Raw genomic sequence first — 48,654 nt, 5'->3', positions numbered from 1 at the left:
GGCAGCGGCAGCCCCGAAGCATGAGGGCTAAAGCAAACAGCAGGACGAACACTAAAATGAGATGCAGATATTGCTTTTCAAAAACCCTTACTAAGCATCATGGTTAAACGCACTATCTTCTCTTGCAGGAGAGTGGCAGTAATCAGAAGATAAAGCAAAACGTGATCAGGGTGAAGTTTACTCGGTAGCAGGCTTTTTCTCCTCTTCATCTACCGGAACCTCAACCGTTGGGTCGGTGATAATTTCGGCATTGCCATCCTTATCTTTTTTGGCGAATAAAATCGGATATAACAACCACATCGCACCAATAATAATGAGTACACCAGCCAACATTTGAAAATAGATACTTCCTTTTACTTCGTAAGCATCTAAAATTTTGTAGGCAATAAACGAAAGAACGCCTGCAATGAGAACGAAAACGGCTTTCTGCAATTTTAACAGCTTGATCATGGGTTCTTTCTTTTTAGTATTACAATATGGATTAGAACAAAAATAAGCCCGATTAGTTCGAGCAAGCCACAGAAATAAAAAGCATAAAGTATGAAATCCCGGTGAGATGGATTGATCACGGCAACAATTGGCAAGGCAATTACGGCAACAATCATCAATGTAAGCCCGATATTAAATAATTTCACGTTAAAGTATTTACACCAAAACTACCAAAATTCAGTCAATTCTGTTAACTTTGCAACCTTAATTTTTTGAGGTACTTGATTGATGTATAGCGAATTTAAACAATTGAAACTTGCCAAAATAGGGCAAGAAATACTGGATTTTTGGAAAAAGGAAAACATCTTTGAAAAAAGCATTTCTTCCCGTCCTAAATCTAATCCGTTTACTTTTTACGAAGGACCACCGTCTGCCAATGGCATGCCGGGGATTCACCATGTAATGGCGCGTGCAATTAAGGATATTTTTTGCCGCTATAAAACAATCAAAGGTTATCAGGTTAAAAGAAAAGCTGGCTGGGATACGCATGGTTTACCTGTTGAACTTGGAACGGAAAAGGAATTAGGGATTACTAAGGAAGATATTGGTAAAACCATTTCTATTGAAGACTATAATGAAGCCTGCAAAAAAACAGTAATGCGCTACACTGATGTATGGAACGACCTGACTGAAAAAATGGGCTATTGGGTAGATATGGATGATCCGTACATTACCTATAAGTCGAAATACATGGAATCGGTATGGTGGCTTTTGAAACAGATTTACGATAAAGGACTAATCTATAAAGGCTATACGATCCAACCTTATTCGCCAAAAGCCGGAACAGGATTGAGTTCGCATGAAGTAAATCAGCCTGGAGCTTACAGAGATGTTACCGATACTACAATTGTAGCTCAGTTTAAAGCATTGGTTGATACGTTACCATCTTTTTTGCAAGGTTTTGGCGATATCTATTTGTTAGCATGGACCACAACACCGTGGACTTTACCATCAAACACCGCTTTAACAGTTGGCCCAAAAATCGACTATGTTTTAGTCAAAACGTTTAACCAATATACCTTCTTGCCAACAAATGTAATTTTGGCAAAAAACCTGGTTGGAAAACAGTTTAGTAAAGTTTTCTTTGAAAGCAATGAAACTGAAGATTTTACAAATTTTAAAGCTGGCGACAAAAAAATCCCCTATCAAATACTTGCTGAATGCAAAGGAACTGAGTTGGTTGGCATTAGATATGAACAGCTTTTAACTTACGCCTTACCATATCAAAATCCCGAAAATGCATTCAGGGTAATTTCTGGTGATTTCGTTACTACTGAAGATGGAACAGGTATCGTGCATACCGCCCCTACTTTTGGTGCAGATGATGCCAAAGTAGCTAAGGAAGCTGTTCCTGAAATCCCGCCAATGCTGGTTTTGGATGATAATGACATTCTTGTTCCACTTGTAGATTTACAGGGTAAATTCACCAAACATGTTGGTCCTTTTGCAGGCAAATATGTGAAAAACGAATATTACAATGCGGATGAAGCACCTGAAAAATCGGTTGATGTAGAAATCGCTATTTTATTAAAAGAAGAAAATAAGGCCTTTAAAGTAGAAAAATATGTTCACAGTTACCCACACAGCTGGAGAACTGATGAGCCTCTTTTATATTACCCTTTAGATTCGTGGTTTATTAAAGTTACGGATGTTAAAGACAGAATGTTCGACCTTAATGAAACCATTAACTGGAAACCAAAATCAACCGGCGAGGGACGTTTTGGAAACTGGTTGAAAAACGCCAACGATTGGAATTTATCACGTTCAAGATACTGGGGAATTCCTTTGCCCATCTGGAGAACCGAAGATAAAAAAGAAGAGGTGTTAATCGGCTCTGTTGAGGAACTTTACAACGCCATTGAAAAGTCTATAGCCGCTGGTTTCCAGAAAGAAAATCCTTTTAAAGGATTCGAAATCGGAAACATGTCTGAAGAGAACTATGATTTGATCGACTTACATAAAAATGTAGTTGACCAGATTGTTTTGGTATCTCCATCAGGCAAAGCAATGCACCGTGAAAGTGACTTAATTGACGTTTGGTTTGATTCTGGTGCTATGCCATATGCGCAATGGCACTACCCTTTTGAAAACAAAGAAACTATTGATGGCAATGAAGATTTCCCTGCAGATTTTATTGCTGAAGGCGTAGATCAAACCCGTGGCTGGTTTTATACCCTGCACGCCATTTCAACATTGGTTTTTGATAAGGTAGCATACAAGAATGTGGTTTCGAATGGACTGGTACTTGACAAAAACGGACAAAAAATGTCTAAACGTTTGGGCAATGCCGCTGATCCATTCCAAACCATTAACGAATATGGGGCTGATGCCACACGTTGGTACATGATTTCGAATGCAAATCCCTGGGATAACTTAAAATTTGACATTGATGGAATTGCCGAGGTACGCCGTAAATTCTTTGGAACTCTTTACAATACCTATGCTTTCTTCGCCTTGTATGCCAATATTGATAAATTCGAGATTGACAAAAACAACCTGAGCAAGGTTGAAGACAGGACGGAATTAGACCGTTGGATTTTATCATTATTGCAGACCTTAATCAACGAAGTTGATGAAAGTTACAATACTTATGAGCCAACTAAGGCTACGCGTGCCATCCAGGCTTTTGTTGATGAGCATTTGAGCAACTGGTACATCAGGTTAAGCCGCCGCCGTTTTTGGAAAGGCGAAATGACCGATGATAAACGTGCGGCTTACGAAACGCTTTATACCTGTTTAGAAACCTTAGCACAATTGATGAGTCCTGTGGCGCCATTCTTTGCCGATTGGTTATACAGAAACTTAACCATTACCGATGCATATGCAGAGCAGTCTGTCCACTTAACCTTATGGAAAGATGCTGATCAAAGTTTAATCGACACAGACCTGAACGAAAGAATGGTCTACGCTCAGGACATTTCATCGATGGTTTTATCGTTGCGTAAAAAATCGGGCATCAATGTGCGTCAACCATTGGAGAAAATCTTAATCCCGTCTTTAAGTGGCGATTTCGAACAAAAAATATCAAAAGTGGCGGATTATATCCTCTCTGAAACGAATGTAAAACATATCGAATTCATTACCGATACACATGGCATCGTGAAGAAAAAGCTTAAACCTAACTTTAAATCATTGGGTAAAAAAGTAGGCAAGGATATGAGCCTGATTAAACAGGCTTTAGAAAATTCCAATCAGGATGATATCCAGCGTTTAGAAAATGATGGCTTCATTATCGTGGTTGGAAGCAATGCAGAAGAATTTACCATCAATTTAAATGATGATGTGGAAGTTTTTGCCGAAGATATTCCGGGATGGCAGGTTACCAATCTGGGTAGCTTAACTGTTGCTTTAGATGTAACCATTACAGAAGACCTGAAACAGGAAGGCATCTCTCGCGAACTGGTTAACCGCATCCAGAATTTACGGAAGGAATTAAACTTTGAAGTGACGGATAGGATTAAAGTTTCATTACAAAATGATAACTTGGTGGCCAATGCAGTTGCCAAAAACAAGGATTACATTTGCGCGGAAATATTGGCCGATGAATTTGAATTAACAGATACTGTAAATAATGCAAACAAAATCGTGATCGATGATGTTGAGTTAAGCATTTCAGTAAATAAAATATAAATCCATATATTAGAAAATTAGAAAAAGAACATGGAAAACAGCAATAAAACACGCTACTCTGACAGTGAATTACAAGAATTTAAAGAATTAATTCAAGATAAATTACGCAGTTCTAAAGAAGAACTTAACTCGTTAACCACTTCTTTAAGCAATCCAAATGCAAACGGAACCGAAGATACTTCAGGTGCTTATAAAACACTCGAAGATGGTTCTGCAACAATGGAAAAAGAACAGATCAATCAATTGGCTGCCCGCCAGAAAAAATTTATTGATAATCTGGAAAATGCATTGGTACGCATTGAGAACAAAACTTACGGTATTTGCCGCGAAACAGGCAAGTTAATTCCAAAAGAACGTTTACGTGCTGTACCTCATGCAACCTTAAGCATGGAAGCCAAATTAAAGCAGAGTTAATGAAAGGCTATACAAAACCTTTAATTATAATCTTTTTGGTTTTACTGGCCGACCAGCTGGTTAAAACCTGGGTTAAAACACATATGTACCTTGGTCAGGAGTTCAATATTATCGGCAAATGGTGCATTATCCATTTTACCGAAAATAATGGAATGGCCTTTGGGATGGAGTTTGGTGGTGAGTTTGGTAAACTGGCTTTATCGCTGTTCCGCATTGCGGCAGTTGCAGGGATTGGTTATGGTTTACACTACTTAATTAAACATAAATACCACCGGGGCCTTATCCTGAATGTTGCCCTGATTTTTTCGGGTGCTTTAGGAAACATCATCGATTCTGTATTTTATGGAAAGATTTATGGTTATGAAGGCTGGTTCCATGGCCGTGTGGTAGATATGTTCTACTTCCCGATTGCCCAAGGGCACTTCCCTACCTGGTTACCCATTTGGGGCGGTGATGAGTTTGTATTCTTCAGACCTGTTTTTAACCTCGCAGACGCCGCCATTTCGGTCGGGGTGATATTGATCCTGATCTTCCAGAAAAACTACTTTAAAGAAGATGTAAAGGATGAGGTAAGCATCAACAGTGAAATTGTAGAAGATTAAACAATTGTGATTCTGAGCCTGTCGAAGAACAGCACCATATTTTTATAAAACACAGCCCATTTCTTAACTGAGATGGGCTGTTGTTTTGACTAGCCCCCCCAACTCCTATTGATTGTTGTCACACCGACTAACACAATAAATTAGTGTAAACTGAACTGAACCGCAGATGAAATTCTATAGGTCATCGGTGATTGATTATTGGGATGGAAAGTAGTTCCAGTATGAACTATTAAAGCCTGTTTCCGCTATCCTTTCTGCCGATGAGGCCTATGCTTTATCATCGTGTCATCAAAAAAATCAGGGCAATACTAAAACGGATCGGCATTCATCCTATCGGGTTTAGTAAATTTGTGCACTGCAAGAAACAAAGGTTAAAAACCCATTGGCCAAATTTGATGGCCGGTGGCGCACCGACCTTATGCTATATAAAAGAAAACAATGATCAACTTCCTCGACATATCGTATCTTCAATACGGGAATAAAAAACAAGCGAGAGCTTACCAGGTTTTAACCGATAATCTGGTTTTGGAAAAGCTGTCTGCCTATCATCCAATTTTAGTAGGCACGATTCCGATTCAGATCGATATCGAAAACAGTGACCTGGATATTATCTGTGAAATTTTTGACAAGGATGAATTTGTTGCCCGCTTAAATACGCTTTTTGGATTTCAAAAGGACTTCACCATTTCTGAAAGCGCTACATTTGATGCCGTTAAAGCAAATTTCACCATCGATAAGTTTGAAATAGAGATCTTTGGACAAAACGTACCCACCACACAACAAAATGCTTATCGGCACATGCGGATTGAGCATATATTACTTTTAGAAAAAGGAGAAAAATTTAGGCAAGAAATTATTGCCTTAAAAAAACAGGGATATAAAACAGAACCCGCTTTTGCAAAGCTATTAGGGCTTGAGGGTAATGCTTATGAAGAATTGCTGAAATTGGAGTATTAACAGAACCACGAAGTCCTCATCCAAAATAAACTCAAAGCTTATCGCATTAAGGTTCCCGCCTGTGCAAGAATGACGAATGATGATACATTACCCCATTCTCATCTGAAATTCGCATTTTCATCATATCATACATAAAATATTATATTTGAGATACAAAAACCAAATATCATGAAATTACTCTACTCCCTTTTACTACTCATTGTCTTAAATAGTTCAGCTTTTGCCCAAAAAAGTCTTTTCAACGGAAAAAACCTAAATGGCTGGCATGTTGATGTGCCTGCGATGGATAAAAAACCCGACACCATTAACCCATTTATCGTACGGAATGGCCTGTTGGTGAGTTTAGGTACTCCAGGTGGACATTTAATAACTGATAAGATTTATAAAGACTATCAATTAACCGTGCAGTATCGTTTCGCAGGCAAACCCGGTAATTGCGGGGTTTTGGTTCACGCCTCAACTCCAAGGGCATTGTACGGGATGTTTCCAAAATCGTTGGAAGTCCAGATGCAACATCAGGACGCAGGCGATTTCTGGTGTATTGAAGAAGACATCACGGTACCTGATATGGTTACCAGACGTGGGCCTAAAGAAAATTGGGGTATAAATGGTGATAAACTCCGCCGGATTAAAAACTTAACCGATGGCAGTGAAAAACCACTTGGCGAGTGGAATACCATGATTATCCAATGTTTGAACAACGAAGTCAAAGTTTGGGTGAACGGTAGCCTGGTAAACTATGGTACAAATTGTACAGCAAACAGCGGACAGATTGCACTACAGGCAGAGGGCAGTGAAGTAGAATTTAAACAATTGGATTTAAAACCTATTAAAACATTGTCAAAATAAGAAAAATACTTTAGAATAAGATCGTTAACCAAGATTTTTTAATCCTTGAGAAAGCGTATTTCTTTACTATAATTATTAAAATAGATTGCAAATCTAAAGAACGATTGGTACGGATTGCAAATCCGGACCAACACTCAATCCTTAAAACACAAACAGATCAGATAGCCCACAAAATAAGCAAACAGGTCATACACACTAAAGGAAGTCCCCAAAAGCGTGCTCATCAGTTTATTGTTTTCCCAACCGAACCAGGTAACATAATGAACCGACTGCAAAAATTCTATAATAAAAGAGAACATCAGTACACCTAAGGCTAGCTTTTTATGATTAGTTTTCAGGAAGGTCCGAAGGAATGCATAAATCATTACCACCACCAATACATCGCCCCCAAAAGGGCGTATAAAAGCATCATGGAGATGTTTTCCGATGAAAATTTCGATTGCGAAGACCGCTAGAAAAATAAAAAGGAATTTTGAGTTGAACGTTAATTTCATTTTTCAGATAAAAAAAGAAGTCAAGTTCTTACAGCGCATGGCCATTAAAACTTGACTTCTTTATCTTGACTTTCTATAAAGACTTTAATTCCCGATTATGGGAATTAGGGCTTAAATACCCAATAACAATCTAGCCGGATCTTCTAACAATTGTTTCACACGAACCAAGAAACCAACCGATTCACGTCCATCGATAATTCTGTGATCATAAGATAAAGCCACATACATCATCGGACGGATTACTACTTCACCTTTTTCAGCTACCGGACGCTCAACAATGTTGTGCATGCCTAAAATAGCCGATTGTGGAGCATTAATAATCGGTGTCGACATCATTGAACCAAATACACCACCGTTGGTGATGGTGAATGTTCCACCTGTCATTTCCTCGATGGTTAATTTGCTATCACGTGCTTTCAGAGCCAATTCTAAAACCGATTTCTCGATCTGAGCTAAACTCATACTCTCAGCATTACGGATTACAGGAACCACTAAACCTTTTGGTGCAGAAACTGCAATAGAAATATCAGCGAAATCATTATACACCAATTCTTCACCTTCAATACGGCCATTAACAGCAGGGAAATCTTTTAATGCTTCGGTAACTGCTTTAGTAAAAAAGCTCATGAAACCTAAACCAACACCATATTTTTCTTTAAACTGGTCTTTGTATTTCCCGCGTAAATCCATGATCGGTTTCATGTTAACCTCGTTAAATGTGGTTAACATCGCGGTTTCGTTTTTAACAGCAACTAAACGTTTAGCAACAGTTCTACGCAGTGGAGACATTTTCTCACGGCGTTCGCCACGGCTACCTGCAGGAGCAGCAACTGGAGCTGGAGCGCTTGTTTTAGGTGCTTCTGGTTTTTTACCAGCTTCAGCTTTAACAGCATCATCCTTGGTAATGCGGCCATCAACACCAGTGCCTTTTACTGAACCGGCGTCAATTCCTTTTTCTGCAAGGATTTTACCAGCTGCAGGTGAAGGAGTTCCGCTTGCATAAGAGTCTTTAGTCACAAGTCCTGAGTCTTGAGCCTTAGGTGCTTCAGCTCCCGCAGCCGGCGCTTGTGCATCAGACTTCGGACTTTCGACTTCGGACTTCGGACTAGCAGCTGCACCACCATCTTCAATTTTACAAACTACTGCACCAATGGCTAAAGTATCGCCTTCGGCTGCTATGGTTTTCAAAGTTCCAGCTTGTTCTGCGGTTAATTCGAATGTAGCTTTATCCGATTCTAATTCGGCAATTACCTCATCCATTTCAACAACATCGCCATCGTTTTTTATCCAACGTGATAAAACAACTTCGGTTATCGACTCACCTACAGGTGGAACTTTTATCTCTAAACTCATTTTTGTAATGTTATATTTTTATCTTCTAATGATCAAATTTCATAATCAATTATCAAATCAGCGCTCCGCTCCAAACACTGAGCGCAAATCCAATTAATCGATCTGAACCAGTTTTTTTGTTGCTTTTTTTGCAATATCCTTTACATCTTCCGTAACCGAAACTTCTAAAGCTTTAGCTAAAATATACGCCTGTTGATTGGCATGTTGTTTAGCAAAACCTGTTGCTGTACTGCTGCTTTCTCTTCTCGAAATTACATCGATACCCTTTAATGCAGTTTTGTACAATTTACGGAATAAATATGGCCATGCGCCCATGTTCTCGGGCTCTTCCTGTACCCAGAAAACTTCTTCGGTATTCTTATATTTTTTCTGGATCGCTTCCATCTGATCAACCGGAGTTGGATACAATTGCTCCACACGAACCAAAGCTACATGTTTGATTTTATCGGCCTGTTGTTTCTCCAATAACTCATAATAAATTTTACCGCTACAGAAAACAATACGTGTTACCTCTGCAACTTTAGCATTTACATCATCAATTACTTCTTTAAAACCTCCATCCGTAAATTCTTCTAATTTAGAAACACAAGCCGGATGGCGCAATAAACTTTTTGGTGTAAATACAACCAGTGGTTTACGGAAATCGCGTTTAAACTGACGGCGTAATACATGGAAGAAGTTTGCCGGGGTGGTGCAGTTGGTTACCTGCATGTTATAATCGGCACACAACTCCATAAAACGCTCAATACGTGCTGATGAGTGTTCTGGTCCCTGGCCTTCGTAACCGTGCGGCAATAACATCACCAAACCGTTTTCGCGCTGCCATTTGGTTTCGGCACTTGCAATATATTGATCCACAACAATTTGTGCTCCGTTAAAGAAATCACCAAATTGTGCTTCCCAGATGGTTAAAGCATTTGGATTTGCCATCGCATAACCATACTCGAAACCTAAAACACCGTATTCTGATAAGTGTGAATTGTAAATATCAAATGGTGCCTGCTGATCTGAAATATTTGCCAATGGTACATATTCTTCCTCACTATCTTCGAGCGTTAATACCGCATGACGGTGAGAGAATGTTCCTCTTTCTACATCCTGACCGCTTAAACGAACACGTTTACCTTCTGATAATAAGGTACCATAAGCCAACTGCTCGCCCATTGCCCAGTCGAAAATATTGGTTTCGTTAACCATTTTGCTACGCTCAGCAAATAGTTTCTCGATTTTTTTGAAAAACTTTTTATTGGCTGGCAACGTCGTGATACGTTTACCAATTTCTAATAAGGTAGATTTTTTAACTGCGGTAACCGGCGAAGTCTCGAAATCTTTAGGGGTAGCCATACGCAAATCTGCCCAAGCCCCACCAAATTTAACTTCGGTACTGCCTGCAACATATTCTTTTGCTTCGTTTAAACGTTCCTGCAAAATACCGCGGAAATCTTTTTCCATTTCTTTTGCCAAACCCGCTTCAAGCTTACCTTCTTTGGTTAACTGCTCAATATAGATTTCCCTTGGATTAGGGTGTTTTTCGATTGTTTTGTACAATAACGGCTGGGTGAATTTAGGCTCATCAGACTCATTATGACCGAAACGACGGTAACAAAGGATATCAATAAAAACATCGTTTTTATATTTCTGACGGTATTCCATTGCCAGATTGATCGCATAAACCAAAGCCTCAGGATCATCACCATTGACGTGGAAAACCGGAGACAAGGTTACTTTGGCAATATCAGTACAATAGGTACTGGTACGGGCATCTTTATAGTTGGTGGTAAAACCGATCTGGTTGTTGATTACCAGATGGATGGTTCCACCGGTTTTATAGCCTTCAAGACCTGCCATCTGAATCACTTCATAAACAATCCCCTGTCCGGCAACAGATGCATCACCATGGATCAAAATCGGTGCTAAACGGCTGTTATCGCCACCATATTTAAAATCGATTTTAGAGCGGCTCATGCCTTCTACCACACCATCAACCGTTTCTAAGTGCGATGGGTTAGGACATAAACTTAAGTGAACACTTTTGCCCGAAACCGTGGTTACATCGGTAGAATAACCCAAATGGTATTTTACGTCACCACCAAAAGGGGTATCCGGATTGTAACTTTTACCTTCAAACTCAGCAAAAATATCTTTATATGTTTTTTGCATGATATTGGCCAAAACGTTCAAACGACCGCGGTGCGCCATACCTATAACAAATTCTTCAATACCCAGTTCAGCACCTTTTTCGATAACTGAATCTAACGCCGGGATTAAAGCTTCTGCCCCTTCTAAAGAGAAACGTTTTTGTCCTAAGAATTTTGTTCCCAGGAAATTTTCGAAACTTACGGCTTCATTTAATTTCCGGAGAATTCGTTTTTTCTCGTCGATAGAGAAATTAGGGGTATTACGTGCACTTTCCATTTTTTGCTGAATCCAGTTCAACACTTCAGGTGTACGTAAAAATTTATATTCTGCACCGATAGAGTGTGCGTAGGTTTGTTTTAAAAAGGCTACAATATCTTTCAATTTTGCCGCACCGATACCAATCTCTACACCAGAGTTGAAAACGGTTTCTAAATCAGCATCTGATAAGCCAAAATTTGTAAGATCGAGCGTTGGCAAATGTTTACGTCTTTCGCGTACCGGATTGGTATGCGTAAACAAGTGACCACGGCTGCGATAGCCATCAATCAGGTTTAAAACATTAACCTCTTTTAAAAATTGTTCAGGAGTTTCTGCGGTTACCGCTGGCGCCTCCGATCCTCTTCCAAAATCAAAACCTTCGAAAAATTTCTGCCAACCAAACTCAACCGACTCAGGATCTTGTTGATACGACTGATATAAAGACTCTATATATTCGGCGTTTGCGCCATTAAGATAAGATAATTTATCCATTATTAACTGTTTACTATAAGCACTACAAAATTAGAATTTTACCTTATATAAATGGCAAAAATCTAGATTAAAATAAATGAAAGAATTATAAATTAATGAATGAGAGATTGGCATGACCTAACAGATAATAAACGGGCAAAATCCGTTAAAATCTAATCATTGAGAACTTACTCATTCAACACTCAATCATTCAGTCATTACAACTATGATGCCCAAGTTAGAGAGTAGTTCCCTTTTGGGTCGAGGTTCTTGATATTTTTATCTAAATCGAAAACGCTTTTTGATTTTTGGTCGTTCCCTACTCCAGCTACATTTGCCCAATTGCCCCAGTTGCTTGCAGGATTATAATCGATCAGTTTTTCTTCAAAATAAGCTGCACCAAAAATCCAGCTTACTTCTAAATTATTGATCAGATATAAGGCGGCCGTTTGCCTGGCAATATTCGAAATAAAACCGGTTTGGTTTAATTCTGTCATCACCGCATCCACAACCGCGAAACCGGTCTGCGCATTTTTCCATTTATTGAAATTATCCTGCTCGTTTGCAATATCGATCAAGCCCTGACTTCCAAAGCCATCCGGACTGAAAAAGGTATTGCCATATTTTTTAAACATAAAACGGAAATAATCTCTCCAGAGCAGTCCCAATAAAATATGATTGAACATGGCTTTGGTATTGGGTACACCTTCCATTTTTTTAATCTCCCAATATACTTTACGTGGCGATAAGCTGCCAATTGCCAGCCATGCAGAAAGTTTCGACGCCAGGATTAAGTTCTTTGTGGTTGCGGCCTGTTGCATGGCCACAATTACCTTTTGAAGATGGGCCAAACCTTCGGCCTCGCCACCTGCGAATTCAAAATCAGCGCGCTGGTCTTTTTGCTGAGGGAAAAGATTAAGGTCTTCGAGAGAGGATAATGTTCCCCAATCAATCACTTCGGCGACATTAATCCGATCAGGTGCTGCAAAACAAGGTTTGATAATCGAATCGCGTTCGATCTTCTTTTTAAACTGGTTAAAGGCATCCGGGATATCTTTAATCGGAAAAGGTAAATCTTCCTTATTGTATAAGGTATGTCCGATAAAATGCTTCAGGTTTATGCGTAATTTCCAAAGGGCGTTTTCTACCAATGTCGAAACGTGGGTTTCTTCCCTCGCCACTTCACGGTGATGATAAACTTCGGTAATTTCATATTCCTGAACAAGCTGGGGAATAATATCTTCCGGATTCCCTTCAGCGATAAGCAAATTACCGCCTATCTGTTTTAAAGCACTGCGTAAACCTAAAACACTTTCTAAAATAAACTGCGCTCTAATATTACCTGTTTTTAGCGTAGCATACTTTGTTTCGCCAAAAGAGCGGGGATCGAGAATGTAAACAGGTAAAATCGAATCAGATTTAGCAATTGCCTCGACCAGCATTTCGTTATCATGCAAGCGAAGATCATTTCTAAACCAGACTAAAATTTTTTTGGACATCTTTTATCGAAAAGGGTGTAAGAACGCGAATACAAATTTATCTTATTTTTCTTCTACATCAAACCCCTAAATATTTCTTTACAAACAGGTAACAAAAGGATTAGAACCAAATTAAGCTTTTTAAAATCGCACCAAAAAAACCCTTTTGTATCTTTAGTGTTTTAAAAAGATGGCAAAGAAGATTCTGATAACCGGCGCTAGCGGACTTGTGGGTACTGAGCTGAAAAAACACGTATTAAGTAAAGGCTACGAGGTGAGCACCCTTTCGAGAAAGAAAGGCAATGATCCGAACAGTTTTGTTTGGGATGTTTATAAAGGAAGCATTGATGCCAACTGTTTAACTGGTGTAGATGCCATTATCCATTTGGCAGGAGAACCTGTTGCAGATAAAAAATGGACCGATGAACGCAAAAAACAGATTATCGATAGCCGTGTAAAATCAACCGACTTATTGTTTAAAACCATCAAAGCTCAGCCTAATCATCAGATAAAATCATTTATCTCGGCTTCTGCAGTTGGCTTTTATGGCGATTGTGGCGATGAAATTTTAACTGAGGAAAGCCCTAATGGTTATGGGTTTTTAGCCGAATGCTGTAAACTGTGGGAAGAGGCCGTAGATCAGGGCAAAAAATTAAGTCTTAGGGTTGTAAAGCTCCGCACCGGGATAATTTTAAGTAATGACGGTGGTGCCTTACCTCAATTGGATAAACCAGTAAAATTATTTGCCGGTGCAGCGCTCGGTACTGGCAAACAATGGACCCCCTGGCTACATATTGATGATATGGTTGAAATGTATATCAAAGCCCTAGAAAACATTAAAATGGAAGGCTGTTACAATGCCTGTGCTCCTTTTCCGGTAACAAATGCCACTTTAACCAAAGCCATTGCCGGGCAACTCCACCGTCCTTTCTGGCCGATCAAAGTGCCAAAAAAAGCATTGGAATTATTACTGGGAGAACGTGTGGATGCGGTTTTAATGAGTAACAATACCTCGGCACAAAAGATTTTAGACACAGGATTCAAATTTAAATTCACACATTTGGAAGATGCTTTGAAGGAGCTTTACCCTCCAGCCTCCTAAAGGGGGAGTTTGAAATCCGACGTAAAAATCAAGAATAATAAAGAATTTATGCAACAATATACCAGCAGCAAAAGGTCTAGTTCCTCTTTAGGGGGTGTAGGGGTCTTTTGGTTCCGCCGCGATTTACGTTTAGAAGATAATGCCGCTTTATATTATGCGCTAAAAAGTGATTATCCGGTTTTACCATTGTTCATTTTTGACAAGAATATATTGGATAAACTGCCTAAAGATGATGCCCGTGTAACCTTCATTTATCAAACCATTGAAGAATTGAAGAAAGAACTTCAGCAGCAAGGGTCTGATTTACTGGTAAAATATGGTGAGCCTGAGAAAATATGGCCTGAGGTTTTAAAGGAATACGATGTTAAAGAAGTTTATACCAATCACGACTACGAGCCTTATGCCCGCGAACGGGATGATAATATGGCTGAATTTTTAAGCAGCGAAAAGATTGCCTTCAGAACGTATAAAGACCAGGTTATTTTTGAAAAAAACGAAATCCTAAAAGCCGATAAAACGCCATATACTGTTTTCACCCCTTTTTATAAACAGTGGCACGCCAAGCTGAACAATTTTTATGTAAAGGCCTATCCAACTAAAAAATACTTTAAAAACTTATTACAAACCAAACATTTAGCCAGTCTCAGGCTAAAAGAAATGGGATTTGAAAAGAGCAAGCTCGATTTCCCGAAAATCAGTTATCGCAACAAACTGGATGATTATGCTAAAGAGCGCGATTTCCCGGCGATAGACGGCACCACACATATTGGCTTGCATTTACGCTTTGGCACTTTGAGCATCAGGAAAGCGGTAAGAGATGCCATCGAAGCAAAATCGAATGTATGGCTTTCGGAACTGGCCTGGCGGGAATTTTACATGACTATTCTTTGGCATTTCCCTTACTCCGCTTTTGATTCGTTTAAAAAGCAATACGATCAGATTAAATGGCGCAATAACGAGGATGAATTTAAGGCCTGGTGTGAGGGCAATACCGGTTACCCGATTGTAGATGCCGGCATGCGGCAGCTTAACCAAACCGGCTGGATGCACAACCGTGTACGCATGGTGGTGGGCAGTTTTTTAACCAAACACTTATTAATCGACTGGCGTTGGGGAGAAAGCTATTTTGCCGAAAAGTTATTGGATTACGAAATGGCGAGTAATGTGGGCGGATGGCAATGGGCGGCAGGCTCCGGAAATGATGCTGCACCCTATTTCAGAGTGTTTAATCCCGAACTTCAAACCAAACGGTTCGACCCAAAATTCGAATACATCAAAAAGTGGGTACCAGAATTTGGGACAAAAAAATATGCCCAACCAATAGTTGAGCATACTTTTGCAAGAGAAAGGGTTTTAAAAGTTTTTAAGGAAGCTTTATCTAATTAGTAACACTTACGATTTCGATATCAAAATCCAACACGGCATTTGGCGGAATTCCATTAAAACCACCCTGCCCGTAAGCCAGATCAGAAGGAATAAATAACCTGATTTTTGTACCTGCCTTAAAATTCGATAAGATACTCCAACCTTTTATTGTGCCAGCTAACTCAAGAGAAGTAGCTGTACCACTTGTTGAGTCAAATTGGGTTCCATTTAAAAGCCTGCCTGTATAATTAACAGATAGGGTACTCGATGGAAGTACCTGATCTCCAGTCCCCTGCTGGGTAACGATATAACGCACTCTCGAAGGATCCTTTACGGCTGTTAATGAATTGGCTGATAAGAAATTATCCATTTCCACTTCATCAATTTGATGTATTTTTTGTTGAGAATAAATACCCAATTCCACAAGAATATTCTCATTGGAACCAATATTTAAAACACTTACTCCATTTCGTCCAAAAGCCAGATTAGAAGGCATAATTAAAGTTGCATTACCACCTCTTTTAAGTTTAGTAAGCACCTCTCTGATCGGTGTAAATACATACGATATATTGTTTATCGTAAAACGATCCGTATAGCCCAAAAAAGTACCAGGTATCATTACATTAGAGGTCTGATTAAGTACCTGACCAGATAAAGTTTTAAATGTGTAAGAATAAAAAACCGAATCCTGATTTTGAAGTACATCACCACTACCAAGTGTATTGATTTTATAATAATAGCCTTTTGTATCCTTGTCGAAAGTAAGATTATTCTGTTTAAGATAAGCCTGGATAGCCGCATCATCTACACTTTCAATAGATTCATAATCCTTTTTACACGAGCTGAAAATAGTGGTAGCCAGTAAAAGTGTAAATAGGCTAAGTTTAGTAAAATTGTTCATTTATTATGGGAAGTCTGTAAGTGTTACAGTTAAATCGTGCACACTAAAATATAATATGTTCAAAATAACTATCATGCGCAAAAATAAGCTTTTAATACGGATGCTACAATTTTTAACCTATTTTAACAAATAAGTATGTTGTAAACATTTTAAAAATGAGGTTATTGTGCGTTCGAAAGCTGGATAGTAAAATCCAAAACCGAATTGGCAGGAATAGGACCTACTGCGCCACTACCATAACCTAAACCAGGCGGAACGATCAACCTGATCTCACCACCTTTTTGTATTTTAGGAATGCCTATTCGCCAGCCCTGAATTAAATCTGCGAGATTAAAGGTCTGCTCTTTGCCGCCGCCATTATCAAATACATTACCATTTAACAATCTACCCTCATATTTTATGGTGATTTTGGTATTGGCTGGATACGTAAAAGAACCCGTGCCCGGTTTAATGATTTCATAATATAAGCCAGAGTTATCTCTAACGGCATTGATATTATTTTGCTTGATAAAATCGGTAATCTGTTTTTCAGGATCTTCATCTTTTTTGCAGGATGAAACCGCAACTACACATAAAAAGAGTATGGTAAGGAGTCTAAATTTAATCATGGGGCGAAAATAAGATTTTAATCCCATAAAATTAAGGACTTATGTTTTTTTGAATCACGTTTTTCTGCTCTTCATAAGACTTCAATTGGATTTTGCTTCGCAGAGCAATCGTGGAGCTCAACAATGTTGCACTTTGCAAAATGACGACCCTTCAAGGGGAAAACAAAAAAGGGTTTAAGGTTTAAGTTATACACCCAAACCTTAAACCCTCCACCCTTTCGCCTTTTACCTTAAAAAATATATTTGTTCGCTTCAATCAACTGCTGCGCAACCCTTTGGCGTGCCTCTTTAACATTAAATGGCTCTACTTTAGTAAAACGGCGTAAACCCACCAACATCATGCGCTGTTCATCGCCTTCAGCAAAAGCCCAAAGTGCTTCCTTACCTGCTTTGGCAATGCCATCTACCGCTTCCACCAGATAAATCCGCAATAAATCCAGCTGGCCTGCAGCGGCTTCCTCGCCGCGGGTGCTCACTAATTTTTCTGTCCTCAATAAAGCCGATTCCAATACATAAACATAACCCGCCATGTCGGCAATGTTCATTAAAATTTCCTGCTCTTTACTCAAGGTCATCATTAACTTTTGAACAGCAGCACCTGCTACCATCAAAGTTGCCTTTTTCAGGTTCGACAATACCTTTTTCTCCGCAGCAAATAACGTGGTATCTTCTTCTCCAAAATCAGGGATGCTCATCAATTCAGCCGCAACTGCGGTAGCAGGCGTCATTAAATCCAATTCCCCTTTCATGGCACGTTTCAGCATCATATCCACCGTTAACAAGCGGTTAATTTCGTTTGTACCCTCAAAAATCCTGTTGATCCGTGCGTCACGATAGGCCCTGTCCATAGGCGCATCAGCAGAGAAACCCATACCACCATAAATCTGTACCCCTTCATCCACCGTATAATCAAGTGCCTCTGAACCCCAAACTTTTAAAATGGCACACTCTACAGCAAACTGCTCAACAGATTTTAATCTGGCTTTACCCGATTCCATTCCACCTGCAACCAACTGATCATAAGTATCATCAATATTCTGACCGGCGCGGTAGTTTGCGGCATCAACGGCATAAAGTTTAGAGGCGATTTCGGCTATTTTGAAACGGATCGCCCCATATTTCGAAATCGGACGGCCAAACTGGATCCGTTCATTCGAATAATTAATGGCTGTACTTAAAGTTGCTTTTGATGCACCAATAGCCGCAGCCGACAATTTGATACGGCCAATATTTAAAATGTTTACCGCAATTTTGAAACCGTTCTCCCTTTCGCTCAACATATTCTCAACAGGTACGGGGCAGTCGTTAAAGAAAACCTGGCGGGTTGATGAGCCTTTAATACCCATTTTATGTTCTTCCGGATTCATCGTGATGCCACCAAATTCCTTCTCCACAATAAATGCGGTCAAGTTTTTATCATCATCAATTTTGGCAAAAACGATAAAGATATCCGCAAAACCACCGTTCGTAATCCACATTTTCTGTCCAGTGATGATATAATGCTTTCCATCTTCACTCAGCTTGGCTTTGGTTTTACCTGAGTTTGCATCCGATCCCGAATTTGGTTCTGTTAAACAATAGGCCGCTTTCCATTCGCCCGAACCTAGTTTGGGGATATATTTTGCTTTCTGTTCTTCATTACCATAATACAAAATCGGCAGGGTACCAATTCCGGTATGTGCAGAAAGTGCAACGGCGAAAGAGTGCCCGGCACCAACCACATCGGCAACCAGCATGGACGTGTTAAAGTTTTTACCGAAACCTCCATATTCTTCAGGCACCGAAACACCCAAAATACCCAGTTCGCCAGCTTTAGTTAAAAGTGTTGGCATTAACTCAGGATCTTCCTGTTTATCTATTTTATCTAAATTGGGATAAACTTCGGAGGCCAAAAAATCGCGACAAGTCTGTGCAATCATTTGCTGCTCTTCATCAAATTCTTCAGGGATAAATACTTCCTGATAAGTGGTGTCTTTAATTAAGAATTCTCCACCTTTAATTGTCTTTTTTTCAGTTGTTTCCATTGTTATGAGATTTGAGAAATGAGATCTGAGATTTGAGACCGGCTCAAATTCAAACTCAAATCGTTTATTATTTAGATGTGAGACATTAGATTTGAGTTATGAGAGGGTAATTGATCTCAAATCTAGTTTTCACATCTTTTTATTCATTTTCTTCTCCAGCATTTGCTGAAAACCATATGTCATTTTTTGTAACTCATCAATTTGAGCTAACAAGGGATCTAAAATTTCAGATTCAAGAATTGCCAGCCTATTGGCTATTACCAGTTGAGTTTGCAGTTCATAAGAAGATCCATTTGCTATTCCCAAAAAGTGATTAAACTCTTTAATTGAATTTCTTCCTGCTCCTTCAGCAATGTTAGATGGAATTGAGATAGCCGAGCGTCGAGACTGACTTGTTAAACCAAAGCGTTCATCATTTGGAAAAGTTGAAGTTGCTTTGTAAACATCAACGGCCAAATCAATTGCTTTATTCCAGATTTTCAACTCTTTCAAATTATTCATTTTATAAAAATTTATCTGTTTCAGGCATGAACGGATGCATTTTCTCAAATCTTACATCTCATATCTCCAATCTAAAGAAGTTCAAAAATCCCCGCTGCTCCCTGCCCTGTTCCTACGCACATCGTTACCATTCCGTATTTCTTGTTTTGTCTTTTAAGCTCATTCATGATCTGAACGGTTAATTTTGCTCCTGTACAGCCCAGCGGATGGCCCAACGCAATTGCTCCGCCATTTACGTTAATCACATCAGGATTTAAATCTAATGTCCTGATTACCGCCAATGATTGTGACGCAAAGGCTTCGTTCAGCTCAATTAAATCGATATCTTCTTTTTTCAGGCCTGCTTGTTTCAACGCTTTTGGAATCGCCTCAATTGGGCCAATACCCATAATCCTTGGTGGAACGCCTGCAATACCATAACTCACTAACCTGGCAATCGGTTCGGCATTAAGTTCTTTCATTTTCTTTTCCGAAACCACTAAAACAAAAGCTGCACCATCAGATGTTTGCGAAGAATTACCGGCAGTTACACTTCCCACCGCATCGAACACTGGTTTTAGTTTTGCCAGTTTATCTAAGGTGGTATCTGCACGTGGTCCTTCATCAGTATCAACAACATACGAACGGGTTTTCTTTTTAAGGTTCGCATCCAGGTAGTTTTCATTCACAGTGATCGGCAGAACGCCATCTTTTAAATGACCGTTTTTAATCGCATGAATGGCTTTTTCATGAGATTTTAATGAAAATGCATCCTGATCTTCGCGGCTCACATTGTACTCTTTAGCCACGGCCTCGGCGGTTAAACCCATTCCCCAATACCAATCCGGATTGTTTTTGGCCACCTCTGCGTTTGGCACCAATTTCCAGCCACCAAAAGGCATTCCACTCATTACTTCTACCCCACCGGCAATAATACAATCGGCCATGCCTGCCTTAATTCGCGCCACAGCTGTAGCAATGGTATCTAAACCCGATGCACAATAACGGTTTACGGTAACCCCAGGAACTTTATCGGTATCCAGGCCCATCAGCGAAATCATACGGCCGATATTTAGGCCCTGTTCTGCCTCCGGTGTGGCGTTACCTACTATTACATCATCAATCTGTTCGTTATCTAAATTCGGAACCGATGCCACTAAAGCCCTGATTACTTCTGCGGCTAAATCATCAGCTCTTGTAAAACGGAATACGCCACGGGGCGCTTTGCCCACTGCTGTACGATATCCGGCTATAATATATGCTTCCATTTTTTAAGATTTGAGATCTGAGATTTGAGATTTGAGACCTGCCCAAAATTCAAATTCAAATCGATTATTATTTTTTGAGATTTGAGACATTAGATAGGAGACCAATTACCTTCTCAAATCTTTTGTATCATATCAAGTGTCTCATGTCTCTTTATTAATTTTTTTATCCAGCATTTGCTGAAAACCATATGTCATTTTCCTTTGCAGGCTATCTATTTGAGTAAGTAAGGAATCTAAGATTTCAGATTCAAGAATTGCGAGTTATTACCCATTAATATTATGAACGGTGCAACTTGTCTCATATCTAATATCTCAAATCTAATCCCCCCTATCTCACATCTAATTCCTCAACGGTTTCCCTTTTGTTATAATACTCTGGATCCTCTCCAACGATTTCCGCTCGCCCGCAAGTGATAAAAAGGCTTCTCTTTCCAGATCCAAAAGGTATTGTTCGGTTACTTCTGTTGGAGAGGATAAATCGCCGCCACACATTACATAGCCTAGTTTTTCGGAGATCTTTTTATCGTGTTCAGAAATGAAATGCCCCGCGTACATACTGTTCGCTCCGGCATATACAATCCCTAAACCCTGTTTGCCTAAAACCTTGATATCGTTCCTTTGAACTGGTTTAGTATATCCTGCATCGGCCAGTTCAATTGCTTTCGCTTTTGCATCGGCCAATAACCGGTTGCGGTTCATCGAGATGGAGAATTTATCCTTTTGCAGATAACCCAGTTCGTAGGCTTCGTAACCTGAAGTAGAAACTTTAGCCATTCCGATAGTTAAAAAGCGGTCTTTTAAGGCATTTTGCACAATCTGATCATCTTTATATTCATCGGAAGCCCGTAGGGCAAATTCTTTTGTTCCGCCACCACCAGGAATCACACCTACACCAAACTCAACCAAACCCATATAGGTTTCGGCAGAAAGCTGAACATGATCGGCATGTAAACTGAATTCGCATCCTCCGCCCAAAGTTAAATTATGCGGCGCTACCACAACCGGAATAGAGGAGTAACGGATACGCATCGAAGTATTCTGGAACATGCGGATGGCCATATTCAATTCGTCCCACTCCTGCTCAACCGCCATCATAAAAATCATCCCTACGTTTGCACCGGCAGAGAAATTAGCACCATCGTTACCGATTACCAAACCACGGTAATCTTTCTCGGCCATATCAATCGCTTTATTGATTCCCGAAATCACATCACCGCCAATGGTATTCATTTTGGTGTGGAACTCTACATTCAGAATACCATCACCTAAATCGATGATTGAAACACCTGAGTTTTTCCAAAGGGTTTTATGCTCGCGAAGGTTATCTAAAATGATAAACTCATCGGTGCCAGGTAAAGCTTTATAACTTTTAGAAGGGATATCGTAATATTTTTTAACGCCGTTTTCTACTTTATAAAATGAAGTATTTCCGGCATCGAGCATTTCGTGTACCCAGGCCGCAGCTTTATTGCCATATTGCTCCATTCCTTCGATAGCTTCTTTAACGCCAACGGCATCCCAAAGTTCGAAGGGACCAAGTTCCCAACCAAAACCTGCACGCATGGCATCATCGATACGGTACAGTTCATCAGAAATCTCTGGAATACGATCTGATACATATTCGAACAAGCCAAAAGAAGAATGGCGGAACAATTCGCCCGCTTTATCTTTTCCTTTTGCAAAGACCTTCATGCGCTCGCGAAGATTCTCAATCGGCTTGGTCAATTCTAAAGTTGCCGATTTTACTTTTTGCTGTGGTTTATATTCCAAAGTCTTTAAATCCAACGCCAGGATTTCGGTTTTGCCATCTGCAGTTTTGGTCTTTTTATAAAAGCCCTGTTTCGTTTTATCCCCAAGCCACTTGTTCTCTTCCATTTTTTGTACGTATGCAGGAAGTTTAAACAAATCGTGTGCTTTATCATCCGGACAGTTGTCATAAAGCCCCTTGGCCACTTTGATCATGGTATCCAAACCCACCACATCCGAAGTACGGAAAGTAGCCGATTTCGGTCTGCCCAATGCGGGGCCGGTAAATTTGTCAACCTCTTCTACCGTTAAGTCAAGTTTTTCTACCAGATGCAAAAGCGCCATAATCGAATAAACACCTACACGGTTGGCAATAAAGGCTGGGGTATCTTTACATAAAACGGTTGTTTTTCCTAAAAACTTATCACCGTAATGCATCAGGAAATCTACAATTTCAGGTTGTGTGTGTGGTGTTGGGATAACCTCCAGTAATTTTAAATAACGGGGTGGGTTAAAAAAGTGTGTTCCGCAGAAATGCGATTTAAAATCTTCGCTTCTTCCCTCGGCCATTAAATGAATGGGAATACCCGAAGTGTTTGAGGTAATTAAAGTACCCGGTTTACGGAATTGCTCTACCTGTTCGAAAACTTTTTTCTTGATATCCAGATTTTCGACAACCACTTCAATTACCCAATCGTAACCAGCAATTTTCGACATATCATCATCGAAATTTCCCGTTTTGATCTTATTTAATGCTTTTTTGGTATAAACAGGCGATGGATTTGTTTTTACGGCTGTTTGCAAAGCTGTATTTACAATCCGGTTTTTTACAGCTGGGTTATCCAGTGTTAATCCTTTTGCCTGTTCTTCGGGGTTCAGCTCTTTGGGGGCAATATCCAGCAGCAAAACCTCTACACCAATATTGGCGAAGTGGCATGCAATACGCGACCCCATAATACCCGAACCTAAAACGGCAACTTTATTAATGCTTCGTTTCATTATCTATTTGCTTTTCAGTAGTTTGATAGCACCATTTTATGCAGCACCTACCAAACAGGATTGATTATTATATTTATTAATCAACAGTATAGGCTACCGTGATATCATTTAGTTTTATCAACAGATTAATAAAAGTCTCTTTCTCTTTTTTAGAAAAATGCTCATCGAGATATTCATTAAATTTCCGAACAACCCCCTTGGCCAATTGTTTCTTCTCTTTACCAAAATCGGTCAGAAAAACCTTCACCGAACGTTTATCCCCCGCAGAGGTTTCGCGATAAATCAGATTGGCTTCTTCCATGTTGTTTAACATGCGTGACAAACTCGTGGCTTTAACACCAAGCAAGCCGGCTAAATTTGAAACTGCAGTCCCCTCGGCATCATCTATATTAATCAGCATATATCCAATGGCCTGCGTAATCCCAAAACTGGAAGCCATTTGATTATATTTATTAAACATATTTTGCCAGGCAAACTTAACGTGGTAATCTATGGTTTGTTGTTGTTTCATTTTATTAATTTATTATGCTTGCATAACAAAGCTAACGAATGTATTTTGTTAATGCAATAGAAAAATTCAAAATATTTGTCAAAATTTTCCTATTATAGACCTGCACAAATGAAAACATCCCATATGTTAAATGTAAAAGGAATATTCCTGTTCAGCCTATTTATTTTATGCAGCAGCATTTGCCAAAGTCAGGTAGCTTACTTCGGAAAAAGTCTTGCAAGCAGTCCTAAATTAGAGACTTTTAAAAAAACAACAACCTTATTCACGCTACAGTATACTGATTATGCCGAACTGGAAAAGTTTGATCAGGCCATTAAAAAAACATGGACCATTACACCCTATAAAATCATTAAACCCGAAGAACTTTCGCGCTATGACACAGTAGCAAATTATTCTTTTTTCTATTTCGATGGTTATGCCGAAAAATTAGACAGTACAACCAATATAAATGTAGTTTATGCACTGAAATTAATAACACCATCTAAAAAACCCAAGATAAAGGAAGAAAGTATACTGGCAACAGTTACGCTTTTTGCCGATCGCAACACCAACCTGCTTGTTGAAACGCAGGATCAGCAATTTGGCTCAAAAAGAAGTATAAAAAACAATCTGTTATCCAATCTTTATAACAAGTCTAATTTCCTCAACTGGTCTCCCGGCCTTTTAACCGGTTATTTGAAACAGATCAATGATGGATTACTCGCGAATGAAAACTGTAGTATCGATTACCAGTTTTATAATAAAATACGCCTGCCCGAACTGGCAAAGGAAACATTGTATGTACCCGAATACATCAAACAGGTATTTTCATCAAGACTGGCACTTTTACCACCATCGGGTATCATTTCCGAACCTTATAATTATAAACTCAAATTTATCCCATACAAAGCGCTCGACAGCTTAATCTTGAATCAAGACACGCCCATCAAATATGTGGTTTACACCCAAAGATCTGATGATAAAATAATCAGCGTTTACGACAGCAAAGACGATAAAATTATCTATCAACGGTTTTATCCGCAATCGCCAAATTTTGAAATGAATGATTTAAGCGAGATCAAAAAAGTAATTGTTTCGCTTAAATAAGAATTCCGGGGGCATTCGATAAAAATAGTCGTCATAGCCAGGAGAAGCGAAAAAGCCTTTCGGGGAAATCGGAACAGGTTTCTGCAATAACGACCGCGTTCTTCTAAGCCCATAAAATCAAAAATCCTGATTGGTATCTTGACTTTTCAATATTTAAAAACAGGCTAACCATGTTGTCGCGGCTCCGTCGGGAACCCAAACCGGCTTCAAAAAGGGTTCATCTCAACACTTAATTTTCACGAGCATCCTACGTACCAGATATTGAATTGATTCATTAAAAATTCAGGAAAGAGATGTTTTGAGACATAAAAAAGCGCCCCGATAATCGGGGCGCTTCAACAAGTATGTTAAAAACACAGACTAGTAAAGGGTAAACTCTACACGGCGGTTTTGTTGACGACCAGCTGCTGTTTTGTTCGTAGCAATTGGTTGGCCCATACCGTAGCCTGTAGCCTCAATACGTGATGCATTAGCACCTTGAGAAACTAAATAAGCTTTAACAGATTCTGCCCTGTCTTTTGATAAACGTAAGTTTAATTCTTTCGAACCAGTGTTATCGGTGTGGCCAGCTAATTTTAAGCTGAAGTTTTTCTGAATCAACAATGCAGCGACTCTGTTTAAAGAAGCGTAAGATTTAGAACGGATAGTAGCTTTACCTAAATCGAATTCTAAGTTTTTAATTGCTTCGTTAACCACTTTACGATCTTCTTCTGTTACGATTACTTTTTCGACAACTTTTTCAGGAGTTTTTAATGGACAACCAGAACCGTCTACTACAGTACCTGCAGGCGTATCAGGACATTTATCCAATTTATCTGCAACACCATCACCATCTGAATCTTTTAAGATATCGTTAAGTTCAGCACGTAATTTTGCGTTATCAGCTTTTTGGGCATTTAAATCAGATTTTAAACCTTCTGCAGTTTGTTTTGCTTTTAAGGCTTCATCATAAGTTAGGGCTACCGGATTATGGAAAGCAAGTTGTTTTCCACTTCCTAAAGCAAATTCTAAACCTGCGTAGGCGTAGTTGTATTTGTCATTTCCGTTTCTGTAGTAACCATCTAAGTTATCACCATCAACAAAATTTATCGTCCAGCCTAAATCTAAATTAACAGCATCAGAAATTTTAAATTTAGCACCTAAACCTACCGGAATAATCAACTCGTGAATGTTTTTATCACCAGCATATAAAGAAGTTCCTGATGCAGTTGTAATCGTTGGTTTATAACCGGCAATACCAGCACCAGCTGAAGCATAAAGCTGTAAAGTGTTCTCTTTTTTAAACATATCGATATTGAACATGTTTACTACAGCATTCAAACTTCCAGAATACGATAATTCTGTATCGAAAGCGCTAACAGGAGAATTGTTTACCGCACCACTTTCATAAGCTTCAGTGTTATCTCCCTTTAATTTACCACGAACTCCATCCAAGCGCAGCGAGAAATAAGGTGTAAATTGTTTTTTGATGTAAAGGCCGTAACCAAAACCCGATTTGTTATTGCTAAAATCGTTTTTACCTCCTAAAGGAGAGACTGGAGTTAATACACCTGCGTTAACACCAATCGACCATGTTCTGAATGTCGTTGTTGAAGTTGCCGGGCCCTCCTGAGCTGAAGCAACTGATCCGATTAATAAACCAGCGAGTGCAACCGGTAGTGTTTTGAATAGTTGTAATTTCATAAGTTTCTATTATAACGTTGAATAAGCGTTATATAACCTTTACAATAGCCATACCAAAAATACAGACTTGTCAAAATACTTATCAACTTTTCAACACTAATAACCTATGGCTTTATCGTCGCCCCGTGGATCGGCACCGCCCTGATAATTGCCCCATTTGGTTTTTAAAATGGCATCTACTCTTCCTATTGGGCCTCTAACTTCAACTTTATAACCTTTTGCACGCAATTTTTCTATTGCCAAACTATCAACCGCGTCCTTTTCTATATACACCTCGTCAGGCAGCCATTGGTGATGAAACTTTTTTGCAGCTACCGCAGATTGCATCGACATGTCGAAATCTATTACATTGATAATCGTCTGAAATACCGAGGTAATAATGGTCGATCCGCCCGGCGTACCTACCACCATAAACAATTTTCCATCCTTCTCTACAATACTGGGTGTCATTGAGCTTAACATTCTTTTATTTGGTGCAATGGCATTGGCTTCGCCACCCACTAAACCATACATATTTGGCGCGCCTGGTTTAACAGAAAAATCGTCCATTTCGTTATTGAGCAGAAAACCAGCTCCTTTTACGGCAACCAGCGATCCATAGGAACCGTTTAAGGTTGTGGTAATGGAAACAGCATTTCCATCGTGGTCTACAATAGAAAAATGTGTGGTTTCTTCATGTTCTGCTCCTTTTATTTCGCCGGCCAATACTTCACTGCTTGGTGTTGCCGCAGCCCAGTTAAAGTTCGCCATGCGGTTTTTATTGTATCCGGGATTTACCAGCTGCTGTTGTGGAACGGCATAAAAATCGGGGTCACCTAAATGCGTAGCACGATCGGCATATACCCTTCTTTCGGCTTCTACAATTACCTGAACGGTAGAATCGGCATTGTGTCCCCACCTTTTTAGTGGAAAAGGCTCTACAGATTGTAACAATTGGATCAAGGCAATGCCACCACTCGAAGTTGGCGGCATGGTAATAATTTTATAACCTCTGTAATTCCCCGTAATAGGTTTACGCCAGGCCGAATGATAATTTCTTAAATCTTCTTTGGTGATTAAGCCCTTGCCGCGTTGCATTTCTGCTACAACAGAATCGGCAACCGCGCCTTCATAAAAACCTGCCCTTCCCTTTTCCTGAATCAGTTTTAAGGTATTGGCCAATTCTTTTTGAACCAATACAGCATTTTCCTGCCAGGTACTTTCTAAATTCACAAAGGCCGTTCCATTGGGATTAAAATCCATAAACTTTCGGTGCAGACTATTCAGTTCACTTGCTTGCCTTTTGGTGATTTTGAAACCATTTTGTGCCAGGTCTATCGCCGGCTGCAATACCTCTGCCCAGGATAATCTGCCATATTTTTGATGCGCCTCAACCATGCCATCAACCGATCCCGGAACTCCGGCCGCTAAATGCCCGTAAAGGCTTTTATCAACTATCGGATTACCCGCCGAATCGAGGTACATATCCCTACCCGCTGATGCAGCTGCTTTCTCTCTAAAATCTAAAGCATTGATTTCGCCATTTGCCCCACGGTATACCATAAAGCCACCACCGCCAATATTCCCGGCATTTGGGTACACTACGGCAAGCGCAAACTGCACCGCCACAGCAGCATCAACGGCATTGCCGCCCTTTTTTAAAATATCTATCCCCACTTGAGAGGCTTCGGGATGGGCAGAAACCACCATCCCATTTTTATATTCGCCACTATTGTTTTTACCCAATTGTCCGGTTACGCAACCAGCCAACAATACCATACAGGTGAGGGATAGGAACGATCTTTTAAAATTATTGAGGGGCTTTATAGTTTTCAGCATCTTTATATATTTTTTCGATTACCTCACTGTTTTTTTCGGTAATTACTTTTCTTTTCAAGCTTAATTTTGGGGTGAGCTCACCGCCATCGATACTCCATTCTTTTGGTAAAAGGGCAAATCTTTTTACCTGCTCCCATTTGCCAAAATCTACACTTGCGGCTTCTATCACCTCACTGTACTTAGTAAGCACCTGTTCGTTTTTAATGATTTCTTCGTTCGAGGTAAAAGCAATGCCTTTTCGTCCTGCCCAGGTTTTTAAGGTTTCGAAATTTGGAACAATCAGGGCTGAAGGGAATTTTCTGTTCTCGCCCAACACCATAATCTGTTCGATAAAGATCGACTCTTTGTATTTATTTTCCAGCATCTGCGGGGCAACATATTTACCACCTGCCGTTTTAAACATTTCCTTTTTACGGTCGGTGATTCTTAGGAAACGGTTATCAACCAGTTCCCCAATATCCCCGGTATGGAACCAGCCTTCTTTGTCTACCGCTTCATCAGTCAAATCAGGTCGGTTGTAATAACCCTTCATCACCTGATGCCCACGGGTTAAAACCTCACCATCTTCTGCGATTTTAACTTCCACACCTTTAATTACTTCCCCAACCGATCCGAACAGGGTTCCACCGAAGTGGTTAACCGTAATTACGGGTGAAGTTTCTGTTAATCCGTAACCTTCGAAAACCGGCATGCCTGCCGCCCAGAAGATTCTGGCCAAACGCGGATTTAATGCTGCTCCGCCCGATACAATGACCACAATTTCACCTCCCAGCGCTTCCTGCCACTTTTTAAAAACCAGCTTGCGGGCAATCCCCAATTTAAAATTGTACCAGGCTCCTGCATCAATGGTATATTTTTCGGCCAAAGCAACTGACCAGAAGAAAATGCCTTTTTTGATTCCTGTTAGCGCTTTTCCTTTCTCCATAATCTTATCGTATACCTTTTCAAGCAGACGTGGAACGGTAGAAAATGCATTGGGTTTTACATGCTGAATATCGGCCACAATGGTATCCATACTTTCGGCATAATACACCCCGGTATAATTAAAGAGGTATAAATAAATGATCATGCGTTCAAAAATATGTGACAAAGGCAAAAAGCTTAATCCTTTTTTAACACCTTCGGGCATTACCACCGCTGAGTTTACAAAATTTGCCACGAGGTTGTTATGTGTTAACATAACCCCTTTGGGTGTGCCTGTGGTACCAGAGGTATAAATTAAAGTTAAAATATCTTCGGGGGCAACTTTATCGCGGTATTCATCTAAATTGATATCGGTATTTGCTTTGCCTGCCTCAATCAAAACATTCCAGTGTTCGGCTTCGGTAATTTCGTCAAAACTATAAATTTTGATATCAGGGCTTATTGCATCGGCGCAGGGTTTGATTTTTTTATACAGTTCTTCATCGGCCACGAAAATGATGGAAATTTCCGCATCTTTTAATATAAACTGAATATCGTGTTCGGCGAGGGTTGGATATAAAGGAATCTGGTACGCACCGATCTGGTTTGCCGCAAAATCTGCAATGTTCCACTCGGGCCTGTTGTGCGACATTACCGCAACCCTGCCCCCTTTGGCAATTCCCCGTTTAATCAATCCACGGCTTAGGTGATCAACAGTGGCACAAAAATCGGATGTACTATAATTTATCCATTTTCCCTTAATTTTTCCGCTGATGAATTCTTGCTTAGGATTTTCGAGGCTATATTTCAAAAGATCAAAAACCCGTTTAATTTCTGCCGCCATATGAATCGTATAATATTTGGTTAAGTTAAAAAATCAAACATAAAGATTGATATCTATATGCTTCTTTATTGAAAATAATACCTCACGATGAATAAATCGTTGTATTTACCTCCGGTAAAAAATATTTAAATAAACTTAGTGATTACAAAATTACTATGCAAGCATTGTTTTTATCATTTTAGATTTTGACCAAAAAAACATAAACGGCATTAAAGTTGTTAGGCTGATAATTATTTTACAAAAACATTTAAATTATGAAAAAGTTATTTACAATTTTAGGATGCATTGCATTGTTTGCCCTTACCACTACAACCGTTAAAGCTCAAAACTATAAAACCGGACTAGGTTTGGGTATAGATTTTGGAGATGGCGCAACATTGGTTGGTCCTTCGATCAGACATCACTTCAGCTCAAAAGCAGCTATTCAAGGTGATGTTTTATTTGGTGGAAACTCTACTATTATCCAGGCTTTCCTTCAATACAATTCTTCAATCCCTGGAGCAAAAGGTTTAGATTGGTATTTAGGTGGTGGTCCATCTATTCAATTGTATGATGGCGGTTCTAGTTTCTATTTAGTTCCAATGGTTGGTTTAGATTACAAATTCTCTGGCGCTCCACTGGCCCTGGCTTTAGACTGGAGACCAAGACTTTATATCGGAAGCAACGATAGCGATTTTAACGCTGGTAGATTTGGCTTAGGCTTTAGATATACTTTCTAGGCAAAGCGTTCGGCGCACGGCGATAAACGCTTAGCTTACAGTATGATATAAAAAATCCCGTAAGAAATACATCTTACGGGATTTTTTTATGAAGTTTATGTTAACTGCTATTTGAAAACTTTTAACCGGAGACTGACTAAATCCCCGTCCATTTTTTCAACACGGCCTTTTGAGCTGGTGTTGCATTTCCGTTTATGGTTGCTTGTAAACGTACGCTCGGGTTTTCTTTTAAGGTTAAAGAAATTTCTTTTTCTAAGCCATCGCGTTTAACTTTTAGTTTCAACACATCTCCGATGTTCTTTTTGGTTACCAAAGGCAATATATCCAGTGATATTAAAGGGCTTCTTAACCTTATAGTTGATAATGCATCACTTAAAGAAGTCTCATCTAAGCTTAGCACCACATCGTTCACATTTAACCCGCTGATCCAGGCAGCAGAATTTCGTGTTGTTGAAGTAATTACCAGGCCTTCGTTGGTTAACTGACCTGAAGCACCTGTAACCGGTTTACCTGGCGTTGCATTTTCCGTTGAAACATCAACACCAGCGTAACCAAAATATTTTACATACTCGGCATCATCAACGCCATTCACATATTTTGCCCAGAAATTGGTAAAGCTTATTCCTGATATTTTTTCTACCATGGCTTTAAATTCTGCATCGGTATAACCACGTTTCAACGTTTTACATTGTAAATACATGGCTTTCATCACATCATCCAAACTTTTGGTGCCTTTTGTTGCATTGATGATTTCGAGATCCATCAAAATTCCGATCACTTCTCCTTTGTTATAATAAGAGATCGAATTGTTTTTAGAGTTCTCATTCGGGCGGTAACCAATAATCCAGGCATCGTAACTGGAAGCAGCAGCGGATTGGTATTTCGCACCCGGCGTATTTAATACGGTTGCCACACCGCCAGCCAGGTCTTTCAAAAACTCATTTACATCTGTAAAACCTGCCCTGTGCACATATTTATTTTCGTAATACGAGGTAAAACCTTCGGCCACCCAGAGATTGGTGGTATAATTCTCGTTATCATAATCGAATGGACCTAATGCTACCGGGCGCAGGCGTTTCACATTCCAAAGGTGATGATACTCATGCGCCACCAAACTCAAAAAGCCTTTGTACCCTTCAGCAGTATTATAAGCATTTCTGCTTGCCCCTAAGGTAGTAGAGTTTAAATGCTCCAGACCTCCACCTCCTTTTAAAAAGTTATGTACAATAAAAAGGTAATATTTATTTGGGTTTTCGCCATAAACTGCAGTTTCCTGTTCTACAATTTTAGCCATATCAACCTTAAGTTTTTCCTTATCGTAATTGCCACCACCGTACATGGCTACCTCATGGCGAACACCAGAAGCCATAAATTCGAAAATATCCTGATTACCTACTTCAATAGGGCTATCGTAAAGAATATCAAAGTCGGTCGCTTTATAAGTAAACTGTTCACCAGCAACAGGCGTTAAACCAGTAGACACTTTACTCCAGCTGTTAAAAGGAATGATTTTTACCGTACTTGGCGATTTGATCAAACCATCAGGGTGCATAAAAATCCCTGTTGGGGATAAAAAGGCATGTGACTCATCGATAAAAGGTGTACGTACCGAAATCTCAAATGCATAAACACGGTAATTGATCTGAATATTTGCCGCTTTTGCCGAGAAAATCCGCCAGGTATTTTTCCTTACCTTTTCTACTTTAACGGTTTTTCCTCCAGCGGTAGCTTTAAATTCTTCAACACTCTTTTCGAACTCACGTACCAGATAAGAACCTGGTGTCCAAACTGGCATTTTTACATCAACGTAATCTTTTGCCAATCCAGCAATATTCATCTGAACTTCAGCATAGTGTGCCTGTGGTTCTTTAAAGGAAACCTCAAAGCCTATCTTTACTTGCGCCTTCGCTGCCATAATACACGTTAGTAATAAAACTAAACTAAAAATTGATTTTTTATTAAACATATTCACTTGTTTTGCTGCAAATTTATATTTATTGATGAGGTTTTAGAACAAAATAGCTAAATGTGGTGTAAAATAGTTGTTTCGCTTTGCCTTGCACAAGGCGTTGGCGATTTAAAGAAAACAAGATAAACTTTGGCACTTAAGGTGCATCAAACCCCAATTTACTGATTATTTCATAGCGAAAGCCTTATTATTTTGTCCTCAGACTTCGGACTTCCGGCTCCCAACTCCGGACTAAAATCGGTAACATCCTTAATACAACAAATTTAGGACTAAACTATTTGAATATTTTTGCGCTCTAATTCTGGAACATTAATCTTATTTTTAATGTTCGGAATACGCACGACACAAATATAAACATGAAGAAAAGGTATATTATCTATGCTGTTTTAGCGGTGGGCTTGGCCTATCTGGTATATTACAGAATTAACGCAAACAAAAAGCTGGAAGGAAAAGGCGGGGCATCTGCAGGCGCGGGAAAAGGTAAAGCAGGCGCTAAAGATGGAAAATCGGCGCCACTGGTGGTAGATGGCGTTGTAGTAAAAGCAACATCATTCGATAACGATTTAGAGGTTACCGGCGCTATCGATGCCAACGAATCTGTTGTATTGAAGAGCGAAGTATCTGGCCTGGTTACCGGGATCTTTTTTCAGGAAGGCACAACCGTATCAAAAGGAAGCGTACTGGTAAAAGTAAACGACCGGGATATACAGGCACAACTACAAGATGCATTGACTAAACAAAAACTTTCGGGCACAAATGAAAACCGGGCAAAACAACTTTTAGCGAAAGGTGCAATCAGTCAGGAAGAATACGATACTTCTTTAGCCGATCTAAAATCATTACAGGCACAAGCCCAACTCATCAGGGCGCAATTGGCTAAAACGACTATCCGTGCACCTTTTACTGGTAGAGTGGGTTTACGCAGCATTTCTGCAGGTACTTATTTAACACCAGCAACAGTAATTGCCAATCTGGTAAGCACCAACCCGGTTAAAATTACTTTCTCGGTTCCTGAGAAATATGCCGGGCAGATTAAACTGAATTCGGAAATTACCTTTACCACTGATGGTTCTGCTAAAGAAAATAAAGGAAAGGTGTATGCCATAGAACCTGGTATTAATGCGGCAACCAGAACATTACAGATCAGGGCCCTGGCACCCAATGCCGACAACCTACTGTTACCGGGTTCGTTCGCTAAAATTAAACTGGCCTTAAATACCCTTCAAGATGCCATTCTTATTCCCAACGAAGCAGTAGTTCCTGTTTTAAAGGGTAAAATTGTGTATATCCAGAAAGATGGGAAAGCACAGGAAGTTAAAGTTGAGGCCGGAACCCGTACCGATGAAAACATCGTCATCACCTCAGGATTAAAAGTTGGCGATACGGTATTAACAACCGGATCGATGGCTTTAAAGAAAGATGCTCCTGTAAAAGTTCATCTGGTTAAACAATAGTGATGATGATCTCAACCGGGGATATAAAAAAAACAGCCTTGATTACGGCAACAAATATGGCTTTTGGAATGGTTAGCTGTAAGCAAACTCCTAAAGAGCCAGCCGTGATGCGGGTGTATGTATCTCATGCTGAGGCAGATTCGGTTGCCATAAAATTGAAGGTTTTGGATCCTTTGCAAAAAGAAATTTCAAACATTAGTAATATCCATAAAATATCAGCGATAGCTCAAAATGGGTATGGCAATATTATAGTTGAATTTAATATGAATAGAAATATAGACAGTGCAACGGTAGACATACAGAACAGATTGCTTATCATGAACGCACAATTACCAAAAGAAGCTAAAGTATATAGTTTTAGGGTGAATAACGAGGATAAAAAAAATAAAAACAATCAATAATGAGTATCTCCACCACGAGTATAAAAAGGCCGGTTTTGGCTATTGTGATGAACTTATTGATTGTCCTTTTTGGGATAATCGGTTATACCTTTCTGGGGGTTAGAGAGTATCCATCTATTGATCCAACCGTAGTTTCGGTAAGGACTTCCTATCCGGGTGCGAATTCCGATATTATAGAATCGCAGATTACCGAACCTTTGGAGAAATCGATCAATTCGATTGACGGGATCCGGAATATCTCTTCATCCAGTAACCAGGGAACGAGTAATATCACTATCGAGTTTAACCTCGATAAAAACATTGAAGAAGCCGCCAATGATGTGCGCGATAAAGTATCTCAAGCCGCGCGTACCTTACCAAAAGATATCGACGGCTTACCGGTAGTAAGTAAGGCCGATGCCAACTCTGATCCGATTTTGTCGATGACGATCCAAAGTGATAAACGCAATACCTTAGAATTAAGTGATTTTGCCGAAAACGTAATTGCAGACCGTATCCAAACCATTCCGGGAGTAAGCAGTGTGCAGATTCAGGGACAGCGGAAATATGCGATGCGCATCTGGATGGACCCGAATAAACTAAGTGCTTATGGCTTAACTTCGCAGGATATTGTTACCGCTTTAGACAATGAAAACGTAGAGCTTCCCTCAGGTAAAATAACTGGGGCAACCACAGAGCTTACGGTTAAAACTTTAGGAAAACTGACCAACGAAAGCGAATTCAACAACCTGATCTTAAAAACAGACAGCAACCAGGTAATCAAATTAAAAGATGTTGGTTATGCCGTTTTAGGTCCGGAAAATGAGGAAACCATCTTACGCGAATCGGGCAAACCGATGGTGGCTATTGCCATTATTCCGCAGCCCGGTGCGAATTACCTTGATATCAGTAAAGAATTTTACAACCGTTTTGATAAATTAAAGGCTGATATCCCTCAGGATATTAAACTGAAGGTTGCTTTAGATAATACGCTCTTTATCAAACGTTCGGTTACCGAAGTAGCCGAAACCATTGGTTTATCTTTGGTTCTCGTAATTTTGATCATCTATCTGTTCTTTAGAGATTGGGCGATTGCATTCAGGCCTTTGATCGATATTCCGGTATCGCTGGTTTTCACTTTCTTCATTATGTATGCCTTTGGCTTTTCGATCAACGTACTGAGTTTACTGGCTATTGTACTGGCAACGGGTTTGGTGGTAGATGATGGTATTGTGGTTACCGAAAATATCTTTAAAAAAGTAGAAGAAGGTATGTCGCCAATTGAGGCTGCCATTAAAGGATCAAATGAAATCTTTTTTGCGGTAATCTCGATCTCCATTACCCTGGCAGCTGTATTTTTGCCCGTAATTTTCTTACAGGGTTTTGTTGGCCGCTTATTTAGAGAATTTGGGGTCGTAATTGGTGCAGCCGTATTGGTTTCGGCTTTTGTATCGCTAACCCTTACTCCAATGCTGAATGCCTACCTGATGAAAAAAGGCGGACATAAACCATCCAGATTTTACAATTGGACAGAACCTTATTTTGTGAAATTAAATGATGCTTACGAATCAAATCTGAATAAATTTTTAGATAGAAGATGGCTTTCCATCCCGATTATTTTGGTGTGTATGGGCCTCATTTTCTTGTTCTGGAAGGTTTTACCAAAAGAAACAGCCCCTTATGATGATAGAAGTGCAATAAACATCAATGCAACCACGCCAGAAGGTGCATCATTTGCGTATACCGATCAGTTTATTATGAAACTGAACCAACTGGTGATTGATTCCGTGCCTGAAAAAAATGTAAACATTACCATTACTTCGCCAGGTTTTGGTGGATCGGGATCTGTAAACTCTGGTTTTGTACGGATGGGTTTAACCGATCCTGAAGATCGTGAGCGCTCGCAAAAAGATATTGCCGATATGCTGACCAGGGTGACAAAAAAATACACCGAAGGTAAAACCATTGTAAACCAGCAACCTACAATATCTGTTGGTCGCCGTGGTGGATTACCGATCAGCTATATCATCCAGGCACAAAATTTCGAGAAGTTAAGGGAGAAAATTCCTTTGTTTATGGATGCGGTTTCGAAAGACCCAACCTTTACCATATCTGATGTGAACCTGAAATTTAACAAACCCGAGATTAACTTAACCATCGATCGGGATAAAGCTAAAAACTTAGGTGTTTCCATCTCGGCCATTGCCCAAACACTTAATTTAGGTTTAAGTGGACAAAGGTTCTCCTACTTCTTCATGAATGGAAAACAGTACCAGGTGATTGGTCAGTTCGACCGTGGAGACAGAAAAGATCCTCTGGATCTGAGTTCGGTTTATGTACGTAACGACAAAGGTGAACTGGTTCAGCTCGATAACGTGGTTACGGCCAAAGAAGAAAGTAGTCCGCCGCAATTGTACAGGAACAACCGTTTTATCGCTGCCACTGTTTCGGCAGGTTTAGCACCGGGAAAAAGCATTGGCGAGGGTATCGACGCGATGGATGCCATTTCTAAAAAAGTTCTGGATGAAACCTTTTCTACCGATTTAAGCGGGGAATCGCGGGATTTTCAAGAAAGTTCTTCGAATACCTTCTTTGCCTTTGGTTTGGCACTTTTACTCGTTTATTTAATCCTTTCGGCACAGTTTGAAAGTTTTAAAGACCCGATCATTATCATATTAACCGTACCAATGGCTGTTGCAGGTGCATTTTTATCGCTCTGGTTATGCGGACAAAGCTGGAATATTTTTAGTCAGATCGGTACCATTATGCTCATCGGTCTGGTAACCAAAAACGGTATTTTAATCGTGGAGTTTGCCAACCAGCTAAAAGAAAAAGGTATTCCGATCCCGGAAGCCATACGGGAAGCCGCTGTTTCGCGTTTGCGCCCCATTTTAATGACCAGTTTGGCCATTGCAATTGGTGCCTTACCTATTGCCCTTGCTCTGGGCGCCGCGGCAAAAAGCAGGATGAGTATGGGAACAGTAATCGTGGGCGGTACATTATTCTCATTGGTGTTAACCCTGTTTGTAATCCCTGCCATCTATTCCTACTGGGCTAAGCCATACAAACCAAATAAAGAATTAAAAGAAGCCCATCGTTTTGAACAAGAAGCTTTACATACAGAAGAATAAGATGAGCAAGAAATTAAAAATATTTATCCTGTTGTTAAGCTTATCCCTTTCGGGTTTTGCGCAGGAAAAACTGAGCCTGCAGGAGGCGATAACTGTTGCTTTACAGAATAATTACGATATCAAGATCAGTAAAAACCAGATCGATATCGCAAAAAACAATGCCAATATTGGTAATGCCGGCATGTTGCCTAACCTTACGGGAAGTTATACCAATAGCGGAAGTATCCAAAATACCACACAAACGCCAGCTACAGGTCCCGACCGGGTAATTACAGGTGCCAAAAGTACCAATAACAGTTATGGTGCCGATTTAAAATGGACCATTTTTGATGGCTTTAGCATGTTTGCCAATTACGACCGTTTAAAAGAACTGCAAAAGCAGGGTGAGCTAAATTCCCGTTTAACCATACTGAATACCGTTGCCGACGTGATTACGGCTTATTATGATATCGTAAGACAGCAACAGCTCGTTATCGCAGCCGATAGTGCCATGGATGTTTCGGTACTGCGTACCAACATTGCCAAAACGAAATTACAACTTGGCCGAGGTTCTAAACTGGATGTATTAACTGCACAGGTAGATTACAATACGGATACTTCAAATTATCTGCAGACCAAAAATGCTTTGCAGGTAGCTAAAGTGCGCTTAAACCAATTAATGGTGAGAGACATTAGCACTGCATTTTCTGTAGACAATAGTATTGATGTAGATAAAGGCATCTTATTCTCTAAAATGGCCGAAATGGCCGAGCAGCAGAACCCAAATGTACAGAATGCCTTTATTAATCAGCGGATTGCTTCATTAAACTTAAAATCTATACGTGGGGCAAGATATCCCTCCATTAGCTTAAATTCGGGCTATAGCCGGGCAAACAGCACCAGTCCAACGGGCTTTAACCAGAAGTTTGCCGCAAATGGCTTTACGTATGGCGTCACCGCAAGCATCAACCTGTTTAATGGTTTTTTACAGCGCCAACAAGAACGCAATGCGAAGATTGAGATCGACAATTCGACACTTACCTTAAACAAAACCAAGCTCGATGTCAATTCACAGCTGCTAACCGCATACCAAAATTACAGTACCTATCTGGATCTGATTAAATTAGAGCAAAGGAATGTAGACATCGCAAAAGAAAACCTCGATATTACTTTAGCCAAATACCGTTTGGGCAGCATTGCACCGTTAGAGTTAAGAGAAGCACAACGTAATGCAATTGATGCACAGAACCGTTTCATCGAAATGCAATATCAGGCTAAAATAGCGGAAACAACACTGAAAGAAATCAGTGGAAATATAAATTTATCTAATTAATTTTTATATTTAATCCCATGATACTTGTTGCAGATAGTGGCTCATCAAAAACCGATTGGATGGGCTATCATAATGGTGAAACCATTAAATTTAGCACCCCTGGAATAAACCCTTATTTCTTAAGTGAGCAAGAAATTACCAAGCTGATTGCTAAAAACGAATCCCTGGTACAACATGCAGATGAGGTAAAAGAAATCTATTTTTTTGGTGCGGGTTGTTCTTCGCCAGATAAACATGAAGTAGTTTCAAACGGCTTATCAGCGGTTTTTGGAAACGCCTTTATTTCTGTAGACCATGATCTTTTAGGATCGGTATACGCTACCTGTGGTAATGCCGAAGGTTTAAATTGCATTTTAGGTACAGGTTCGAATATCTGCTACTTCGATGGAAAGAAAATCCACGATGGTCATCATGGCTTAGGTTATGTACTCGGCGATGAAGGTTCCGGTACTTTCTTCGGTAAAAAAGTGCTGTTAAGTTACCTTTACAATAAAATGCCTGCAAATTTAGCAGCCGAATTCAAAACAACTTTTCCTGCTGATAAAGAACAGATTATTACCAATGTTTACCAAAAACCTTTTCCAAATATCTATTTAGCGGGTTTTAGTCGCTTTATGGCCAGCCATAAAGACCATCCATTTATTCAGGGTATTTTAAGAACCGGTTTCCAGGAATTTGTGGATACCAATGTTAAAGACTATCCCAAACATAAAGATGTTCCTTGCCATTTTGTTGGTTCTATAGCTTACTATTATCAAGAAACATTAATTTCAGTACTGATCGAAAATGGTATCGAGCCTGGAAAAATCTTACAAAAACCAATTGAAGATCTGTTCAATTTCATCTTGCATAAAGAAGGTATTGTAAAACAGGCTAGTTAAATTGAGCATCTATTTTTCTGCAATTATAAATTTATTGTTAAAATATTCTTAAGATTGTAAACATAACCACACTAACTGTTGTTATATTTTTAATAGCATATAAATTGCTGGCATATATGAAGAGAATACTGGTAGTAGACGATGATATTGAGGTTTTAGAAACCATACAATTGATACTGGAAATCGGAGGCTTTAAAGTCTCGGCACTTAATGATGGTGAAGAAATTTTTAACAGGATCGAAAATTTCAACCCGGATTTAATCTTACTCGATATTTCTCTTGGTCATATTGATGGTCGCGTTTTATGTGAGCAGTTGAAATCGATAGAAAGCACTTCGAAAATTCCAATTTTATTGATTTCTGGTTTGTACGATCCAAAAGATTTTACCACCTTAAATTACGGTCAGGATGATTTCTTATCGAAGCCTTTCCAAATGGATGTATTGCTTAAAAAGATCACCAAAATTCTTTCACTAGAAGAAGACAAGCCAAGTTTTCATTTGAATTAACTTTTATCCAACCAAAAATATTAGCCAGGAAGACCATAAATTTTCCTGGCTTTTTTATTTTTATGTCCAATTTATCTGTATAACTCAAAATTAAACATAATGATACCAAGCGAAACGTGGTTAAAAACCTGGAACGAAAAACGGAATCTGTTGGCTTGCCCCAATAACCTTAACGATTATTTTGAAGAAACAGTTGTAGCGGGTAAAAAGATCGATCACCTCGAGCTGGGCAGTGTTTCTATCCCAACAGGTGATATTTTGGTTCGCGATCCATTGGTTTATATCCAAAAAGATGCTGAACCCTATTTAATAAAAGTACCTACAGGAGAATTTCCTGTAACAGCAGCTGTTGTGGTACCCGATGATGAAGATTGCGCACGTTACGCGGCCGTGAAAGTACGATTTACTGCTTACGACGCTATCAGGTTTGAAGAAGCGTTAATCGGAACCGAAGATCTGGTTGATTTTAATGAGGGCGAATTTTTCGGATTCAATGTTGACGCAGGTTTAGGTTGTGTTTTGGATAAGGAAACTTTGAAACATTTCTGTGCCTTTCAGGATAAATTTAATAAAGAAAATCCTGGTAAAAACTTATATGATGATTATTTCGCAGCACTTTTCGCCACCAATTACGCCGAAAACCCTACTTATCAACGCGAAGGCGGTGACTGGATCAATTGGAAGATTCCTGATACAGAATATCATATCCCATTTTTTCAAAGCGGCTTTGGCGATGGTACCTACCCTGTTTATTATGGTTTTGATATTGATGGCAATATATGCTCGCTGATTATCCAGTTTATTGATATCGAACTGGCATATGGTGAAGAAGAATAGATAACAGGAAAGGGAATAATGGGTGGTTTGGGCCGCAGACGAAAGGATCAAAATAGATCTGAAAAGAAATCTGATAGCTATTAGATCAGGATGACACATGAGGAGATTAAGATTTATTAAGGAGAAACGCTAAATACTGTAGGCACACCCTTACTTTATAATCCGTCCACCCTTTTGCATCTCACATTTTCCATTATCCATCTTCTATCCAGCACTGTCATTTTGGCAAACAAATTCTTTTGGAACAGCCCTTGTTATGCAGGATATAGATTAAACAATTTATTTACATATGAGCATACAGGAAAAAGGAAATATCTCGATACATACCGAGAACATCTTCCCGATAATTAAGAAATTTTTATACTCTGATAACGAAATTTTTCTTCGTGAGTTGGTTTCTAACGCAGTAGATGCTGTTCAAAAAATTAAAAGACTAGGTTCATTAGGTCAGTTTAACGGAGAAGTTGGCCAGCCGCTGGTACAAGTTGCTGTTGATAAAGACGCAAAAACCATTACCATTAGTGATAACGGTTTGGGAATGACTGCCGAAGAGATCAAAAAATACATTAACCAGGTTGCATTTTCTGGCGCAAGTGAGTTTGTAGAAAAATTTAAAGATGCTAAAGATGCCAACGAAATCATCGGTAAGTTTGGCTTAGGTTTCTATTCAGCTTTTATGGTAGCTGATTTAGTAGAAATTCAAACTTTATCATATCAGGATGGTGCTGAGCCTGCACGTTGGGTTTGCGATGGCAGTACTGAATTTGAAATTACTGAGGGTACTAAAACCAGCCGTGGTACAGATATCATTCTTCATGTAAACAAAGATTCGGAAGAGTTTTTAGAAGAAAACAAACTTCAGGAAATCCTTGATAAATATGCTAAATTTTTACCTGTTCCAATTAAATTTGGTACCAAAACAGAATCTGTTGAAGATGGTGTTGATGAAGAAGGCAAAGCAAAATTCGTTGATGTAGCGGTTGATAACATTATCAACACCACCAATCCGATCTGGACAAAAGCTCCTGCAGATTTGTCAGACGAGGATTATTTGAGCTTTTACCGAGAATTATATCCATTTAGCGAAGAACCATTATTCTGGATTCATTTAAATGTTGATTATCCATTTAATTTAACGGGCGTATTGTATTTCCCTAAGTTGAAAAACGACTTCGAAATGCAACGCAACAAAATCAAATTATATTCCCGTCAGGTATTTATTACGGATGAAGTTAAAGATATTGTCCCAGAATTTTTAATGTTGTTACATGGTGTAATCGATTCTCCGGATATCCCATTAAACGTATCACGTAGTTTCTTACAGGCTGATAGCAACGTTAAAAAGATCAATAACTACATCACTAAAAAGGTTGCTGATAAATTGGGCGAATTATTTGCTAAAGACCGTAAAGCTTATGAAGATAAGTGGAAAGACATTGGTCTTTTTGTAAAATACGGCATGATCAGCGAAGAGAAGTTTTATGATAAAGCCAAAGATTTTGCTTTGGTTGGCAACACTAAAAATGAGCTTTTCACTCTACCAGAATACAAAGAGAAGGTATCTGCACTTCAAACCGACAAAAATGGCACAGTGGTTTATTTATACACCAACGATGCTGCTAAACAAGATGCTTTTATCCAGTCGGCCAATAAAAAAGATTACGATGTTTTAGTCCTGGATTCACCTATCGATAACCACTTTATTAATCAGCTGGAACAGAAACTAGAAAAAACATCAATTAAACGGGTTGATTCTAGCGTTGCAGATAAATTGATTGAAAAAGATGAGCAAAATGAGCACGTTTTAACGGAAGATCAGGTGAAGGAAGTAACTTCAATCTTTGAAAAGGCCATTACCAAACCAGGTATGCAGGTAGAAATTGTGGCTTTACACCCTGAAGAGTTACCTGTTACCATTACCATGGATGAGTTTATGCGCCGTATGAAGGATATGGCCGCAATGGGTGGCGGAATGGGCTTCTACGGACAAATGCCGGATAACTATAAGGTTGCCATTAACGGAAACCACAAGTTAATCAGTAAGATTTTAAAGTCTGATGAAGCTGAGCAAAGTACTTTAGCTAAACAGGCGGTAGATTTAGCGCTGTTGGCACAAGGCATGCTAACCGGTGCAGAATTAACAGCATTTGTAAGCAGAAGCGTGGAGCTGATTTAATTAGGCAACCCTAATAATACAATAAAAGGGAGAAACCGATTTGGTTTCTCCCTTTTATTTTTAGATGCAGTTAGGGCATAAAAAAAGTTCCGATGTGATCGGAACCTTTAAGTCAATATTAATATTTTTTAGCTTACGATTGGTGTTTGCTTTTGATCTACATTAAAGTAATCTTTATGGTCTTCGATCATTTTAGCAATAGTTGCTGCTTTGGTATCGGTTAGTTTGAATTCGAACAAAGGCTCTTGATTTTTCTTCGATCTCACCATTTTCTCTGTATAGAAACGGTATACCAAGCCATTTGTTAATAAGCCATATTTCGCTTTTGTTTTGCGGAAATATTTAGATAAACGCGAATCATGGATATCTAAATTCTCATTATGGTGTTTACATTCAACCAAAATTGTTGGCTCACCATCTTTCATAATGGTATAATCCACTTTTTTACTTTTTTTAACCCCAAAGTCTAACACTGCTTCAGACTGAACCTCAGATGGGTCGAATCCTAAGATTTGGATAAAAGGCATTACCAACGCATTCCTTGTCAGATCTTCAGATTGTACCTGTGGAAGCATTTTCTTGATTCTTACGGCAAATTGCCCAATTTCATCTTTTAATTCCATGTTATTATCTTTTATAGGTGGTTAGTTTTTTAAATTGTATTGATTGAATACCGAATTTGCTGTAGTGATAATTTGATCTAAACTTTGTTTATCAAAAAAGTTTCTGTTCAACATGTCAACCATGTAGGTTAATTTGTTGATATCAGTTGCTTTCATGGTAAACTGGAAGCTTTTCAAACCATCTTTAATCGCTTGTTGAACAAAATTGCGGACAACCAGGAAAGACTTTCTGAATGCATAATCGCTATCAAGTTTTCCTTTTACAAGACTAGGTACATCAAGATTGCTATATTCATTCTGCATTCTCTGATACATATCTGCGTTGATTCCCTGACTTTTAAGAATCCCCTTGTAGTAGATTTTATTAAGTAAGTATTCGTATTCGTTGTGTTTCATTTGGCGATAGATAGATGTAGGGGAATATTTCTTTTTGTTTTTCGGTATTTTTTAATTCTTCTTTAAGTTTTAATAAAATCTAAAACCCAGTGTTGTATGGCCTGTTTTTATTTTCTTATCCACAGGCTACACAATAATGGGCAGGTAGATGTTTATTTGTTTTTGGCAAACAGTTTAAAGATTACAAAAAGAAGTTTGTTAGGTAAGTTTTTTACATCAACCCCGTAGAATATTACACGAAACCTATAGTTTTTTTAGACGAAACCGAATTGAGTTTTTTTTTAGCCCATTTGCTAAATCAATTCATTTTTATTTAACTTGCATTCAAATCAAATAAAACAAACATATTTAATAAACATGAATCTAAAATGCGTTGTTATAGACGACGAGCAACACGCAATTGAGGTATTAACAGACCACATTGCAGAAATGCCGGGACTGACAATTTTTAAGACCTTTACCAGTCCTGTGCAAGCACTTACTGAAATAAGCACCGATGATGAGATAGATTTATTGTTTATGGATATTGACATGCCCGGCATCAATGGCTTAGAGCTTGCGAAAAATATTAGGGAGAAAGCCAAATATCTAATATTCACAACTGCTCATCCAGATTATGCCCTGCAAGCATTTGACGTACAATCGGATCAATACTTACTTAAGCCTATATCTTTCGCAAAATTCGCGCTGGGTATCGATAGGATTTTAAAAAAAGAAGCCAATAACGTTAAGGCTACTTACAAAGAACCCGATCAGGTGGCAGCCCTCTATATTAAGGGTGATCACAAATATGCTTTTTCTAACATTGCCATCGACGAAATACTTTACATTAAGGCCCTGCAAAATTATATACAGATCATAACCAAATCTGAAACGCATACCACTTACCTTACACTTAAGGAAATTGAAAAAGCCTTAGAAACTCACCCCTTTATCCGCGTTAACAAATCTAATATTGTTGCTAAGTCGGCTATCAAAAAGGTAGATGGAAATATTATCCGTCTGGTAAATAATGAAATGATCCAAATTGGCGAAGGTTATAAAGAAACTTTCTTCACTTATGTACAGAACAGTTTATTAAAATCCAACAGAAATCAATAGTATATTAAAATACAATATTACTTACTGTTGCATTGGTGATAATAGTTTGACCCTGATCAGTTGGAACGGTAGAAAAATTGTTTTGGTCTTTAATGTTTTTATAAACGAAAACAGTTTTTTTAACAAGTTTGGTAGTATGCTGAGCTTTCATGATAATGTGTTTTATGTGTGATTATTTATTGTTGTTATTAATTTCTGTAAAGGTGCAACTCAAAATACAACGCCACTATTTTTTTACACAAACCCCCTATTTCAGGAGACAAAAACCCTATTTTAATAGTTAAAAAGTAATAAAATGATCTTTTTCAACCTCAAAAAATTCTTTCAAAAATATAAACTTCATTTTTTTATCTGGGGAATCTACATCATTTATGACATATTTATTCTAGGTCTATTCCAAAAATCTTTTCTGCAACCAGGCGTTTATATCATTATTTACTTTAGCAATATTTCTGTTTTTTATGGTTATTCTTTTTTTATAAATAAGATATTAAATAAAAGAAAGGATTCTTTAAAAGTAATAAAGATTTCGTTACTGATATTACTGGCCGGTTTATCATATATTTCTATTACCTTTCTATTGAGCGCATTATTTAGGAAAATTGGATTAATTGTAGGATCGACACCATTAACACTGAGCAAGGCTTTTGTTCTAAGCTGTGTTTACCGCTGCTTATTATATGTTGGTTATGCAACTGGGTATGTTTACATTATTAAATCCTTTCGTGATCAAAAAAGGGTTGAAGCCCTGGAACGGCAGAACCTGGTTACCCAAATAGAAAAGCAAGCTTTAGAAAACGATTTGGTTCAATCACAGAACAATTACCTCCGCAGCCAGATCAATCCGCATTTTCTATTTAACACGTTAAACTTTATATATAATGATGCCCGCAAAAAGGCGCCAATGGCTGCAGATGCGATTATGAACCTGGCCGAAATGATGCGTTACGCTTTAAAACGGCCCGAAGCATCTGAAATGGTTCCATTGAGTGAAGAAATTGAGCAAATTGAACATTTAATTAACCTTCATAAACTCCGGACAGCCAATACAATTAATCTGGAACTTGAAGTAACGGGAGACTTATTCGGATTAAGGTTTCCACCACTTATCTTGTTAACACTGGTAGAAAACATATTTAAGCACGGAAATGTTTCGCACTCTACCCAACAGGCACTCATTAAAATCGTTTATGAAAATGATCACCTGGATATCACAACCATAAACATGATCAATGATAATAAAGGCAAACAGACGGAAAGCCACCATGTAGGGATAGAAAATATAAGCAAACGCCTGAACAATTTCTATGGTAACGATTATATATTCAAATATTATAAAGACGCGCTGAACAGGTACATTACTGAGATCTCTGTAGATATTGTTAACCCGATGGCGAGATTAAACCGCTAAACATTCATTGCATTTTTACGCTGAATATCTTTTACCAAAAAATAATACATCACCATTTCGTGGGTGCGTTGATCTTTATTGAAAAGCCTGTTTACATGCATGTGCATTAAATCGCCAAATAATTTAATCAGTTTTTCTGGTTTCACCAGTTTAAGGTTATAAACGAACGAAGTATAGAATATTTCAAATTTTTGCTGCTGTGCTTCTGTCAATACGTGAACATCTGCCTTTCTGAATGCTTGATAATGGCTATTTAACTGCTTAAAATCTGCGGCATCCATCCGGTGTTCCTGATTAAAGGAATCTGAGAACAATCTGATCATTTTACTTGCTGCCTGTTGATCCAAAACCCTGGATTCAACAATTTTCGACACCAGTGCTGAACAGATCCGGTATTTATCAAAATGATCAGGCTGTGTTTCAAAAAGCGATAGTACAAATTCGCTGTCAACCGTAAAATGTTGTTCAACACTTTCAATCATCTCGCTGCCATAACGTTCCAGCTCCCGCTTATAGATTTTGATCTGCACATCAGATACCAGACCCGGATTTAAGAACAAAGCCAAATCATCCATCAGGCTTGAAGTTAACCTTTGTGCGTTAAGCTTATCGTGCAACAACACTCTAAACCGAATGTGGTTTCCATTCTCATTGTAACGGATAAAAAACCATTTTTTGATATCGGCTGAATGGTCTGTTAAAAATGGATGGATTACCTCTGCCAAAATCTGATCAGACCTTTGTTGATGACAATAAATTTCGAAATAGAGCCATTCTTTACCTGGTGGAAAATATCGGGTTACATCAGCCTGCTCTAAAAGTGGATTTAGTCCGGCGTAAATCTGTTCTTGATGACCAATACTTAAAATAAACTGGGCAAGATAAGGTTTCGATCCTTCATCTACTACAATATTATTTTGCGGCAGGTTAAATTCTTCAATGTAAATACTGGTCTGCTTCTGCATATATTGAAGAAAAGCATTGATATCACCATCATCATGCAGTGCAAAACATAAGGTTTGATCGGATAAACCGGCTTTGAAATAATTACTTACTCCTATACTTTGAAGATGGGCACGGCAAAATTCTATAGATAAATACTTTTGATCTGCTCCTAATAAATCTTCTTTTTTAACTTTCCATTTGCTACAGCTTAAAACAATATTTTGATACTGTAAGCGCGGATAATAATCTAAATCAGGGAAAAGGTTCTCGAGCGATAAAGACAGACCGGTAAGCAGCCCCTGATGCTGTAAATCGCACAGCAATCTAAATACAGATAA

At 39.0% G+C, this 48,654-nt stretch carries 39 protein-coding genes (1 of these 39 only partly in view); 19 read left to right on the top strand and 20 right to left on the bottom strand.

Going from position 1 to position 48,654, the window contains the following annotated elements; translation table 11 throughout:
- Positions 1-177: 177 nt before the first annotated feature.
- Positions 178-450, bottom strand: a complete 273-nt coding sequence (locus AC04Q1_RS11340) for an isoleucyl-tRNA synthetase (RefSeq protein WP_478364645.1) — start codon at positions 448-450, stop codon at positions 178-180.
- 267 nt (positions 451-717) lie between these two features.
- On the opposite strand from AC04Q1_RS11340, the gene ileS reads away from it, so the two are divergent.
- From ileS to AC04Q1_RS11315, 5 genes are all read left to right on the top strand, one after another.
- Positions 718-4,119 (top strand): isoleucine--tRNA ligase, encoded by a 3,402-nt coding sequence (gene ileS, locus AC04Q1_RS11335; RefSeq protein WP_478364643.1) that lies wholly within the window; start codon positions 718-720, stop codon positions 4,117-4,119.
- A 30-nt stretch (positions 4,120-4,149) separates the two neighbouring features.
- Positions 4,150-4,533, top strand: a complete 384-nt coding sequence (locus AC04Q1_RS11330; RefSeq protein ID WP_109930839.1) for a TraR/DksA family transcriptional regulator — start codon at positions 4,150-4,152, stop codon at positions 4,531-4,533.
- On the top strand, positions 4,533-5,135 hold the full coding sequence (locus AC04Q1_RS11325; protein ID WP_316846308.1) for a lipoprotein signal peptidase: 603 nt from the start codon (positions 4,533-4,535) through the stop codon (positions 5,133-5,135). Before AC04Q1_RS11330 ends, AC04Q1_RS11325 begins: the two co-directional genes overlap by 1 nt.
- A gap of 438 nt (positions 5,136-5,573) precedes the next feature.
- Positions 5,574-6,092, top strand: coding sequence for a DUF4269 domain-containing protein (locus tag AC04Q1_RS11320; protein ID WP_478364641.1), 519 nt, complete (start codon positions 5,574-5,576; stop codon positions 6,090-6,092).
- A gap of 168 nt (positions 6,093-6,260) precedes the next feature.
- Positions 6,261-6,941 carry a 3-keto-disaccharide hydrolase gene (locus AC04Q1_RS11315; RefSeq protein WP_478364639.1) on the top strand — a complete coding sequence of 227 codons (681 nt, stop codon included), beginning with the start codon at positions 6,261-6,263 and terminating at the stop codon, positions 6,939-6,941.
- A 134-nt stretch (positions 6,942-7,075) separates the two neighbouring features.
- Here the strand turns inward: AC04Q1_RS11315 and AC04Q1_RS11310 are convergent, their stop codons facing one another.
- The 4 genes from AC04Q1_RS11310 to AC04Q1_RS11295 all read right to left on the bottom strand — a co-directional run bounded on the left by AC04Q1_RS11310 (position 7,076) and on the right by AC04Q1_RS11295 (position 13,155).
- Entirely contained in the window at positions 7,076-7,435 is a 360-nt protein-coding gene (locus AC04Q1_RS11310) for a ribosomal maturation YjgA family protein (RefSeq protein ID WP_478364637.1), read from the bottom strand.
- A 111-nt stretch (positions 7,436-7,546) separates the two neighbouring features.
- Positions 7,547-8,788, bottom strand: a complete 1,242-nt coding sequence (gene odhB / locus AC04Q1_RS11305) for a 2-oxoglutarate dehydrogenase complex dihydrolipoyllysine-residue succinyltransferase (protein ID WP_478364636.1) — start codon at positions 8,786-8,788, stop codon at positions 7,547-7,549.
- 93 nt (positions 8,789-8,881) lie between these two features.
- Positions 8,882-11,677 (bottom strand): 2-oxoglutarate dehydrogenase E1 component, encoded by a 2,796-nt coding sequence (locus AC04Q1_RS11300; protein WP_478364634.1) that lies wholly within the window; start codon positions 11,675-11,677, stop codon positions 8,882-8,884.
- Between the two features lie 203 nt (positions 11,678-11,880).
- The gene (locus AC04Q1_RS11295) at positions 11,881-13,155 is read right to left on the bottom strand and encodes a DASH family cryptochrome (RefSeq protein WP_478364632.1); all 1,275 of its coding nucleotides are present in this window, start codon (positions 13,153-13,155) and stop codon (positions 11,881-11,883) included.
- 169 nt (positions 13,156-13,324) lie between these two features.
- Here AC04Q1_RS11295 and AC04Q1_RS11290 point away from each other — a divergent pair, with 169 nt between their 5' ends.
- Both AC04Q1_RS11290 and AC04Q1_RS11285 read left to right on the top strand, forming a co-directional pair.
- Positions 13,325-14,236, top strand: a complete 912-nt coding sequence (locus AC04Q1_RS11290; protein WP_478364630.1) for a TIGR01777 family oxidoreductase — start codon at positions 13,325-13,327, stop codon at positions 14,234-14,236.
- A gap of 48 nt (positions 14,237-14,284) precedes the next feature.
- On the top strand, positions 14,285-15,622 hold the full coding sequence (locus AC04Q1_RS11285) for a cryptochrome/photolyase family protein (RefSeq protein ID WP_478364628.1): 1,338 nt from the start codon (positions 14,285-14,287) through the stop codon (positions 15,620-15,622).
- On the opposite strand, the gene AC04Q1_RS11280 is transcribed toward AC04Q1_RS11285, so the two are convergent.
- The 7 genes from AC04Q1_RS11280 to AC04Q1_RS11250 all read right to left on the bottom strand — a co-directional run bounded on the left by AC04Q1_RS11280 (position 15,615) and on the right by AC04Q1_RS11250 (position 24,138).
- Complete coding sequence (locus AC04Q1_RS11280) at positions 15,615-16,502, bottom strand: FKBP-type peptidyl-prolyl cis-trans isomerase (protein WP_478364626.1); 888 nt, start codon at positions 16,500-16,502, stop codon at positions 15,615-15,617. The two genes, AC04Q1_RS11285 and AC04Q1_RS11280, sit on opposite strands and share 8 nt — an antisense overlap.
- 161 nt (positions 16,503-16,663) lie before the next feature.
- Positions 16,664-17,110: an FKBP-type peptidyl-prolyl cis-trans isomerase gene (locus tag AC04Q1_RS11275; protein ID WP_478364624.1), complete on the bottom strand. Its 447-nt coding sequence runs from the start codon at positions 17,108-17,110 to the stop codon at positions 16,664-16,666.
- A gap of 230 nt (positions 17,111-17,340) precedes the next feature.
- Complete coding sequence (locus tag AC04Q1_RS11270) at positions 17,341-19,134, bottom strand: acyl-CoA dehydrogenase family protein (RefSeq protein WP_478364622.1); 1,794 nt, start codon at positions 19,132-19,134, stop codon at positions 17,341-17,343.
- A gap of 129 nt (positions 19,135-19,263) precedes the next feature.
- Positions 19,264-19,635 (bottom strand): four helix bundle protein, encoded by a 372-nt coding sequence (locus AC04Q1_RS11265; RefSeq protein ID WP_478364620.1) that lies wholly within the window; start codon positions 19,633-19,635, stop codon positions 19,264-19,266.
- Between the two features lie 71 nt (positions 19,636-19,706).
- A complete protein-coding gene (locus AC04Q1_RS11260; RefSeq protein ID WP_478364618.1) occupies positions 19,707-20,882 on the bottom strand; it encodes an acetyl-CoA C-acyltransferase in 1,176 nt (391 codons plus the stop codon).
- 339 nt (positions 20,883-21,221) lie between these two features.
- Positions 21,222-23,627: a 3-hydroxyacyl-CoA dehydrogenase NAD-binding domain-containing protein gene (locus tag AC04Q1_RS11255; RefSeq protein WP_478364616.1), complete on the bottom strand. Its 2,406-nt coding sequence runs from the start codon at positions 23,625-23,627 to the stop codon at positions 21,222-21,224.
- Positions 23,628-23,703: 76 nt separating this feature from the next.
- Entirely contained in the window at positions 23,704-24,138 is a 435-nt protein-coding gene (locus AC04Q1_RS11250; RefSeq protein ID WP_055903221.1) for a MarR family winged helix-turn-helix transcriptional regulator, read from the bottom strand.
- Between the two features lie 108 nt (positions 24,139-24,246).
- Between AC04Q1_RS11250 and AC04Q1_RS11245 the strand changes: the two genes are divergently transcribed.
- Positions 24,247-25,224 (top strand): hypothetical protein, encoded by a 978-nt coding sequence (locus AC04Q1_RS11245; protein ID WP_478364614.1) that lies wholly within the window; start codon positions 24,247-24,249, stop codon positions 25,222-25,224.
- A 360-nt stretch (positions 25,225-25,584) separates the two neighbouring features.
- Here AC04Q1_RS11245 and AC04Q1_RS11240 read toward each other — a convergent pair whose 3' ends face one another.
- The 3 genes from AC04Q1_RS11240 to AC04Q1_RS11230 form a co-directional block, all read right to left on the bottom strand.
- The gene (locus AC04Q1_RS11240) at positions 25,585-26,907 is read right to left on the bottom strand and encodes a DUF6089 family protein (RefSeq protein ID WP_478364613.1); all 1,323 of its coding nucleotides are present in this window, start codon (positions 26,905-26,907) and stop codon (positions 25,585-25,587) included.
- 96 nt (positions 26,908-27,003) lie between these two features.
- Positions 27,004-28,725 (bottom strand): gamma-glutamyltransferase, encoded by a 1,722-nt coding sequence (ggt, locus tag AC04Q1_RS11235; protein ID WP_478364611.1) that lies wholly within the window; start codon positions 28,723-28,725, stop codon positions 27,004-27,006.
- Entirely contained in the window at positions 28,697-30,472 is a 1,776-nt protein-coding gene (locus AC04Q1_RS11230) for an AMP-dependent synthetase/ligase (protein ID WP_478364609.1), read from the bottom strand. Before AC04Q1_RS11230 ends, ggt begins: the two co-directional genes overlap by 29 nt.
- A gap of 254 nt (positions 30,473-30,726) precedes the next feature.
- Here AC04Q1_RS11230 and AC04Q1_RS11225 point away from each other — a divergent pair, with 254 nt between their 5' ends.
- Positions 30,727-31,191: a hypothetical protein gene (locus AC04Q1_RS11225; protein ID WP_316846328.1), complete on the top strand. Its 465-nt coding sequence runs from the start codon at positions 30,727-30,729 to the stop codon at positions 31,189-31,191.
- Positions 31,192-31,327: 136 nt separating this feature from the next.
- Here AC04Q1_RS11225 and AC04Q1_RS11220 read toward each other — a convergent pair whose 3' ends face one another.
- Complete coding sequence (locus AC04Q1_RS11220; RefSeq protein ID WP_478364607.1) at positions 31,328-33,106, bottom strand: M61 family metallopeptidase; 1,779 nt, start codon at positions 33,104-33,106, stop codon at positions 31,328-31,330.
- 410 nt (positions 33,107-33,516) lie between these two features.
- Here AC04Q1_RS11220 and AC04Q1_RS11215 point away from each other — a divergent pair, with 410 nt between their 5' ends.
- From AC04Q1_RS11215 to htpG, 8 genes are all read left to right on the top strand, one after another.
- A complete protein-coding gene (locus AC04Q1_RS11215; protein ID WP_478364605.1) occupies positions 33,517-34,614 on the top strand; it encodes an efflux RND transporter periplasmic adaptor subunit in 1,098 nt (365 codons plus the stop codon).
- A gap of 38 nt (positions 34,615-34,652) precedes the next feature.
- On the top strand, positions 34,653-35,015 hold the full coding sequence (locus AC04Q1_RS11210) for an efflux RND transporter permease subunit (RefSeq protein ID WP_478364603.1): 363 nt from the start codon (positions 34,653-34,655) through the stop codon (positions 35,013-35,015).
- A complete protein-coding gene (locus tag AC04Q1_RS11205) occupies positions 35,015-38,125 on the top strand; it encodes an efflux RND transporter permease subunit (RefSeq protein WP_478364601.1) in 3,111 nt (1,036 codons plus the stop codon). Before AC04Q1_RS11210 ends, AC04Q1_RS11205 begins: the two co-directional genes overlap by 1 nt.
- Before the next feature lies 1 nt (position 38,126).
- The gene (locus AC04Q1_RS11200) at positions 38,127-39,437 is read left to right on the top strand and encodes a TolC family protein (protein ID WP_478364599.1); all 1,311 of its coding nucleotides are present in this window, start codon (positions 38,127-38,129) and stop codon (positions 39,435-39,437) included.
- Positions 39,438-39,454: 17 nt separating this feature from the next.
- The gene (locus tag AC04Q1_RS11195) at positions 39,455-40,318 is read left to right on the top strand and encodes an N-acetylglucosamine kinase (RefSeq protein WP_478364597.1); all 864 of its coding nucleotides are present in this window, start codon (positions 39,455-39,457) and stop codon (positions 40,316-40,318) included.
- Between the two features lie 116 nt (positions 40,319-40,434).
- Complete coding sequence (locus tag AC04Q1_RS11190; RefSeq protein WP_316846335.1) at positions 40,435-40,827, top strand: response regulator; 393 nt, start codon at positions 40,435-40,437, stop codon at positions 40,825-40,827.
- Positions 40,828-40,926: 99 nt separating this feature from the next.
- Positions 40,927-41,664 (top strand): DUF4241 domain-containing protein, encoded by a 738-nt coding sequence (locus tag AC04Q1_RS11185; RefSeq protein ID WP_478364595.1) that lies wholly within the window; start codon positions 40,927-40,929, stop codon positions 41,662-41,664.
- Between the two features lie 289 nt (positions 41,665-41,953).
- The gene (htpG, locus tag AC04Q1_RS11180; RefSeq protein ID WP_478364593.1) at positions 41,954-43,840 is read left to right on the top strand and encodes a molecular chaperone HtpG; all 1,887 of its coding nucleotides are present in this window, start codon (positions 41,954-41,956) and stop codon (positions 43,838-43,840) included.
- A gap of 128 nt (positions 43,841-43,968) precedes the next feature.
- Here the strand turns inward: htpG and AC04Q1_RS11175 are convergent, their stop codons facing one another.
- Positions 43,969-44,463: a type I restriction enzyme HsdR N-terminal domain-containing protein gene (locus AC04Q1_RS11175; RefSeq protein WP_478364591.1), complete on the bottom strand. Its 495-nt coding sequence runs from the start codon at positions 44,461-44,463 to the stop codon at positions 43,969-43,971.
- A 21-nt stretch (positions 44,464-44,484) separates the two neighbouring features.
- On the bottom strand, positions 44,485-44,859 hold the full coding sequence (locus AC04Q1_RS11170; protein WP_478364589.1) for a hypothetical protein: 375 nt from the start codon (positions 44,857-44,859) through the stop codon (positions 44,485-44,487).
- A 357-nt stretch (positions 44,860-45,216) separates the two neighbouring features.
- On the opposite strand from AC04Q1_RS11170, the gene AC04Q1_RS11165 reads away from it, so the two are divergent.
- Positions 45,217-45,960, top strand: coding sequence for a LytR/AlgR family response regulator transcription factor (locus AC04Q1_RS11165; RefSeq protein ID WP_478364587.1), 744 nt, complete (start codon positions 45,217-45,219; stop codon positions 45,958-45,960).
- Positions 45,961-45,964: 4 nt separating this feature from the next.
- Here the strand turns inward: AC04Q1_RS11165 and AC04Q1_RS11160 are convergent, their stop codons facing one another.
- Positions 45,965-46,111, bottom strand: a complete 147-nt coding sequence (locus AC04Q1_RS11160; protein ID WP_478364585.1) for a hypothetical protein — start codon at positions 46,109-46,111, stop codon at positions 45,965-45,967.
- Between the two features lie 429 nt (positions 46,112-46,540).
- Here AC04Q1_RS11160 and AC04Q1_RS11155 point away from each other — a divergent pair, with 429 nt between their 5' ends.
- Positions 46,541-47,371, top strand: a complete 831-nt coding sequence (locus AC04Q1_RS11155; protein ID WP_478364583.1) for a sensor histidine kinase — start codon at positions 46,541-46,543, stop codon at positions 47,369-47,371.
- Here AC04Q1_RS11155 and AC04Q1_RS11150 read toward each other — a convergent pair.
- Positions 47,368-48,654: the 3' end of a lantibiotic dehydratase gene (locus AC04Q1_RS11150; protein WP_478364581.1), read on the bottom strand. Its footprint extends 1,515 nt past the window's final position; only the last 1,287 of its 2,802 coding nucleotides appear in the window; its start codon lies beyond the right edge, outside the window — the gene reads right to left on this strand; its stop codon occupies positions 47,368-47,370. The two genes, AC04Q1_RS11155 and AC04Q1_RS11150, sit on opposite strands and share 4 nt — an antisense overlap.

It is taken from the genome of Pedobacter humicola (genome assembly GCF_056490705.1).
The sequence above is the reverse complement of the archived record's forward strand: the minus strand, read 5'-3'. Positions and strand labels throughout refer to the sequence as shown.

What these genes read in the sequence shown, in the direction of transcription:
- AC04Q1_RS11340 (WP_478364645.1), bottom strand. Translation starts at nt 450, where the DNA reads ATGATCAAGCTGTTAAAATTGCAGAAAGCCGTTTTCGTTCTCATTGCA.
- ileS (WP_478364643.1), top strand. Translation starts at nt 718, where the DNA reads ATGTATAGCGAATTTAAACAATTGAAACTTGCCAAAATAGGGCAAGAA.
- AC04Q1_RS11330 (WP_109930839.1), top strand. Translation starts at nt 4,150, where the DNA reads ATGGAAAACAGCAATAAAACACGCTACTCTGACAGTGAATTACAAGAA.
- AC04Q1_RS11325 (WP_316846308.1), top strand. Translation starts at nt 4,533, where the DNA reads ATGAAAGGCTATACAAAACCTTTAATTATAATCTTTTTGGTTTTACTG.
- AC04Q1_RS11320 (WP_478364641.1), top strand. Translation starts at nt 5,574, where the DNA reads ATGATCAACTTCCTCGACATATCGTATCTTCAATACGGGAATAAAAAA.
- AC04Q1_RS11315 (WP_478364639.1), top strand. Translation starts at nt 6,261, where the DNA reads ATGAAATTACTCTACTCCCTTTTACTACTCATTGTCTTAAATAGTTCA.
- AC04Q1_RS11310 (WP_478364637.1), bottom strand. Translation starts at nt 7,435, where the DNA reads ATGAAATTAACGTTCAACTCAAAATTCCTTTTTATTTTTCTAGCGGTC.
- odhB (WP_478364636.1), bottom strand. Translation starts at nt 8,788, where the DNA reads ATGAGTTTAGAGATAAAAGTTCCACCTGTAGGTGAGTCGATAACCGAA.
- AC04Q1_RS11300 (WP_478364634.1), bottom strand. Translation starts at nt 11,677, where the DNA reads ATGGATAAATTATCTTATCTTAATGGCGCAAACGCCGAATATATAGAG.
- AC04Q1_RS11295 (WP_478364632.1), bottom strand. Translation starts at nt 13,155, where the DNA reads ATGTCCAAAAAAATTTTAGTCTGGTTTAGAAATGATCTTCGCTTGCAT.
- AC04Q1_RS11290 (WP_478364630.1), top strand. Translation starts at nt 13,325, where the DNA reads ATGGCAAAGAAGATTCTGATAACCGGCGCTAGCGGACTTGTGGGTACT.
- AC04Q1_RS11285 (WP_478364628.1), top strand. Translation starts at nt 14,285, where the DNA reads ATGCAACAATATACCAGCAGCAAAAGGTCTAGTTCCTCTTTAGGGGGT.
- AC04Q1_RS11280 (WP_478364626.1), bottom strand. Translation starts at nt 16,502, where the DNA reads ATGAACAATTTTACTAAACTTAGCCTATTTACACTTTTACTGGCTACC.
- AC04Q1_RS11275 (WP_478364624.1), bottom strand. Translation starts at nt 17,110, where the DNA reads ATGATTAAATTTAGACTCCTTACCATACTCTTTTTATGTGTAGTTGCG.
- AC04Q1_RS11270 (WP_478364622.1), bottom strand. Translation starts at nt 19,134, where the DNA reads ATGGAAACAACTGAAAAAAAGACAATTAAAGGTGGAGAATTCTTAATT.
- AC04Q1_RS11265 (WP_478364620.1), bottom strand. Translation starts at nt 19,635, where the DNA reads ATGAATAATTTGAAAGAGTTGAAAATCTGGAATAAAGCAATTGATTTG.
- AC04Q1_RS11260 (WP_478364618.1), bottom strand. Translation starts at nt 20,882, where the DNA reads ATGGAAGCATATATTATAGCCGGATATCGTACAGCAGTGGGCAAAGCG.
- AC04Q1_RS11255 (WP_478364616.1), bottom strand. Translation starts at nt 23,627, where the DNA reads ATGAAACGAAGCATTAATAAAGTTGCCGTTTTAGGTTCGGGTATTATG.
- AC04Q1_RS11250 (WP_055903221.1), bottom strand. Translation starts at nt 24,138, where the DNA reads ATGAAACAACAACAAACCATAGATTACCACGTTAAGTTTGCCTGGCAA.
- AC04Q1_RS11245 (WP_478364614.1), top strand. Translation starts at nt 24,247, where the DNA reads ATGAAAACATCCCATATGTTAAATGTAAAAGGAATATTCCTGTTCAGC.
- AC04Q1_RS11240 (WP_478364613.1), bottom strand. Translation starts at nt 26,907, where the DNA reads ATGAAATTACAACTATTCAAAACACTACCGGTTGCACTCGCTGGTTTA.
- ggt (WP_478364611.1), bottom strand. Translation starts at nt 28,725, where the DNA reads ATGCTGAAAACTATAAAGCCCCTCAATAATTTTAAAAGATCGTTCCTA.
- AC04Q1_RS11230 (WP_478364609.1), bottom strand. Translation starts at nt 30,472, where the DNA reads ATGGCGGCAGAAATTAAACGGGTTTTTGATCTTTTGAAATATAGCCTC.
- AC04Q1_RS11225 (WP_316846328.1), top strand. Translation starts at nt 30,727, where the DNA reads ATGAAAAAGTTATTTACAATTTTAGGATGCATTGCATTGTTTGCCCTT.
- AC04Q1_RS11220 (WP_478364607.1), bottom strand. Translation starts at nt 33,106, where the DNA reads ATGGCAGCGAAGGCGCAAGTAAAGATAGGCTTTGAGGTTTCCTTTAAA.
- AC04Q1_RS11215 (WP_478364605.1), top strand. Translation starts at nt 33,517, where the DNA reads ATGAAGAAAAGGTATATTATCTATGCTGTTTTAGCGGTGGGCTTGGCC.
- AC04Q1_RS11205 (WP_478364601.1), top strand. Translation starts at nt 35,015, where the DNA reads ATGAGTATCTCCACCACGAGTATAAAAAGGCCGGTTTTGGCTATTGTG.
- AC04Q1_RS11200 (WP_478364599.1), top strand. Translation starts at nt 38,127, where the DNA reads ATGAGCAAGAAATTAAAAATATTTATCCTGTTGTTAAGCTTATCCCTT.
- AC04Q1_RS11195 (WP_478364597.1), top strand. Translation starts at nt 39,455, where the DNA reads ATGATACTTGTTGCAGATAGTGGCTCATCAAAAACCGATTGGATGGGC.
- AC04Q1_RS11190 (WP_316846335.1), top strand. Translation starts at nt 40,435, where the DNA reads ATGAAGAGAATACTGGTAGTAGACGATGATATTGAGGTTTTAGAAACC.
- AC04Q1_RS11185 (WP_478364595.1), top strand. Translation starts at nt 40,927, where the DNA reads ATGATACCAAGCGAAACGTGGTTAAAAACCTGGAACGAAAAACGGAAT.
- htpG (WP_478364593.1), top strand. Translation starts at nt 41,954, where the DNA reads ATGAGCATACAGGAAAAAGGAAATATCTCGATACATACCGAGAACATC.
- AC04Q1_RS11175 (WP_478364591.1), bottom strand. Translation starts at nt 44,463, where the DNA reads ATGGAATTAAAAGATGAAATTGGGCAATTTGCCGTAAGAATCAAGAAA.
- AC04Q1_RS11170 (WP_478364589.1), bottom strand. Translation starts at nt 44,859, where the DNA reads ATGAAACACAACGAATACGAATACTTACTTAATAAAATCTACTACAAG.
- AC04Q1_RS11165 (WP_478364587.1), top strand. Translation starts at nt 45,217, where the DNA reads ATGAATCTAAAATGCGTTGTTATAGACGACGAGCAACACGCAATTGAG.
- AC04Q1_RS11160 (WP_478364585.1), bottom strand. Translation starts at nt 46,111, where the DNA reads ATGAAAGCTCAGCATACTACCAAACTTGTTAAAAAAACTGTTTTCGTT.